Source organism: Rhodoferax sp. (genome assembly GCF_030646845.1).
Classification (GTDB): Bacteria; Pseudomonadota; Gammaproteobacteria; order Burkholderiales; family Burkholderiaceae_C; genus Rhodoferax.
Genome location: NZ_JAUSLE010000010.1, coordinates 1 through 55,166, shown reverse-complemented (window position 1 = coordinate 55,166; position 55,166 = coordinate 1). Strand labels below are relative to the sequence as shown.

The window sequence follows — 55,166 nt, the reverse complement described above, 5'->3', positions numbered from 1 at the left end:
TGCCCTGCGGGTCGAGGTCAATCATCAGCACCCGCTGGCCGATTTTGGCCAAGCCCGCCGCCAGATTGACCGTGGTGGTGGTTTTGCCGACGCCACCTTTTTGATTGGCGACACAGAAGATTTTGGCCATTAGAAATGTACCCCCACGCTTGTCGCTTCGCGTACTGCGCTGCCCCCCAAGGGGACTAATTTCCCTAGGGGCGGCCCGTCGGAAAATTGTATTTCGTGCGTATATTTATGTTTTATATTCATTTAGAGAGGGCCAATTTAACGCCAAAGCCGATGAGAAAGATACCCGCCAACTTGTGCAGCACGCTGGTAGCTCGCGGGTTGGCGCGAATGCGCTCGGCCATGAAGTGTGAAATCAAGGTCGCCGTCAGACCATAGGCAAAGGTCAGTGCGGCAATCGTCGCCGCCATGACCGCATATGTCAGCAAGCCTTGTTGCTTGACCGGATCGACAAACAGCGGGAAGAAAGCCATGTAAAACACAATCGCCTTGGGGTTGAGCAAGGTGATCATCATGGCTTGCTTGAAATAGTGACGCGGCTGGATGTTGAGCACCGGCTTGTCACCGGGTTTGACGGTCAGCAGCTTGAAGCCCAGCCAGGCCAGATAGGCCGCGCCCAACCACTGCACCGCATTGAAAGCCGTCGGATAGGCGCTGAGCAAGGCCGCCACACCAGCAACCGCCAGCCACATCAGCACCTGGTCACCGGCGATGACACCCAGTGTGGCAGCCAAACCACCGAGGATCCCGCCCTTGCTGGTCGAGGTGATCAGGGCCAGATTGCCCGGGCCGGGAATGGCCAAAAAAATGATGATGGCGATGATGAAGGCGCTGTAATCTGCGATACCGAACACATTTCCAAACATTTTTGCGTAACTCCCGCACGTAAATCGTAAGGGTTGAGTTTACGCGACATTCGGCAGGCAGAAAGTAGCTTTATTGCGCCAGGTTCTGATTTATCCGGCAGATATAGCCATCTTCATCCAAACGATGCGCCGCTCCGCATCCAAGCCTGGAACCGTCAATTGTTCCACGTGAAACACGGTCACATCAGCCGGCAAAGCAGCCACTTCAGCCGACGTATCCCTGCCCTTCATCGCCAGCCACACGCCCGTACCAGGCTTCAACGCCGCCCGCGATCCGGTCACAAAATCCGCCAGCGTCGCAAAGGCCCGTGACGTGATCAGATCAAACTTCTGCGTCAATACCTCGACGCGGGAATGCAGTGCCTTGAGATTCGGCAATTTCAACTCGGTCGCCACCTGCTGCACAAACGCCATCTTCTTGGCCACGGCATCGACACAGGTGACCGACACCTGTGGGCAGCAGATCGCCACCACCACGCCGGGCAGGCCGGCCCCTGCCCCCACATCAAGCATATTGATGGACGCACCAGCCGTTTGACGAATGAGCGGAGTAACAATCGCCAAGCTGTCCAGCAAATGATGCGTCAACATCTCCGCCGGGTCGCGTACCGCCGTCAGGTTGTAGACCTTGTTCCACTTTTGAATCAGGGCATGGTAGCCCAAGAGCTGGGCGATTTGGCGGTCGTTGAGACTCAAACCCAGCGCGTTGGCGCCCTGCCTTAACGTTGACTCATACGGATTGGATGAGATCACTCCTGTCACTGATTGCGTCATTCTGCCGCCACCTCTATAGCGACAGCCACCAAAGCTTCGACCTCTACTCCCTTGCCAGAAAACCCTTTATAGCCATTCTTTTTCAGGTAGACCAAGAGCAAAGACACCGTCGCAGGCGTGACGCCCGAGATGCGCGACGCCAAACCCAGCGTCTGCGGCTTGTGTTTGGCGAGGGTCTGGCGCGCCTCGATGCTGAGTGCGGTCACCTGGGCGTAGTCCATATCCGGCGGCAATTTGAAGCTTTCAAAGTGCAGCGCCCGCTCCACTTCCGCGTGTTGACGGTCAATGTAGCCGGAGTATTTAGCGACGATTTCGATCTGCTCAATCACCGCTCTGGCTTGTTCGGTTTGAAACAAAGCGCTCGAATCAACTGATGTTTCACGTGAAACATCCATCGGGACAAGGGCAATAACAACAGGGTTCGCAAACTTGGCCGACTCCAGACTCATCAGCGCCGCGTAGTCCACATCGGGGCGGCGCAACAATTCGAGCAGGTTGTACTCATGCTCCAAGGCCTTGCCAAAAACACGCTCAGCTTCTGGTGCAGACACATTTTTAGGGCTGATCCAGATTGATTTAAGCCGCTCTGTTTCACGTGAAACAGCATCGCGTTTGCGGCTGAAAGCATCCCAACGGGCATCATCCACCAAACCCAGCTGCCGCCCTACTTCGGTCAAACGCACGTCGGCGTTGTCTTCGCGCAGTTGCAGGCGGTACTCGGCGCGGCTGGTGAACATGCGGTAGGGCTCGGTCACGCCCTTGGTAATAAGGTCATCCACCAGCACACCCAGGTAGGCCTCGTCCCGACCCGGCACCCAGGTGTCCTGCTGCCACGCGGTTTTGGCACCGGCCTGCAACGCGGCATTGATACCGGCGAACATGCCCTGGGCAGCGGCCTCTTCGTAGCCGGTCGTGCCATTGATCTGGCCAGCAAAGAACAGGCCGCCAATGGCCCGCGTCTCGAAACTGCTTTTGAGCTGCTGCGGATCGAAGTAGTCGTACTCAATGGCGTAGCCCGGGCGCAGGATGTGGGCGTTCTCCAGGCCGGCCATCGAGCGCACGAGTTCGTACTGAATGTCAAAGGGCAGACTGGTGCTGATGCCGTTCGGGTAATACTCGTTCGTCGTCAGGCCTTCGGGTTCCAGAAAAATCTGGTGGCTGTCCTTGTCGGCAAAGCGGTTGATCTTGTCTTCGACACTCGGGCAATAGCGCGGGCCGACGCCCTCGATCTTGCCGGTGAACATGGGGCTGCGGTCAAAGCCGCTGCGGATGATGTCGTGGGTGCGCTCATTGGTATGGGTCATCCAGCATGACATTTGCGCCGGGTGCTGCTCGGCGCGGCCCATGAAGCTGAACACCGGCATGGCCGCGCTCATGCCGCCGGGCATGCCGTCACCGGGCTGCTCAATGCACTTGCTGAAGTCAATCGAGCGGCCATCGAGCCGCGGCGGTGTGCCGGTTTTCAGCCGGCCCTGCGGCAGCTTCAGCTCTTTCAAGCGCGCACTCAGGGAAACCGCTGGCGGGTCCCCGGCCCGGCCGGCCGCATAATTGTTCAGGCCCACATGGATCTTGCCATCCAGAAAAGTCCCGGCCGTCAGCACCACGGTCTTGGCGCGAAACTTGATGCCCACTTGGGTTACCGCCCCCACCACCCGGTCGCCCTCCACCATCAGGTCGTCCACCGCCTGCTGGAACAGCCAGAGGTTGGGCTGGTTTTCCAGCCGGTGGCGAATGGCCGCCTTGTACAGCACGCGATCTGCCTGGGCGCGGGTGGCGCGCACGGCCGGCCCCTTGCTGGAATTGAGAATGCGAAACTGGATGCCACTTTCATCGGTCGCCGCCGCCATGGCGCCACCCATGGCGTCCACTTCCTTGACCAGATGGCCCTTGCCGATGCCGCCAATCGACGGGTTGCAGCTCATCTGGCCCAGGGTTTCGATGTTGTGGCTGAGCAGCAGGGTCTTGCAGCCCATGCGGGCGGCGGCCAGGGCCGCCTCGGTACCGGCGTGACCGCCGCCAACAACGATGACGTCGAAATTCTGTGGATAAAGCATGGCTATGGGTCTGAGTGTGGGCGGGGAAGAAAGAGGCGCGCCCTGCGCCCGGTGGGCAACACGCGATTTTACCGGCTGCTCCCAAATATGGGGACAATCAGGGGCATGAAGCTTCTGGCCTTTGCAGGCATTCGACGCCGACGGCGTGTGGCAGCGCAAAGCTCACCGCCCGTGCGTGCCAGATGCTGTCAATCCGGTGCTGCGGGCGAACCAATGGTTTCATACCAAAAAAAGCACTCTAGCCCACGTCCCCATTGCGTCTTTAGCTACGATTTATATAGCAAATGAAACTTGACATGAAGTGCCGGCTTGGCTGTGGTGCCTGCTGCATCGCCCCCTCCATCAGCTCCGCGATTCCCGGCATGCCGCACGGCAAGCCCGCGGGAGTGCGCTGCGTGCAACTCGACGACGCCAATGGCTGCCGCATCTTCGGTCAGCCGGAACGCCCCGCCGTCTGCAGCCAACTGATGCCGTCGGCCGAGATGTGCGGTGCCAGCGCCGTCGGGGCGCTGGCCTGGCTGACCCAGCTGGAGCTGGCAACGCAACCCGGCTGAGGCAGCGGTCCGGCAACAACGGCGCGGTCATCTGCCCCCGCCAGCTATCAGAACGGGTAATGCCGGGGCGTCGTCTGGATCGTGATCCAGCGCAGCTCGGTGAACTCGGCCACGCCGGCCTTGCCGCCAAAGCGGCCGATGCCGCTGCCCTTGACACCGCCAAACGGCATCTGCGCTTCGTCGTGCACGGTGGGACCGTTGACGTGGCAGATGCCGGAGTCAATGCGGCGCGCCACGTTGAAAGCCCGGGCGATGTCACCGCCAAACACGGCCGCTGACAGACCGTACTCGTTGTCGTTGGCGCAGGCCACGGCTTCTTCCACCCCGTTGACGCGCACGACGCACTTGACCGGACCGAAGGTTTCCTCATGGTAGATCTTCATCGCCGGCGTCACATGGTCCAGCACCGTGGCGGGCATCAGCGTGTTGGTGGCTTTGCCGCCGCACAGCAGCTTGGCGCCCTTCGCCAGCGCGTCATCAATCAGCGCGTTGCAGTGCTCCACCGTGCTCATGCCGATGACCGAGCCCAGCACCACCGGCTCGGGCTTGCGCGGGTCGCCCAGCGGCAAGGCACTGGCCTTGGCGGCGAATTTCTTGACGAACTCGTTGGCAATTTTCTGGTCCACGATGATGCGCTCGGTCGACATGCAGATCTGGCCGCTGTTGGCAAAGCAGCCGAACGCGGCGCCATTGACGGCGTCCTCGATGTTGGCGTCGTCCAGGATCACCAGCGGCGCCTTGCCGCCAAGCTCCAGCACCACCGGCTTGAGGTATTTGGCGCAGGTCATGGCGATGATCTTGCCCACTTTGGTAGAGCCCGTGAAGTTGATGCGGCGCACCGCCGGATGCGCCACGATCGCCTCGACCACAGCACCGGCGTCGGCCGGGGCGTTGGTGATGTAGTTCAGCACGCCGGGTGGAAAACCGGCGTCCGAGAAGGCTTCCACAATCAGCTGGTGGGTGTGCGGGCAGTTTTCCGAGCCCTTGAAAATCACCGTGTTGCCACAGGCCAGCGGTGTGGCGATGGCGCGCACGCCGAGAATGATGGGCGCGTTCCAGGGCGCAATGCCCAGCACCACACCGGCGGGCTGGCGCACCCCCATCGCCAGTGAACCCGGCACATCGGACGGGATTACCTCGCCGCTGATCTGCGTGGTCAGAGAGGCCGCCTCGCGGATCATGCCGGCGGCTAGGTGCACGTTGAATCCGGCCCACATGCCCGAAGCGCCAGTCTCGGCCGCTACGGCCTCGATGAACTGCGGCGTCTTGGCTTCCAGCGCGTCAGCGGCCTTGAGCAGCAGCATGCGGCGCTCGCTGGGCCCCGTCTGGCTCCAGGTCTTGAAGGCTTCGGCAGCAGCTTCGACGGCCATCACGGCATCCGCCGGGGACGCGGCGGGGGCACGGGTGGCCACGCTGCCGTCCAGCGGATTGCGGCGCTCGAATGTGGCGCCTTTTTCGGCCGTGACCTTCAGGCCATTGATGAGCATGGACATGTCAGACATGATGGATCTCCTTGGGTAAAAATTGATAAATTGTTCAAGCCGTGGCGGAAACCGCCCGGCGGCTGGCGGCGTCACCCGCCCCTGATGCAGCCGTCTTGCCTGCCGTATCCACACCCAGGTAGGCCTCCCGGATCACGCTGGAGCGCGCCAGCAACGCGGCCGGCCCACTGGCCAGCAGCATGCCGCGCTCCATCACATAGCCGCGGTCGGCCACCGCCAGTGCCTTCTTGACGTTCTGCTCCACCATCAGCACGGTGGTGCCGGCATCGGCAATGCGCCGAACGATCGCCAGCAATTCGTCCACCATCTTCGGCGCCAGGCCGAGTGATGGCTCGTCCAGCATCAACAAGCGCGGCGCGCTCATCATGGCGCGCGCCACGGCCACCATCTGCTGCTCGCCGCCACTCATGGTGCCGGCCAGTTGCTGGGCGCGTTCGCGCAATTTTGGAAAGTCAGTGAGCGCCTGCTCCAGCCGGCTGGCACGTTCTGCTTTGTTCACCAGCCAGCCACCAAGTTCCAGGTTCTCGGTGACCGTCATTTGCGGGAACAGCTGGCGGCCCTCGGCGACCAGCGCCATGCCGGATTTCACAATCTCGTTGGTCTTTTCCGGCAGCTTTTTCTCGTCCAGCAGCACCTCGCCGCCGCGCCCAATCAGGCCGGCCAGCGCCTTGAGCAAGGTGGTCTTGCCGGCGCCATTGGGGCCCAGGATGACCGTCAGGCCGGGCTTGACTTCAAGCTTGAGGTCGCGCAGCACCAGAAAGGGGCCATAGCCGGCACTCAAGCCATTGACCTTGAGATGCGCGCGCTTTGATCCGCCCAGCACGAAGGGGGTGGGTTCGAACCACATCATGCTGCGGCCTCCACCATCTCGTCGCCCAGATAGGCTTCGATGACCTCGGCATTGCGCACCACTTCCGCGGGCGTGCCGTCAGCTATTCTGCGGCCCTGGTGCAGCACGATCACGCGCTCCACGTGGCGCAACAGCGTCGTCACCGCGTGCTCGATCCACACCACCGTCAGGTCCAGCTCATCGCGCATGCGGCGGATCAGCTGCGCCATGGCCTCCACCTCGGCCTCGGTCAGACCGGCCGCCACCTCATCGAGCAGCAGCAGGCGCGGCCGCGTCGCCAGCGCCATGCCAATCTCCAGCAGGCGCTGTTGCGATGGGGTGATGGCGCCCGCCGGCAGGTCGGCCAGATGGCTCAGGCCGATCAGTTCCACAATGCTCAACGCATCGCGCAAATGCCAGGAACCCTTGCGATGGCGCCCGGCAAACTTCAGGCCGAAGTCGATGTTGGCCACCACCGGCATGTCAGGAAACACGCGCGGCGTCTGGAAGGTGCGTGCAATGCCGGCCGACGCATAGCGGTGCGGGCCCTTGCCACTCAGATTGCGCCCGCCCGTGATCAGCTGGCCCGAGGTCGGCGCGATCACGCCCGAGATCGCGTTGAAGAACGTGGTCTTGCCGGCGCCGTTCGGCCCGATGATGCCCACCAGCTCGCCCGTGCGAAAGGTGGCACTGACCGCATCCACCGCCGTCAGGCCGTCAAAGCGCACCGTGATGTCACGGGCGTCGAGTAATACTTCAGACATTCTTGCGCTCCCGCGCGCTTGCCTCACGCACCCACTGACGGCTGCCACGCCACCAGCCGCCAAAGGTGCTCCAGCGCAGCGAGGCCAGGCCGCCCGGCAGGTACAGCACGCTCAGAATCAGCAACAGGCCCAGCGACATCATGTAGATCTGCGGTGCCTGCAGGCGCAGCGTCTCGGCCAGCACGCTGAACACGATCGCGGCAATCAGCGGCCCCCACAGCGTCATCGCGCCCCCAATCAGGGCAATCAGCACGGTTTGAAAACCGATGAACGGGTTGAACACCGTGTGCGGATCGATGTAGGTCCAGCGCACCGCCATGGCGGCGCCGACGGCACCGGCAAAGGCCGCCGTGATGGCAAAACCCATGATCTTGATCAGGCGGGTGTTCACGCCCAGCGTCTGGGCGCGCTGCTCATCGGCCCCAATGCCCATGAGCGCCAGACCGAAGCGGCTGCGGCGCACGATGATGGACACCAGCACCGCCAGCACCGCCAGTGCCAGCACCGTGAGGTAGATCGTGTCGCGGTCCGGGATCACGGTCAGCACCCGACCCACGGTGCCCGTGACCTTCTTCTCGAAATAAGTCACGGCGTGGCGGATCAACTCGGTCATGCCGAAAGTCAGCACCGCGAAGTAGGTGCCGCGCAAATGCAGCACCGCCGCCCCCATGACCACAGCCACCGCGGTGGCCAGCCCAGCGCCCAGCGCAATGGATTCAAGCCACGACAGGCTTTCCAGCGCCAGGGCGCTGGTGTAGGCGCCAATGCCGAAGAAGGCCGAGGTGGCCAGCGACAGGTAGCGCGTGCTGCCACAGAACAGTCCCCAACTCGACGACAGCGCCACGTACATCAGACAGGTGAGCGCCATCGACACCACGAACTCGCTGCCGTAATGCGGCAGCGCCATGGCCCAGCCGGCAAAGGCCAGCAGGACCAGCAGGTCGCGCACAAGAATCTGGCGATTGGTCATCTTCTTTTTCTTCTTCTTATTTTGCAAACAAGCCACGCGGCCGCAACAACAGCACGGCAATGAACACGCTGTAGGACAGCAAAGCCTTGAGCGACGGGTTGCTGAAATGCATGCCCAGCGCTTCAATCACACCCAGCAGCAGGCCGCCCGCGAGCGCGCCGCTCATGCTGCCAAAGCCGCCCAGCGTGATGACGATCAGCGCGGTGACGGTGTAAGGCTCACCCATGGATGGGGTGATGGTGTAGGCCATGGACAGCAGGCAACCGGCCACGCCGGACAGGCCCAGACCGATGCCGAACATCAGCGGGTGCAGGCGTTTGGTGTCGATGCCGACCAGTTGCGCGCCCACCGGCGACTGCATCAGCGCCCGCACGCCCTTGCCCAGCAGCGTGTAGCGCAACAGCACAATCAGGGCGCCGCTGAACAGCAGGGCCAGACCAAACACCAGCAGCTTGTTGCCGGCAAACTGGGCATCGCCCAGCTTCACCGGGTCGGTCAGGTAGTCGTAGCCGCGCAGGTCGCCACCCCACATGTAGGAGGCGAAGTTCTGCACCAGGAACATCAGGCCGAACGCCACCATCAGGCCGCGCGCCTCAAAAATGTCGAGGTTCGGCGAGGTGGCGGTAAGGCGGCGAAAGGTGAGCCAGTGAATCACCACGCCCAGCGCCATCATCACCCCAAAAGACACCGGCACCATCAACAGCGGCGAAAGTCCCAGCGTGCTCTGCGCCATCCAAGTCAGGTAAGCGCCCACCATCAGGAATTCACCATGGGCAATGTTCAGGATGCGCATCAGCCCGTACTGCAAATTGAGTCCGAGCGCGACGAGCGCGTAGATGCCACCGGTGATGAGACCGGAGGCAATCAGTTCAAGCCAGGCAGTAACCGACAACTTATTTCCAGGCCGGCTTGTTCGGGTTGAGCTTGGCCGTGGCGATTTTTGCCGGCCAGACCACCTCAAACTCGCCGTTCTGCCACTGGCCCACGGTGCCCGGCGTGGCGGTGTTTTCGCTGCCGGTGAACTTGACATCGCCAATGATGGTCTTGTGCGTCGTTGCGGCCACGTAGTCGCGGATCGCCTTGCGGTCCAGACCCACCTTGGCGACGGCCGCCTGCATGATCTCAAGGCCCGCCCAGCAGTGGCCGCTGGCCCAGCGATCCGGCTCCTTGCCGCCGAATTTCTTGGTATGGGCATCGAAATAGGCCTTGGCAGCCGGGCTGGTCTTGCTGTTCCAGGAACCCATGCCGAGCACGCCTTCGGCCCCGGCGGGCGTCATCACGTTGCGATACAGCTGGAATGCCGTGCCCACCGAAGCGTAGTAAAACTTCTGATTGAAGCCGCTCTCCTTGGACTGCTTGCTGGCCAGAATGGTGTCGGGCGGGTAGCTCAGACCGACGAACGCATCGGGGTTCTTGTCCTTGATGGAGCGCAGCACGGGCGACAGGTCCTTGATGTCGCCGGGGTAACTTTTCTCTTCCACGATCTGGATGCCGGTGCCCCTGAGCGCAATCTTCAGCGCCGCATAATTCTCAAGGCCGAACAGGTCATCGACGTAGATCACCGCCAGCGTCTTGACGCCATTGGCCACCAGCATGTCCACCAGGGCACCGACCATGCGGTCCGGCTGCTGCAGCAGCAAAAAGAAATTGGGCAACTTCATCTCGACCAGCTTGCGCGACAGCGCGGTGGGCGCCAGCACGGGGTAGCCCATGCGATTGGCGAGAGGCGCCACGGCGAAATTGGCGTTCGAGCCCCAGGGCGGCAGGATCAGGTCGACCTTGTCGCTGCCCATCAGTTTCTCGTAAGAGCGAACACAGGTTTCGATGTCACTGCGGTCGTCGGAACTGATCAGCTCGATCGGGCGTTTGACGCCCTTGACATTCAGGCCACCCGCCGCGTTCTGCTGCTCGGCCCACAACAGGTAATTGGGCTCCTGGCTGATCTGGGCACCGCCCGTCCACGGGCCGGTGCGCGCGATGGCGTAGCCGATTCGCACGGGCTTTTCCTGGGCAAATAGCTGGGGGGCAAAAGTAGCCGCCCCGACTGCGGCAGCCGCGCCCTTGAGCAAGGTGCGTTTGGATTGTTGAACCATGATGTCTCCTTTGTAGGCCCACCCCGGGGCTTGGAGCACAGATAGTAGGAGACCCGATCCACAGGCGCTTTGCTCAGCGCGCAATATCCACTTGATCAATCGCGCACAGCGCCACGGGTTAACCCTGAATTCCGCTCCGGGACAAAACGGGGCACACAGCCCATAATTCGGAAGCACCGCAACCCCCCACTCACGCAGAACCACATGCCCGCTTCGCTTGTCGTCACGACCGACCATATCGCCCCACGCGAGCGGGCGCCGGTGTGGCGTGAATGGATCTGGAAGCACTTCGGTGGCCTGGAATCCGACCTCTATGGCGACACCGAATTCGATGGCCACATGGCGTCCGTGAATGCCGGGGATGTCATCCTGACCAAACTGGAGGCCAATCGCCACCGCGTGGTCCGCACGCAGGACATGGTGCGCGCCAGCGATGCCGGCTATCTGAAAATCGTGGCCCCGCTGCATGGACGTGCCGGCGTTGAGCAACTCGGACGCCAGGCCTGGGTCAGCCCCGGTGCCTGGACCATTTACGACACCACGGGCTCTTATGAGGTGCACAACCCCGAACGGGTGGAGCACCTGATCGTGATGTTGCCCAAGGCCCAGATCATGGAGCGCGGCCTGCGTCTGGACAATCTGATGGCGCGTTACGTGGGTGGCGCCAGCGGCATCTCCCGGGTGGCACTGGCGACCATGCGCAGCACCTACCAGGAATTGCCCCACATGAGCGCCGACGCGGCGCGGGGTGCCGGTGAACTGATCGCCCAGCTGGTGCGGCTCTCGCTGATCGAACTGTCGGGCCAGCAAACCGCGCTGACGCAACGTGAGGTGTTGAAAGACCGCATTCGGGGTTACATCGCCCTGAACCTGCGCGACCCGGCCCTGTCGGTGGAGCACATCGCCCACGCCCTCAATTGCAGCAAGCGCCACCTGCACAATGCCTTTGCGGGGGACGACGACACGCTGGCCAGCCACATCCTGCGCCTGCGGCTCGAGGCCTGCATTCGCGAGCTGCAGCAAACCGGGCCGCAGGCACGGCCCATTACCGACATTGCGCTGTCCTGGGGCTTCAACAACCTGTCCCACTTCAGCCGGGTCTTTCGCGAGCACACCGGCTGCAGTCCCAGCGAATTCAGGTTGGCAGCGGGCGCCCACAACGCGGACCGCCAACTCACCCACTGAGCAGGACGGCAGGCTGGCAAGCCGCAGGGTCGGGCCCCGGCACGCCACTGATCCAGGGCCTGGCCGACATGGCGCAAGGGGCGTCGATTTTGGAATGCCCTCCCCATTTCCTGCTAGTGATTACCCTTGATTGTCAAATTCTGGACAGTTGAACCTCCAGACCGCGCATACCCTTCGTCCCCTGACCATTCAACAGGGTGCAAAACACCCCTATCGGAGCCCCCATGCACATCCCCTCACTCAAAGAAGTTGTCAGCGCCGAAGAATGGCAGCTGCGTTGCGACCTCGCCGCCTGTTACCGGCTGGTGGCCGCCTATGGCTGGAGCGACCTGGTGTTCACCCACGTATCGGCCCGCATTCCCGGCCCGGAACACCACTTCCTGATCAATCCCTACGGCATGATGTTTGACGAAATCACGGCCTCGAGCCTGGTCAAGATCGACCAGCACTGCAACAAACTCAGCGACTCGCCCTATCCGGTGAACCCGGCCGGCTTCACCATCCACAGCTGCATCCACCAGGTGCGTGAAGACGCCGGCTGCGTGCTGCACACCCACACCCGCGCCGGTGTGGCCGTGAGCGCGCAGAAATGCGGCGTGCTGCCGATCAGCCAGCAATCCACCTTTGTTCTGGGCTCACTGGCCTACCATGCCTACGAAGGCGTGGCGCTGCGCGACGAGGAAAAACCACGCCTGCAGGCCGACCTGGGCAATGCCAACTACTTGATGTTGCGCAACCACGGCCTGCTCACCGTCGGCAAGACTATTCCCGACGCGTTCCTGGCCATGTACACGTTCGAGAATACCTGCCGCATCCAGATCGACGCCCAGGCCGGTGGGGAACTGACCCTGGTGAACCCGCAGATCGTGGCCGGCATCGCCAGCGTCATGAAGGTGGCCACGGCTGGCATGGGCGCCGCGCTGGCCTGGCCGGCCCTGTTGCGCAAGCTCGACCGCATGGACCCCGGCTACCGGACCTGAGACCAGCCCGGTCAGCCACGGTTTTGCGACCCCGCGAACAATTCAGCCATATTCAAAAAGAGGTACCCCATGTCCGCCACTCCCCTGCATTCCGTCACCCCGGTCGATGTCATCCGCAACACGCTCGAAGATACCCTCAAGCTCCAGCGTGCGGCCTACTTTGCCCACCCCTACCCCAGCTTTGACGAGCGCCGCACCGACCTGCTCAAGCTGAAGGCCTTCATCCGCGACAACCGCGATGCCATCGTGGACGCCATCAGCGCCGACTACGGCAACCGCTCGCGCCACGAAACCCTGTTTGCCGAGATTTTCAGTGTCGTAGACGGCGTGGACCACACCCTCAAGCACCTGAAGAAATGGATGAAGCCGCAGCGCCGCGGCGTCGACCTGAAGAACTTCCTGGGCGCCAGCAACCGCATCATCCCGCAGCCCCTGGGCATCGTCGGGGCCATCGTGCCCTGGAATTTTCCGATCAACCTCGCCTTCAGCGGCCTGATCGCCACCTTTGCTGCCGGCAACCGCTCGATGGTGAAGATGTCGGAAAACTCCCGCCGCCTGGCTCAACTCCTGATTGAAAAATGCCCCAGCTATTTTCCCCGGGACAAGCTGGCCTTCTTCGATGAAACCGGCGGCGTCGGCATCGAGTTCTCCAAGCTGAAGTTTGACCACCTGCTGTTCACCGGCTCCGGGGTCACCGGGCGCGCCGTCATGGCCGCCGCGGCCCCCAACCTGTGCCCGGTCACGTTGGAACTGGGGGGCAAGTCGCCCGCCATCATTTGCGAGGACTATCCCCTGCGCAAGGCGGCCGAGCGCCTGCTGTTCGTCAAGTACTTCAACGCCGGGCAGATTTGCACCACGGTGGACCACGTCTACATCCCCGCGGGCAAGGTCAGCGAATTCACCGCCATGGCAAAGGGCATCGTGGCCGAGCGCTACCCGCGCCTGGACACGCCCGACTACACCTCCATGATTGACGAGCGCTCCTTCAACCGCGTGGTCGCCGCGCTGGAAGAAGCACAGGCGCGCGGCGCCACCCTGGTGCAACTCGTGCCCGGCGCTGCCTGGGACGCCATCACCCGCAAGATTGCGCCGCACATCGTGCTCAATGCACCCGCCGACTGCGCCTTGCGCACCCGGGAAATCTTTGGCCCGGTGCTGCCGGTCATTGCCTACAACGCCATTGAAGAACCCATCCAGGCCATCAATGACGGGCCCCGTCCGCTGGCGCTCTACCCCTTCAGCAATGACAAGGCGCTGGTGCACCGCCTGCTGCACCACGTCATGTCAGGTGGCGTCAGCGTCAACGACGGCTTGTTTCATGTCGGCCAGCATGACCTGCCTTTTGGCGGCGTGGGCGACAGCGGCATGGGGCACTACCACGGTCACGAAGGTTTCGTCACCTTTTCCAAGATGCGCCCGGTGTTCTATCAGGCGCCGTTCAGCGCGATCAAATTCATGTGGCCGCCGTACGGGAAATTTGCGACCAAGTACCTGGATTTCCTCACCAAGTAGCCCATTTTCAATTCATTCAATGAGGTAGCCCCAAGTGCAAATTCAGGAATTTGATTACGTCGTGATCGGCGGCGGCGCAGGCGGTTGTGTGGTGGCCAGCCGCTTGTCCGAAGACCCGGCGGTTTCCGTCTGCCTGCTCGAAGCCGGTGGACCCGACACCTCTGTTTTCATCCACGCGCCATTGGGTTTTGCCGCCACCGCCGCACTCGGCATTCACAACTGGAACTACCAGACCGTGCCGCAGCCGGGCCTGAACGGTCGGCGCGGTTTCCAGCCGCGCGGCAAGGTGCTCGGTGGCAGCAGTTCCATCAACGCCATGGTCTACACCCGGGGCAACCGGCTGGACTACGACCACTGGGCGGCGCAGGGCAACCCCGGCTGGTCCTATGCCGACGTGCTGCCGCTCTTCAAGCGATCAGAGAACAACGAATGCTTTGGCGCCGACGATTACCGTGGCACCGGTGGCCCGCTCAATGTCAGCTACCTGCGCAGCCCCAGCGTCATCAACCAGGCGTTTCTGGACGCGTGCACCGAACAGGGCGTGCCCGTCACGAAGGACTACAACGGCGCCTCCCAGTTCGGCTGCGCCCCGGCCCAGGTCACGCAGAAAAATGGCGAACGCTGGAGCGCCGCCAAGGGCTACCTCACGCCGCATCGGGCGCGGCCCAACCTCACCGTCATCACGCAGGCGCACACCCAGCGCATCGTCCTGGAAGGCCAACGCGCGGTGGGGGCCGAGTTCCAGCAGGCGGGGCAAACCCGCCAGGTGCGGGCCCGGCGCGAGGTGATTCTGTCGGGCGGAGCGTTTGGCTCGCCCCAGTTGCTGATGCTCTCCGGCATCGGCCCGGCGGCGCATCTGCAGCAGCACGGCATTGCCGTGGTGCACGACCTGCCCGGTGTCGGCCAGAACCTGCATGACCACATCACGACGGTGCTGATCTACCGCACCCAGCGCAAGGACGCCACCTTCGGGCTGTCGCTGTCCGGGCTGGCGGCCATCGTGCGCGGCATCTTCCAGTGGCGCAACCAGCGCACCGGCATGATCACCAGCAACGTCGCCGAATCGCAGGCTTTCCTGTTTGCAGACAAGAGCGAGCCCTCGCCCGACATCCAGCTGGCGCTGTGCACCGGCATCGTGGACGACCACACCCGCAAGAACCACCGGGGCCATGGCTACACGCTGCACGTCACGCTGGTGCGGCCCAAAAGCCGGGGCACCGTCACGCTGCAAAGTGCCAATGCCAAAAACGCCCCGCTGATCGACCCCGCGTTCTTGTCCGACCCGCGCGACATGGCCACCCTGATCAAGGGCACGCAAATTGGCCATGACATCATGCAGAGCAAGGCGTTTGCCCCCTACCGCGGCGCGATGCTGTACCCGCTGGAGCGCGACAATCCGGCGCAGATCGAACAGTTCCTGCGCGACCATTCCGACACCGAGTACCACCCCTGCGGCACCTGCAAAATGGGCCCGGCCAGCGACCCCATGGCGGTGGTGGACGCGGAATTGCGCGTGCACGGTATTCAGAACCTGCGCGTGGTCGATGCGTCCATCATGCCGCAGCTGGTGTCGGGCAACACCAACGCGCCGACCATCATGATCGCGGAAAAAGCCGCCGACCTGATTCGGGCCACGGCCGTCTGACAAAGACATTTTGCTATCGTATTGATAGCTATCAAGGCATAGGGGACGGGGGCTAGTTGCCAAAAAGCTTCTTGAGACCGCTGCCCACCTTGTCGCCGAGCGAGGCACCCGCCCCGGTGCCGACGCCGGGCATCACGACCGTGCCAAGGGCGGCACCAATCAGGGCGCCGCGTGTCAGGGTCACCTCGGGCGCATCCAGCGTGCCGCCCACGGCCAGGGGCACCGCCACCGCACTGCCCAGGGCGGCTGCTGCCAGATCCACGCTGACGCGCCCATTCAGGGCACGGCTGGGTGCTACCGTCACGTTGCCACTGGCACTCAATACCCCGGAGCTGGCGACCAGATTGGTGAGATGCACCGTGCGGCCCTGGGTGTTGACCTGCCCGGCCAGCGTGTCCAGCGGCGTCTGACCGCCCCGGCTCAGGCCCACTGTCTTGACCGCCTTCTCCAGATCAATGCCATGCACAACGGCATTGCGCACCGTGAATTTGCTCTGCGTCTGCAAGACGTCCGCCAAAGCGCCCAGGCTGGCGGTGCGCGCTGACAGCGAGGTGGTGGCATCCAGGCGCCCGCTCAATACCGGCGGGGCGGTGCTGGCCACTGCCGCCACTTCCACGGCCCGGGTTTCCAGTTGGCCCTTGAGCGAGAACGCCGCACCCGCTTTGGGCGCGGGCTGCAGCTGAACCGTGCCCTTCACGGTGCCGCCGCCCACCGCCATGGCGACCGTCCAGTCGTTGCCCTGGCGCAGCAGCCGGGCGGTTCCGCCCTTCAACTGCCCCTGCAACATCTTGATTGACACGTCATCCGGCAAGCCCTGCGCGTCCAGCAAGGCATCTGCGTCCAGCGTCATGCTGGCGCCCCTGGCACTGACCCAGGTCACGTGATCCAGCACGGTACGCCGCGGGATGTATTGAGGATTTGTGGTGTTTTCCAGCTCTGGCCCCCGTGAAACGGGCGTGGTGTGCTTCTTTTTTTGTAGCGCCTGCAACAGGGCATCCACGCCCGCCTGCGGCAGCGACGCACGACGCACCAGCACGGTGGCCAGCTCCAGACGGCCCTGCAGCAGACCGCGCCAGGCTGGCCGCACCTCAATGCGTTCCAGCGTCAACGCCGGACGCGTTTGAATCTGGACGCCGGCCAAGGCCACCGCCGGCAGCGGCCAGACGTCGACCTCTATGCGGCTGAGCGTCACGCCCACCCCCAACGTTGTACTGGCCTCGCGCTCGGCCCGCGCCTTGAAATCGTCCGTGCCGATCCAGCGCTGCACGGCCCACACGCCTGCCACCAACAGCAGCAGCAGCGCCAGCCCTGTCAGCAAGGCCCATTTGAAAATTCGTTTCATCCCGCCATTTTGCATGGCCCGGCCCGGCAGGAATTCGCCGCAGCCGCTAGCATCGGCGCTCCAACAGTTTTTCAAACCGGTTCATCTGAACCACGCCCAAGGACGATCCATGAAGCTCTATTACTCCCCCGGTGCCTGCTCACTGTCGCCCCACATCGCGCTGAAGGAGTCCGGTCTGGCTTTTGAAGCCATTGCCGCGCCCACCAAAACCCACAAACTGCCCGATGGCACTGACTACTACACCATCAACCCGCTCGGCTACGTGCCCCTGCTGGTGCTGGACAACGGCGCCCAGTTGCGTGAAGGCCCGGCCATCCTGCAATACATCGCCGACCAGGTGCCCGCCAGACAACTGGCACCGGCCAATGGCACATTCGAGCGCTACAAGCTGCAGGAATGGCTCAACTTCATCGCCACCGAGCTGCACAGAGGCTTTACGCCGCTGTTCACCCCCGGCATGCCCGACGAAGCCAAAACCATCGCCAAAACCCGCCTGACCTCACGCCTGCAATGGGTCGATGGTGAACTGGCCAAGACGCCCTATGTGATGGGTGACGCCTTCACGGTGGCCGATGGCTATCTGTTCACGGTGGCTGGCTGGAGCAAGCATGTCGGCATCGACATCTCCGGCCTGGCCAACCTGGGTGCCTTCATGGCCCGTGTTGGCGCCCGCCCGGCGGTGCAGGACACCTTGCGCGCCGAAGGCCTGCTCAAGTAACTGGCCGCTACAGGGCCCGCTGGCGCCAGGCCAGCGCGGCCCCGGTCCACAGTGCAAAGGCCGAAAACACCAGCCCGCGGGCCAGCCCGCCCGGGCCATCGGCGATCCAGCCCACGATGGTGGGACCCACAATCTGCCCGACCGCAAACACGATGGTGAAGGCGCTGATGCCGCCCGCCCAGGCGGCTTGCGGCAGGTTGTGCCGCACCAGCGCCGTGGTCGATGCCACCAGCGAAAGAAACACCGCGCCAAACAGGAAGCCGGAGGCCAGAATCACCGGCCACGCCGAGGTCAGCGCCGGCAGCAACGTCGCCAGCCCCAGCAAGGCGCTCAACAGCGCCAGCACCTGCCCGCCCTTGTAGCGGTCCAGCAGACCAGCCCAGATGCGCGATGACGCCAGCACCGCGACGCCCAGCAGGGCATAGAAGGCCGTCACCGCCGGGCCACTGGCGCCCTGCTCGCGCAACAGGGCAATGACAAAGGTCATGTAGCCGATGTAGCCGACGCCAAACATGGCATAGCCCGCCAGTGCAAAGGCAAACGGCCGCCACTTGAATCCGACCGGACGTACAGCACCCGCAGGCGCCATTGGTGCCAGATGCAGCAATACCCTGGCGGGCCACAGCAGAACAGCGGTGACGGCGAAACAGGCCAGCGCCAGCGCCCACCAGGCCCAGGCCCAGCCGTGAGGCACCTGCTCTGCCGCAACCAGCACGGCCGGCACCAGCAACGCCGACAGCACGATGCCAAAACCGGTGCCGCCGTAATACAGTCCGATCAAAAAACCACCCCGCGCCGGCTGCAAAGCGCCGAGCCGCGCCGCCAGCAGACCCCCGGCAATGAACACCCAGGCACTGGCCACGCCCGCCAGCAGGCGCTGCGCCAGCAAGGGCGCCGTGGCCGTGAAGAAACCACTCAAGCCCATGAACACACTGGCCAGCACGGCGCCCACCAACAGCACCGGGACCGCACCAAAGCGCTGCAACAGGCGCGGCGTCATCAACGCGCCCAGCAGGTAACCCAGCGCGTTCACCGTGTTCATGGCACCCGCCAGCGTGTAGGACCAGGCCAGGTCCGCCCGCATGGTGGGCAACAACAGGCCATAGGCAAAACGCGTGATGCCCAAAGACAGTGCCGCGCCCATCGACAGGGCCAGCGCCAGCCAGAGAACGTGTCGCATGGGTGTCAGAGAAAGGGGGGTAGTCGTCGTCATGAAGACTTGCATTGTGCGGGAAAGCCTACAGTCGGATGTGTCACCCCGGCTGGGGTGGTCCCATCCCTCTTTGACAACCAGGTAATCCATGACTTCTCTGTTCGATCCCCTTCAAGTCGGCCGTCTGCATCTTGCCAACCGCATGGTGATGGCCCCGCTCACGCGCAACCGCGCGCCCGGCGCCACGCCCACCGCGCTGATGGCCACCTATTACACCCAGCGCGCCGATCCCAGGAATGGCGCCGGCCTGATCGTGACCGAGGCCACCGCCATCAGCCACCAGGCACAGGGCTACTCGGACGTCCCCGGCATCTGGAGCGACGACCAGGTGGCGGCATGGAAACCTGTCACAGACGGCGTTCACGCGGCGGGTGGAAAAATCGTGATGCAGCTGTGGCATGTCGGACGGGTCTCGCACGTCGACCTGCAGCCCGGTGGCCAGGCACCAGTGGCACCTTCGGCCATCACGGCCAAAACCAAGACGGTGCTGATCAAGGACGGAGTCGCCAAATTTGTCGACACCTCGGCCCCGCGCGCCCTGGCCCTGGAAGAGTTGCCCGGCATCGTCGACGATTATTGTCGCGCGGCACGCAATGCCATCGCAGCCGGTTTTGACGGCGTCGAAGTCCATGGTGCCAACGGCTATTTGCTGGACCAGTTCCTGCGCTCAGGCTCCAACACCCGCACTGACGCTTATGGTGGCAGCATTGAAAACCGGGCCCGTTTGCTGCTGCAAGTCATGACCGCCGTCACCCAGGAAATCGGTGGTGACCGCGTCGGCCTGCGCCTGTCGCCGGTGACACCGGCCAACGATGCGCAGGACGCGCACCCCCAGCCGCTGTTTGAATACGTCCTGGCCCAGCTTACCCCGCTGAACCTGGCTTTCGTGCACATCATCGAAGGTTCGACCGGTGGTCCCCGCGACCATGTCCAGGGCGACAAGCCATTCGACTATGCCGCATTGCGCGCCGCCTACCGCCATGCCGGCGGCAAGGGTGCCTGGATGGTGAACAACGGCTATGACACGCCACTGGCCAATCAGGCGCTGGCAGAGGGTGCTGATCTGGTGGCGTTCGGCCGCCCTTTCATCGCCAACCCCGACCTCACGCGCCGCCTGCGCGAAAATGCCGCCCTCAATGTCCCGGACCGCAGCACGTTTTACGGCGGTGGCGCCAAAGGCTACACCGACTATCCCGCGCTGGCCTGAACCCTGAACCTGGATGAACTGGCGCGGGCCTTAACCCTCGCCCAAGCCAATCGGCGCGGGCGCCCGCATCACGATGCGGGTGAACAGCCGGTCATAGGCCGGGTCCCGCGGGTATTTGCCGGTCAGGGGATCGCAGTTGGTGGCAAAGGCAGCGTCGAGTTCTTTCCAGTCCGCCTCATTCAGCACCTTTTGTGCTGCGGGCAAAATCACGGTTTCTTCGAGGCGCATGTGCTCCAGATAGAAATCAAGATACTTCTTCGCGGCCTGGTCAAACGCCTCACGCCTGGCATCGCCAACCAGTTCCCAGGCCAGCAACAGGTGTTGTAACTCCCGCACCGCCGACTCGCCTTTCGCGTGGTCATGGTCCAGCCGGGCAATGACTTCCACGGTCTCAGGCGCCAGACGCGCCACCCGGGGGAAGAGCAACTCCGACTCTTTTGGGTGATGCAGGCGTTCCGGAAACTCGTCGATGTAGAACAGCATCGCCCGCAACACATCAAAAAAACCCTCAGGCTCATTGACCGGGCCACGTTCGACCATCATGCCGAGCGAACGCAACATCGCCGCCAGCGCAGCATGCTCATCGCGAATAATCCGAATGCTTTCATGGGCCATGGCATATCTCCTTCTTTGCTGCAAGCATGGCATGCGACGGGTCAACTCGCCTTGATGCAGATCAACTGCCCTTCAGCCCCGTTCAGGACGCACTGACTCCCCTGTTTCTGGCGCAACGCCGGTTTTACTCGCCACCAGCCCATGTCTGGCATTGCCCCCACGCACTAAAATCTGTCAAGGAACAACCCTGTGAATAGTTCCGGCACAAGATCATAGTTATCCACAGGAAAATCAAGTCGGGTGAAGTTATCCAGATTCGGGGTACAGTACAAAAGCATGGTCGCGCACATTGATTGACCATAGCTAAGTTATTGATTGGTATGAATAAAATCTTCTTGTCCACAAAGATCGCAACACTCTATCTACTACTACTATCTTTTAAATAGATAAATAAGAAGATAAGTGCAAACAAACCCGCATCAAAAAAATATGCTCACGCCGGCCAGACGTTTGCTTACGAAAACCTGTGAAAGAAGCTGGCAGAGTTCTGGTTTGGCTTGACGCAATCAAGTAAAATCGGTCCTCTGCTGAGTCCCGGCGTCTGGTGTTTCTTTCCAGTCGTTTGTCCTTTTTTTGTCCGCAGCTCAACCGTCCTCTACTGCTTCTTCATTCCCCAATGTCCGTTTCTTCCGCAGGCAATTCGCCTGGCCACACGTCTGCCTCTTTTGAAATAAAAAGTGCCCAATTGCCATTGGTCGCGTTGATGCTCAAGACCAATGACTGGAACTTGCTGGCAGCTGATCTGGAAAAGCAATACGGTGTTGCCGGCGAGAACCCGGATTTTTTTGACCATGACGCCCTGGTGATCGATTTTTCGCAGCTGGCGCCAGACACGCCGCTGCAAGATCTGAAGCCCTTGTTGAGGGTATTGCGGTCCTGTCGGCTGGTGCCTTTGGCGGTGCGTGGTGCCAGTACGGCCTGGATGCAATCGGCCCTCGCGCTGGGTCTGGTTGAAGCGCCGGTCGATGCGCCGCGGGTTCGACCGGCGGCTGCGGCCACGGCGCCGACCGAATACGTGGTCCAAGAGGTGGTCAGGGAGATCGTGCGTGAAATCCCGGGCCAGCTCACCATGGTGGTGGACAAACCCCTGCGATCCGGGCAAAAAATCTACGCCCGCGGCGCTGATCTGGTCGTTCTGGCCATGGTCAACCAGGGCGCCGAAGTGGTGGCAGACGGCAACATCCATGTGTATGCGCCCCTGCGCGGCAAGGCCATGGCCGGCGCCAGTGGCAACACCAACGCGCGCATTTTCTCGCTGTGCCTGGAGCCCGAGCTGATTTCCATTGCGGGCGTGTACCGCACCAGCGAGAACCCGCTGGAGCCTGACGTGCGTGGCAAGCCGGCGCAGGTGCGTTTGAGCAACGATGGGCAGGACAAGCTGCTGATCGAAGCCCTGAAAACCTAATTTTTAATCTGAAAGACGTTTCACCCATGGCAAAAATCATTGTGGTTACCTCCGGCAAAGGTGGTGTGGGTAAAACAACCACCAGCGCCAGCTTTGCGACCGGTCTGGCCCTGCGCGGGCACAAGACCGCCGTGATCGACTTCGACGTCGGTTTGCGCAACCTGGACCTGATCATGGGTTGTGAACGCCGCGTGGTGTATGACCTGATCAATGTCATCCATGGTGAAGCCAACCTTAACCAGGCTCTGATCAAGGACAAGCAGTGCGACAACCTGTACGTGTTGGCCGCGTCGCAAACGCGTGACAAGGACGCCCTGTCGCAGGACGGCGTCGAGAAAGTGTTGACCGACCTGGCCGCCATGGATTTTGAGTACATCGTGTGCGACTCGCCAGCGGGCATCGAGACTGGCGCCCTGATGGCCATGCACTTTGCCGACGAAGCGCTGGTGGTGACCAACCCCGAGGTGTCCTCGGTGCGCGATTCGGACCGTATTCTGGGCATGCTCTCCAGCAAGACCAAACGCGCCATTGAAGGGCTGGACCCGATCAAGGAGCATTTGCTCATTACCCGCTACAACCCGGCGCGGGTGAACCAGGGCCAGATGCTGTCGCTGGAAGATATTCAGGACATCCTGCGCATCAAGCTCATCGGTGTCATTCCCGAGAGTGAATCGGTGCTGCAGGCCTCCAATCAGGGCGTGCCGGCGGTGCACATGCAGGGCAGCGACGTGTCAGAGGCCTACAAGGACGTGATTGACCGCTTTTTGGGTGAGGACAAGCCCATGCGCTTTACCGATGCACCCAAACAGGGGCTTCTGAAACGACTCTTCGGTGGGAAATAAGGCCATGTCATTTCTCTCTTTTTTTGTTGGTGAAAAAAAGAAAACTGCCAACGTCGCCAAAGAGCGGCTGCAAATCATCCTGGCGCACGAGCGTAGTGGCCGCAATGCGGCCGAGCCCGATTACCTGCCGGCCCTGCAGCGTGAACTGGTGGCCGTGATCAGCAAGTACATCAAGATCAACCCGGCAGATATCAAGGTGAACCTGGAGCGCCAGGACAATCTCGAAGTGCTGGAGGTCAAGATCGAATTGCCGGATTCCCGCTAAATAGCAGGCCCCGGGCGGGTCACGCTACGACAGCAGCTTGAGCGTGCTCTCGTCCGGCTTGCCACCGAAGAAGCGTTCCAGCGCCTGTTTGAACACCGGTTCCTGCGGGGCGACCTGCGCGAACAGCGTCATGCACGACTTGAATTTCAGGTCATCGGGCGAGCCAAAAATATCATGCGCGGTCGTGTTGGGCTGGGCCAGCACGAGCTGGGTGCACTCTTTCAGACGCTTGCCCAGGATGGGATGCTGCCAGAAGGCGAGCGCCTCGGCGCCCGACTCGATCGCATAGTGCTTGGCGATCGGGCTGCGGCCCAGTCCCTTGAGCTGGGGAAAGATGAACCACATCCAATGGCTGGTTTTTTCTCCCAGCGCTAGTTCGTTGCAGACAGACTCATAAACCCGGTCCTGCGCCTCGACAAATCGCTCGAGACCTTGTGTTGTCAAATTCATTTACTGCGTCCATCAATAAGTACGTGATTGAAGTGTATGTTGAGGCCGTTAGCGGCCCTCGCCGGCTACTTGGCTCTGCGAACAGGAAATAAAACATGCAGCGGCGCGATTTCCGGTACTTTTCGTCGCTCGAGCAAGAAACGGGCAGCTAAACGCTGCCAGACGCTGGTTGCGGCTTCGGCGATTCGCTGTCCGGTGCCTTCGGACTGTGCTCATAGCCAATTCGGTCCAGGTCCTCGAGGCCCATGATTGGCGCGTACATGAGGTCGCGTGAATCACCGGATCTGGTCCACCCGAGTTTCACCTCGCCAATGGCACGCTTTGCCATCTTGACGAGTCGGGAAGCCGAGAGTTCTGTAAAGACCGGTTTGTCGTTGGCGTACTCCAGAAAACGGGCCATTGACAGCACCGAACTGTTCAATTGCCGGTTGTGAGTGGAGAATTGAAACCGGAAGTTCGCCGAGCGTGTATTGATGTCTTTGGTGGTCAGGAACAGGCGATAGGTCGTGGCTGCCGCCTCGGGCAGGCGTCGGGATGCCGTGACCGCTTGCGCCAGGATATCTTCCGACGCGTACTGATTGGTTCCTGGCATGGGACCAAGGCCGAGGGGCGCCAGCCGGAGTGATGCCTTGATCCGAATTCCGAGTTGCTGCTGCAGAAGCCGGGCCAGGGAAGCGCCGAGATCTTCAGGAAAATCATCTAGCGGCACCACGTAGACCGCAACAGCGTCAAGCGGACTGGTCTGGGCCATGGCCAGCAATCCGTGACCAGCCAGATAGGTGGCGGATAGCAGGAAGTGGCGACGAAGCATTGAACTCTCAAAAAGTGAAATCCAATCAAGCGTGCTGGGTGCGACGGCGAACACCCAATGCTGCTGCACCCAATGCAGTAAGGGTCAATGCGATGCCCGAGGGCTCCGGCACACTTGTTGTCGTTGTCCCACCGAAGGTGAGGGCGATATTGAGAGAGGCATCGCGGATACCCGTTCCAGTGGCCCTGATCTTGTAGGTGCCGGGACCCAGTGCAGCCCCGATCGTGGAGTGAGCAAAGTCATCTACTAAACCACTGAAGCTATCAGACGCAATCAGTGTATTGCCTGCATCAAGCAGGTCGATATTCACCCCAACCAGTCGGGCCCCGATGCCGCCAGCGGGTGAGACATCCCACTGCGCGAACCCGGTCAGGCTGTCCACCCCGGATTCAAGAGCGAAAGTCACCAGTTGTTCCAACGCCCCTGTGTCCGAAGTGACCAAAGAATCGACGATGAGAGACTCTCCTGCTTTGAATGCGACGCCCATCGTTCGGGCATCGTTCAGTTTGGAAAAGAAGGCGGTTGGCTCGTTGGTAATCAGTCCTTGCGTCGGTATTGCACCGGTCGCGGTCGACACGGAAACCGGGGGCGTTCCGGTAAAGCTCAACGCCAAATCAAAGAACGATTCGCGCACCCCCGTTCCCGTTGCCACCAACCGGTAATCTCCGGGGCTAATGCCAGCGACAAAGGTGGAATGCGCATATCCAGCCAGGACGCCGCCGAACACATCGCTTGTGACGAGGGCGTTGGTGTTAGCGTCGACTAGGTCGACATTGAAACCCACGAGACGAGGTCCTGGATCCGCGGCAGCGCCAATCATCCATGCGGCATGGCCGGTCAGACCCGTGACCCCGGCGCCAAGCGTGAAGGACGCCGACTGAGCCAATGCTCCGGATCCGGAACGGACAAGCGTATCGACGTACAGGGTGTCACCAGCATTGACTGCTTGTCCGACGGTTACGGATCCATTGAGAGTGTCGAAGAAGACCGTCTGAGGTGTCGCGTTCGCCAATTGCGACAAACTGCCCGAGAGCAGAATCGCAGCGACTCCAAAGCGCAGAAGAACAGCTCGTTGCATGCGGACCTCCGACTTCAATGAAAGGTGGATCGGCGGTGAAGAATTCACCGGCGGTCAGTTTTGCATGAGCAAGCAATTTTCTTACCCGCGTTGGGACGGGCGACCAATCTTCATATTAATCAACAACTTGGCCGCCGGTGGGGACAACGCGGGAAATTCGACTGTAAAAATACTCGACGCGGTGGAGGAGACGGGATTCCCGACCTCACAGAGAGGTGCTCAGAAGTGGTGTCCTGACCGCCGCCGCTTTCAGGGCGATGCGCCAACGGCTTGGGCGCGGCAACTAAATCACTCGAAGCGCTACAAATATAATAGCTAAATGCGCATATTCCACGTGGGCTAGAGCCCTATTTCTTCAATCCTTCCCAGGCTTCCAGCGCTTGAGCAGCAGCGCGTTGCTCATCACGCTGACCGAGCTCATCGCCATGGCGGCACCAGCGACCACCGGGTTCAAAAAGCCCAGCGCCGCCAGCGGAATACCGGCCACGTTGTAGGCAAAGGCCCAGAACAGGTTCTGCCGGATTTTGGCCACGGTGCGGTCGGAAATCTCCAGCGCCGCTGCCACCAGCCGCGGGTCGCCGCGCATCAGCGTGATGCCAGCCGCATGCATGGCGACATCGGTGCCGTTGCCCATCGCCATGCCGACGTCGGCGGCCGCCAGTGCCGGTGCGTCGTTGACGCCATCACCGACCATCGCCACCGTGTGTCCGCCCTCCTTCAGCGCCATCACTTTGGCCGCCTTGTCGCCGGGCAGCACCTCGGCCATCACTTCGCCCTCTTCCGGGCGCAGGCCCAGGCGGTGCGCCATCGCTTCGGCAGCGCCCTGGTTATCACCTGAAATCATCACGGTCTTGATGCCGCGCACGCGCAGAGCCGCCAACGCCTCTTTGGCGCCCGGTTTGGGCTCGTCGCCGAAGGCCAGCAGGGCGCGCAGGGTCAGGCCCTGCGTGGTGCGCTCGGCCATGGCCGAGACGGTGGCGCCCTGCGCCTGCAGTGCTGCGGCCTCCACGGCCATGGGGCGGGTGTCGACCTTGAGTTCGTCCATCCAGCGCAGGCTGCCGATCAGAAAACTGCGCACACCCACCTCCCCTTCGCTGCCACGTCCGGGTACGGCACGCACGTTGTCGGGCGCCTCAAAACTCAAACCCTGTTCCTGCGCGCGGCTGACAACGGCGCGCGCCAGCGGGTGTTCGCTGCCGCTTTGCAGGCTGGCCGCTGTCTTCAGTACCTCGTCTTCAGTGATGCCGGGTGCCACCCGCAAGGCGGTCAATTTGGGGCGGCCTACCGTCAGGGTGCCGGTCTTGTCGAACGCCACCACATCCACCTTGTGCGCCAGTTCCAGCGCCTGCGCGTCCTTGATCAAAATGCCGTGTTGCGCGGCGACGCCGGTGCCCGCCATGATGGCCACCGGCGTGGCCAGCCCCAAGGCGCAGGGGCAGGCGATCACCAGCACCGCCACCGCGTAGATCAGTGCCTGCTCGAACGGGTGGCCTGTAAGCCACCAGCTCAGCAGGGTGACCAGCGCGATCACCAGCACCACCGGCACAAACACCGCGCTCACCTGGTCCACCATGCGCTGGATCGGCGCCTTGGCGGCCTGGGCGTCTTCCACCAGACGGATGATGCGCGACAGCACGGTCTCGCTGCCCACGGCGCGCACCTGCATCACGATGCGGCCCTCGCCGTTGATGGACCCTCCGGTGAGCGCCGCTGCCGGGTCGATGGCCGCGCCCTGATCCGGGTGTTCGGACGCGCGTTTTTCCACCGGCAGCGGCTCGCCGGTGAGCATGGATTCATCCACCTGGGTCTGGCCCTCCAGCAGCACGCCGTCCACCGGAAAGCGCTCACCGGGCTTGACCACCAGCCGGTCGCCCACCAGCACCTCGGCCACCGGCACATCCACTTCCCCATCCAGCCCGATCAGGTGCGCCACGTCCGGGCGCAGGGCGTGTAGGGCGCGGATGGCCGAGGTGGTCTGCCGCTTGGCGCGCACCTCCAGCCATTTGCCCAGCATCACCAGTGTGATCACCAGCGCCGAGCCTTCAAAGTAAAGGTGCACCATGGCACCCGGCTCGGCGGTGAGCCACAGCCACATCGACAGGGCCCAGCCGGCCGTGGTGCCAATCGACACCAACAGGTCCATATTGCCGGTGAACGCCTTGAGGGCGTGCCAGCCTGCTTTGTAAAAATGTGCCCCCAGAATGAATTGCACCGGTGTGGCCAGTGCGAACTGCATCCAGGGCGGCAGCATCCAGTGCATGCCGAACAGGTCGCCAATCATGGGCAGCACCAGCGGCGCTGATAGCGCAAGTCCAAACGCGACGGGCGCGAAGCCCGCCCAGGGCGAGGCATCTTCGGCCAGCACCGCGGCATCGGCGGCGCGCGGCTCGTAGCCCGCATCGCGCACGGCGCGGCGCAGCCGGGCCTCCATCTGCTCGCCCGGCGCGACCACGATGCGCGCCGATTCGGTCGCCAGATTGACCGTCGCATCCTGCACGCCGGGCACTTTCTTCAGGGCTTTTTCGACCCGCGCCACACAGGAGGCGCAGGTCATGCCGCCAATGCCGATGTCCAGTGGCAGGGGGGCGGGCGAGGAGGCGGCAACAGTATTCATGAACAGCATCCTAATCCTTCCCATGATGGCAAGGTCAACACGGGCTGCATTTAAACCCTTCAGCGAACCGTGGTGTTGCCGGCTCGCTTGACCTTGCCATGGTGGCAAGGTTCACGCTATGCTGCGTCTCAAGCCATTCTTACCGTTTTACACACAGGAGTTTTCCATGAACCAGACCTTCACCGTCACCGGCATGACCTGCGGCCACTGCGAAAAGGCGGTGACGCGCGCCGTGAAGCAGGTGGACCCGCAGGCCGAAGTCACCATCGACCGCGCTGTCAACCTGGTGGAAGTGCAATCCGATCAACCCCGCGAACTGCTGGCCAAGGCCATTGCCGAAGAAGGTTACGCAGTCGCAGCATGAAAGGCAACGATCGGGTGCCCGACGAGGCCGCTGCGCTGGACAACACATTCTGGCCGGTTGCCATTGGCACGGCGGCGCGGCTTTCCAATGTGTCGGCCAAGATGGTGCGGCACTATGAGTCGCTCGGACTGCTCGCACCGGTGGCGCGCACCGACAGTGGCTACCGCCAGTACAACGAGGCCGATGTGCGCACCCTGCAGTTCATCAGGCGCGGGCGCGACCTGGGCTTCTCCATGGCCGAGATCGCGGAACTGGTGGACCTGTGGCACAACCGCAAGCGCGCCAGTGCCAGCGTCAAGCGCATCGCCCAGAGACACGTCAATGACCTGGCGCAACGCATCGAAGCCATGCAAGCCATGCAGCGAAGCCTGACCTCCCTGCTGCACTACTGCCATGGGGACGAGCGGCCCGATTGCCCCATCCTGGATGATCTGGCGGGCACAAACCACGGCAACACACCGCGTCTTTGAGTTTTCTCAATGGCGGGTCTCCGTTCTCTGCATTTAATTCGCAGTCAGGGAGGACGTTTTTCGGGGGCAAGGTCAAAAAGCCGCATGTCGCTTCGCCCGCCGCAACAAGGTCGCCTACGTGAGATGTCGTCACTACCCCCACCGCTCCAGTGCCTCTTCTGCAACCACCTCAATCCGGCGGGTGCAAGCTTTTGCAACGACTGTGGTTCGCAGATGCACCTGCAACCCTGCGACCGGTGTGGCGCGATCAACAAGCGAACGGCGCGAAACTGCTACAAATGCGATGCGGGATTCACGCTCCCTGCGGCACCCGAACCCGACTCGGCGCCACAGGATGCCGGCATCGAAAAGCTGCGCACGTCTGCACCAGTTGATTCCGCTCTCCCTCCCCCTGAATCAGCGCCGGCGTATGAAATAGTCTCGTCGGCCAGTGCGGCGACGGCGAACCGATCGCGGCGCACCGTGCACTTTGCCGTGCCAGCGATGGTGCTCGTGGCAATGGCCGCCGGCGTTTATTACTTTCTCGTCCCGTCGGCGCCCAGCGCCAAGAGGCCGGGCGCCGCGCCACTGGCCAGCGGCGCTTCCGGTACCTTGAATTCCGTCAGCGCTGGGCCCGCGACCGCTGACGCGCCCATTGAGCCGGCATCGGCAGCGACCGGCGTCACGCCAAAGCCTGCAGCGGCGATATCAGGCCCTGGCGAGGCGCCAGCGCCGTCACCGCCCAAGGCGGTCGCTGCAATGACCGCGCGGCGATCACCGCCGCCTGACGCGGAACCAATCACCCCGCCGCCGCCGATATTGGCGCAATGCCCGGACGCCGTCGCAGCGCTCGGGCTCTGCAGTTCCGCTACCAAAGAGGAGACGAAATAGCATGAAAAAGATAGTCTTGTCCGCCCTGCTGCTGGCCGGGCTGCTCGGGCACGGTACGGCGGCGGTCGCCGCGGTGGAATACAAGATAGTGACCGCGTCGGAACGCGGGACCTACATCAAGATCGGGCGCGATCTTGCCCAGTTCGTGGCGCCCGCGGCGAACATCAAGCTCGACGCGGTACCTTCGGCCGGCTCGGCCGAGAACGTCCGGCGGCTGCGTTACGAGCCGGGCGTGAAACTGGCCCTGGTGCAGTCGGACGTCTACCAGTCCTTCCTCGACATGGCTGCTGCTGGAAACGCAGCGGCCGGCACCATGATCCGGCCGCTGCGCGTCATCCTGCCGCTGTACAACGAGGAGATCTACTTCATCGTTCGGGCGGACTCGGACCGGAACTACGTCCATGAGATCAGGAACGCGAAGCTCAATGCCGGCGAGCTGGGAAGCGGCACGGCGCTGACCTCGGCCACGCTCTACCGCCTGATGTTTGGCGAACCCATGCCGGACGCAGGCGTGAGCTACCTCTCCAACGAGGAGGCGCTGGCCAAACTGGTCACCGACAAGACGATTGATGTGGTTGCCGTGGTCGCGGGCCAGCCCGCCAAGCTGCTTGTCGACATGAAGCCCGAGTCGCGCCAGCTCATCAAACTGCTCAAGTTTGATCCCGGGCATCCTTCCAGCGAAGCGGTTCTCAAGACTTATTTCCCCGCGAATGTGCGCGCCAGCAGCTACCCCAACCTGCTCACGACCGACCTGCCCAGCCTGGCGGTCAAGGCGTTCCTCGTCACCTACGATTTCGAGCTGAAGGACACGGAAAGCAATCTGCGGCATATGGCGCGTTCGCTGTGCCAGAACCTCCCGCTCCTGCAGGACAAGGGTCACCCGAAGTGGCGCGAGGTGGAGCTTGCGTTGCCGGATCTCGGACGCGGATGGTTCTACTATGCGCCGACGGCGCGCGAGATCCGCACCTGTCTCGCCGGGGAAACCAGGGCGGGCAGACCGCTGAAATCACGGGCGGTGAAGGTGTGCTCGCAGCAGGAACGCATTCTTGGTCTGTGCCAATAGGGGGGCATGGCGAGTCGGCCGGCCCGCTGCAGCATTGAGATTTCGCAACAGGGCGCCTTTCGTTTTGCGTACGCTTGAATACGGGATGCAAAGACTGAGCGGGGGCAGGCAAGGAGCGGCTCCCTTCGCGTTTTGCGCAGTTGTGGTCCCGCAACAGGAGAATGCACATGGCTGGCTGGTATGAACTGAGCAAGAGCAGCGACGGACAATTCCGTTTCGTCCTGAAGACAGGCACGGGCGACACCCTGCTCACGAGCGAGCTGTACAAGGCCAAGAGCTCGGCAGAGGGCGGGATTGCATCGGTACAGGCAAACAGTCTTCTGGATGAACGCTATGAGCGCAAGACGTCGTCCAATGGCAAGGCTTATTTCAACCTGAAGGCGGCCAACCAGCAGGTCATCGGTACCAGCCAGATGTATGCGACCGAGGCCGCCCGTGAATCCGACATCGCCCGCGTGAAGGCCGAAGGCCCGTCCACGACGGTCAAAGACAACGCCTGACTTTCGGCGACCGCCTGACGGACGCGTCGCTCTGCGGACCGTCCCTTTTCAACAGCAAGGAACAACCATGTCAAAAGGAGACGAGTACATCGCAAAAGTGAAGCTCCAGCTCGACGAGCTCGATGCCAAGATGGACAAACTGGAGGCCAAGGCGACGGAAGCCAAGGAAGACGCCCGCGCCAAGTACAAGGAAGAAATGGCCAAGCTGCGTCAGCAATCCAGAGCTGCCAAAGGCAAACTCGAGGAGATCAAGGCGGCCGGGGAAGACAAATGGGAGGCCCTGGTGACTGAAACGGAGAAGATCCGCGACGCAATTGCCCACTCCTTCAACTACTTCAAATCCCAGTTCTGAGCCCGGCGCACAACGCTGCGCCGGACACGGCCATGCAGGATGCCGCGGTGGCCTTGCGCAAGAACATCGGCCAGGCTGCCCTGCCCGCTAACGCATGGCCCAGTGATAGCAGCGAAGGGCAAACGACGACAAGCGCAGAGGGGCGTTGCGAACCATCAAGGGAAGCCACGGCGGCGAGTTCAGGGCAAAGCGGGCTGACCAACGGATATAGGGCCGAAGCCAACGGGTTGATTCAACAAAGCGGCGCTTGTCCAGCATGGTCATCAAGCAGCTTGCTTGCCTCAAATATTTCGATTCTCCCCGCCAGCCGATAACCTTGTCCGCGAGGTGCCAAATCCTGGCCGGTCACGGCCATCCGCTATTTCAGCGGTATGGGCTGAGTGGCTGGCACCGGCACTGCCGTCACGCTGTTCTTCGGGCTGCCATCGATCAGCTTGTCGGAATACACCAGGTAGACCAGCGTATTGCGTTTGCTGTCGACCATCCGGACCACGCGCACATGCTTGAACAGGAATGACGAACGGGCATTGAATACTTCCTCTTGCGCGGCGATCTTGCCCTTGAAGGAGATCGGTCCGACTTGGCGGCAGGCCACAGCGGCGTCAGACGTGTCTTCCGCCAGGCCCATCGCACCCTTGTAGCCGCCGGTTTTGGCATGCGACAAATAACAGGCGACGCCCTCGACGGCAGGATCATCGAACACGTCGACCACGACCTTGTCATTTGGACTCAGCAATTTGAAGGTGGTGCTGACCTCACCTACGGTTTCAGCAACGGCACCCAGTGTTGCAGACAGCAAAACAGCGAGGGCAAACATTTTGTTCATCGAAACACTTTCAAGTTTGGCAACGCTGGCAAATGGCCGGGGTGAGTGCACTCCGTGCGCGCCAGCGCGGCGCTTCGTGAATCATAATGGCGTCGGGCCACGCAGGTCAAAATTGCTATCAATATAATAGCTATGTATGCATATTCCATGAGGGCTAACGGCACTTTTGATATGAACTCACACCCCGATCCGCAATTTGCCCCGCCGACGCCGGACGTGGCTGCGCTACCCCTGTCACTGTACCCCGCGCTGGCGCAGGTGCGGCCTTCCCTGGCTGAGTTGAGTCCGGCGGTCGCACCCCTGCAGGTACCCAGCGGCACGGCTTTATTCAGTGAAAATGCGCCTTGCCAAGGCTTTCCGCTGGTGCTCGACGGAGAGGTCAAGGTGTCGCGCAGCTCGGAGGACGGCCGCTCGCTGGAGCTGTACCGTGTGGTGCCCGGTGAGCTGTGCCTGGTGTCATCCGCCAGCCTGTTTCGCACCCAGCCGCTGTCAGCCCATGGCATCACCACCAAACCCAGCAGCCTGATACTGATTCCGGCCGACATCTTCAGGCGCTGGCTGGAGACCCCGGCATTTCGCAACGAGGTGCTGGGCCTGTTCGCCGAACGCATGGCCGATCTCACCAGCCTGATTGATGCCGTGGCCTTTCACAAACTCGACCGCCGGCTCGCCGCTGCGCTGTTGGGACATGGCCCGCAGCTGGCCATTACCCACCAGACCCTGGCCGATGAGCTGGGCACCGTGCGCGAAATCGTCACCCGGCTGCTGCGCCGCTTTGAGCGCGAAGGCTGGGTGACGCTGGGGCGTGAGCAGATACAAATCACCAATGGCCCGGCCCTGCGTGACTTCAGTCACATACGCTGAAGAAGACAAGGCGTCTAATCGCCTTATCTACAACCCTTCAGGAGAGTCCCCTATGAAAACCAACGAAGGCGGTATTGACCGCGTGGTGCGCATCGTCGCAGGTGTCGTGCTGCTTGGCCTCATGGCCATGGGAACCATCGGCTGGTGGGGCTGGCTGGGGATCGTGCCGCTGGCCACCGGCCTGATCGGCTGGTGCCCTGCCTACACCCTGCTGGGCATGAACACCTGCCCGATGAAAAGCAAAACCTGAGGGACGGCGCCCTTAGAGCGCCGCCTCCAGCACGCGGCGGCTGACTGCCGGTGTCACGTCACCGCGTTCACTGAGCTTGGTCATGCCGTGCGCCTCCAGCTGGCGGATCACCACGTCAATGGCATCGGCCGCCAGGCCATAGGCACTGAGACGGGTTGGAATGCCCATGCGCTCGAAGAAGTCGCGGGTGTGATCAATGGCGGCGGTAATGCGTTCGTCGTCGCTGCCACTGCGAATGCCCCAGACGCGCTCGCCGTACTGCAGCAGCTTGTCGCGCTTTTGAACACGGCGCTCGTCCAGCATGGCCGGCAGCACGATGGCCAGCGTGCGCGCGTGGTCGATGTTGTGCAGGGCCGTCAGTTCGTGGCCAATCATGTGGGTCGCCCAGTCTTGTGGCACACCCGACCCGATCAAGCCGTTCAGCGCGAGAGTGGCCGCCCACATCAGGCTGGCGCGGTCGTCATAATCCGGCTCGGTTGCGGCCAGCAGACGCGGCCCGATGTCAACCAGCGTTTGCAGCAGGCTTTCGGCAAAACGATCCTGCACCGGCGCGTTCACCGGGTAGGTCAGGTACTGCTCGACGGTGTGCACGAAGGCATCCACGACGCCGTTCGCCAGTTGCTGCGGTGGCAGGGTGTAGGTCTTGGTCGGGTCCAGCACCGAAAACTGGGGGAACAGATGGCGGCTGCGAAACGGCAGTTTGGCGCCGATGTCGCGCCGGGTGATGACCGAGCCATTGTTCATCTCGGAGCCGGTGGCGGGCAAGGTCAGCACCGTGCCAAAGGGCAAGGCCGTCTTGATGTTGCGCCCGCCCTTGAGCAGGATGTCCCACGCATCGCCTTCAAAGGGTACTGCCGCGGCGATGAATTTGGCGGCATCGATCACCGAGCCGCCACCGACGGCCAGCAGAAAGTCAAAGCCCTCGTCACGAACCTGTTGCACGGCTTTCATCGCGGTATCAAAGCCCGGGTTGGGCTCGATGCCGCCGAATGTGCTGTGTGCGCGCGTGCCCAGGGCCAGGCGCACCTCGGCCAGGGTGCCGGTTTTTTCAGCGCTGGCGCCGCCGACCAGAATCAGCACCTTCGCCCCGGCGGGGACGAGCTTGGCGATATCGGCGATGCGGTCCTTGCCGAAAACAATCTGGGTCGGGTTGTAAAAATCAAAATTGAGCATGGTTGTTCTTTCGTTTTGTCAGGAGGATTCGTCAGGGTTTCACCATCTCGCCACCCAGCGCTTCCAGCAGGTCCGGCAACAGTTTGCGCAGCTCGCCGGTGGCAATGGCGGTGTCGGCGTCAAAGCCATCGTCCTTGCCCGTGGACGCGCCTTCGAACACCACATCCAGAAACGCCAGTTTCTTGAGCTGTAGACCCTCTGTCAGCACAAACGAGACGCGGCTGTCCCAGGTGAGCGCCAGGCGGGTGGGCAGCTTGCCGCTTTCCACGTATTGCTTGACCTCTTCGGTGTCCAGCGGGTGACGGGTGTAACGCACGACCGCCTTGGATTCATCGGCAGCTTTCAACTCGCACTCACGGTCCACCGTGAAGCCGGCAGGCGGCTCCTGCGTGATCAGCCACTCGGACATCGCTGCCGTCGGCGACACCTTGGTGTCAATGAGCGCCACCGCCAGCCCGGGGAGTGACTTCACCAGCATCGTCACCACTTCATCGGCGCGGGCCTGGCTGCCCGCATCAATGACCAGCAGGCGCGCCTGCGGATCAAGCCACACGGAAACGGACGATTCCTTGGAAAACGCCATCGGCAGCAACTCCAGCTTGATGTCGTCCTTGATCTCGCGGGTCTCCTTTTTGCCGGGTTTGCGCCCGGTGGTGGCCTCAATATGGGCCACCCGCTCCTCGGCCTTGCGGTTCACCACCGAACTGGGCAGCGCCCGGGTCTCGATCATCAGTTTGAGGATCAGCTGCCCACCCACGGCCTCTACCAGCGGGCCGTGGGCCTCGCCGCGGGGCTCAACCCAGCCGATGGATTTTTCCTGGCTGGCGCCACACGGGACAAAGCGGGCCGCGTCGAGGCCCTCCTCCATCTGCGCCACGGATGCAGACCACCCGGGCCCGACTCGATACATGATCACGTTCTTGAACACTGGCACCCTTCTTCGATTGAATTAACTGCGACAGGGTCAATCATCCCATCAAATTTCCGCGCAAATCTTCAACGCAACTTTACAAACTCTTATCTGGGCGTCACGCGTCAGATACAGAGCGGGCGCAAACTGACTCCCAACCTGATGCCAAGTCCTGAGCGTCAGACCTACCACGAAGGAAGCTCACATGAAATCAGTATTCAAACCCATTCTCCTTGCCGGCTTGCTGGCCACCGCAGGTTTTGCAGCATTTTCGCAAGCCCCGGCTGGCGGCGAGCGTGGCGGCATGATGGGGGCCGGCAGCTCCATGCATGAGGGCATGCGCCATCATGACCGCATGGGCAAAATGGACCCTGCAAAGATGCAGGTCCGGATGGACAAACGCAACTCCGAACTCAAGGCCCAACTCAAGCTGACCCCGGCCCAGGAAGGCGCCTGGACCACTTACACGGCGGCCATGAAACCACCGGCCGACCTGTTGGCGAAACGCCCGGATCGCGCCGAGCTGGACAAGCTGTCCACGCCCGAGCGCATCGACAAGATGAAGGCCCTGCGCACCCAGCACATGGCTGACATGACGACAGCCATGGACAAACGTGGCGACGCCACCAAAGCCTTCTACGCCACGCTGACAGCGGACCAGCAAAAGGTGTTTGACACCAGCGCTTCGCGCCACCATGGCCGGGACGGCCGCAAGGGCGGTCCCCGCGACATCAAGGCCCCGGCCCAAGTCAAGCCATAAGCCAGACGGCTGGCCAGGCAACTGACGGCCGGAATTCAGGGCCGCTATTCAGGGGCGGGGTTCGCATGCAGCGGGCCCCGCCCTTATTCATTCAGGCCAGCATCTTCTTCAGCTCACCACTCTCGATCAGCTTGACCAGGTCATTGGCACCGCCCACCAGCACGCCCTTGACAAAGACCATGGGCATGGTTGGCCAACCGGTCCACAGCTTGAGGGCGTTGCGCTGCCGCCAGGTGTTGAAATAATTGCCGTATTCCAGGTACTGGTAGACCACACCGGCATCGTCCAGCAGCTTGCGTGCCTTTTTCGGGAACGGGTTCATGCCCATGCCGACGACCACGACGGGATGCTTCGCCACCGCCGCCTGTACCTCTCTGACAATCGCCTGTTCGTGCGTGGCCACCTTTTCCCGGATGGCGGCGTGAATATGGGATTCATCAAGTATCGGACGGGGCATGGCAGTCTCCTGGGCGCGGCAAAGCAGCATTATGCGTTGCCCTATCACGCCTCCCGAGTCTTGCGCCTGCGTTGACCCATGCCACGAAGCGAGCACGGCCCCCCGTTCCAGAATTACACTGGCAGCACTCATGCACACACCATCGCCCCCACTTCCGGCCACGTCCCCCTCTCGCGCCACGCCTGGCGTGCGCACCATTGCGTTGACGCAGCCCATGCACTGGGTGATTCTGGCGTGGCGTGACATGGCCCGGTGCGGCTGGATCAGTTTTGCCCACGGCCTGGTGCTGGCCCTGGTGGGCGCTGTCATTCTGGCCGTCGCGCACGACCGCTTCTGGCTGTTGGCCGGGGCGCTGTCCGGCTTCCTCGTGGTGGCGCCGGCGCTGGCCACCAGCCTGTACGCCTTGAGCCGCGCACTGGAACGCGGTGAAAAAGCAGATATCGGTGTGGTGCTGAAAACCTGGCTGAACTGGCAAAACAACCACATCAACAAGTGGGGCAATGATTACTGGTGCCTGGTGCAGTTCGGCGCCCTGCTGGCCCTGGCGGGTACGGGTTGGGTGCTCACCTCGGCGGCTCTCATCACCCTGCTGGCGCCCGTGCCCATCACCACCCCGCTTGCCTTCATCCAGCACGTGGTGCTGGCCAGAGACGGCTTCCTGTTTGAGCTCTGGCTGGCCCTGGGCGGTGTGCTGGCAGCGCCCATTTTTGCGTCGACGGCCGTTGCCATGCCTTTGCTGCTGGACCGCCGGGTTACGTTGATGCAGGCGGTTCTCACCAGCTGGCGTGCCGTGCTGGCCAACCCCATGCCGATGGCCTTCTGGGCGGCCCTCATCATGGGCTTTACCCTGCTGGGGCTGGGCTCGGCCCTGCTCGGGCTGATTGCCGTGATGCCGATGCTGGGCCATGCCAGCTGGCATGCCTATCGCGATCTGGTGGATGTCTCGGCCCTGCCGGAACGGGACGCACTGGCAAAGGATGCCCGCTGATGTTCGGTTATTCGGAAGAGCAGATTGCCGCCTTCGGTCTGACCTTCGGCGTGGGCGGCTTCATGCTCTACATGCTGTTCATCATTGGCCATCTGGCCTGGGAGTCCAAAGCCGGAAGATTTGGCACATTCATCATCTTCCTGGGCCTGGCCTTCGGCATGGTCGGCTTCGTGGCGAAGTACCTGATTCAATGGACCATGAACATCAAGTGAGCGACAGGAAGATTCCTTTGGTGCCCTCGCCATCTTCGTTGCCCGGGTCTTCCTCGAAGCCCAGTTCCCTGGCCAGTCTGAGCATGCGATCGTTGTAGTCCAGCACGGTGGCCACCAGCCGCTGCGTCCCCTGACTGCGCAGATAGGCGATCAGCTTCTGCATCAACAAATGCCCCAGGCCGCTGCCCTTGAGTTCAGAGCGCACGATCACGCCAAACTCTGCCGCAAAGTTGTCGGGGTCGGTCATGGCGCGTGCCACGCCCAGGGTCTGTGGCTGGCCATCCGGCCCGGTGCCCATGGCCACAAAAGCCATCTCGCGCGCGTAGTCAATCTGCACCAGCCGTGCCAGCTCGCTACGCTCCATGGTGCGCTTGCTGTAGAACACCCGCATGCGCACGTCCTCCGGGTCCAGATCCTGCAGGAACGCCATGTGCAGGGCCTCGTCCTCCGGTCGAATCGGCCGCAGACACAAGTCCCGGCCCCGCCACTGCACGGTTTCCTCCAGATGCGCCGGATAGGGCCGGATGGCGAAATGGGCTGCCCCGGCCGGACCCGCCGCGCTCAGTCGAATGCGGGCGTCGAGGGCGATGGCACCTTCGAAGTTCACGATCAGGGGATTGATATCGAGCTCGGCGATCTCGGGGATCTCGGCCAGCAACTGCGACACCGCCACCAGCACCCCGTGCACCGCCGCCTCGTCCACCGCAGGGGTGTCGCGCCACCCGGCCAATAACCGCGCCACCCGGGTGCGCGACACCAGTGCCTTGGCCAGCGGCACGTTCAGGGGCGGCAAGGCCACCGCCCGGTCCGCCATGACCTCCACCGCGGTGCCGCCTTGCCCGAACAAAATGACCGGTCCAAACACGCTGTCGACCGTGCTGCCCACGATCAGCTCCTGTGCATGCTGGCGTCGCACCATGGCCTGTACCGTGAAGCCCTGAATGCGCGCCTTGGGGTGCTGACGCAGCACGCGCGCCAGCATGGTCTGCGCCGCATCGCGCACATCCCCCTCGTCCTGCAAATTGAGGGCGACACCCCCGACGTCCGATTTATGCGAAATATCGTCAGACAGAATTTTCAGGACCACAGGAAAGCCCATGGCCAGTGCGGCTTCGGCCGCCGCGTCCGGCGTGCCGGCCACGCGTTGCGTGGCCACCACCGGAATGCGACAGGCATCCAGCACCGCCTTCGCTTCAGGTTCCGTCAGCATTTCACGACCACTGGCCAGCGCCTCTCGCACCAGAGCCTTGATGGCCGCCGTGTCGGGGCGTAAATCCGGCTGCAGGGCCGGAGGTGCCTCGGTCAGTTCAGCCTGGTTGCGCCGATAGCGGACCAGCATGGAAAAGGCGCGCACCGCCTGCTCAGGGGTATCGAAGGTGGCAATGCCGGCGTCCTGAAATAGCTGGCGTGCCTCGGCCACCGCCCGGTCACCCAGCCAGCAACTCATCAGGCGCGCAGGTGCATGAGCGTCATGCTGTGCCAGCGGCACCAGGGCCCGCGCGATGTCGGCGCTGGGCACAATAGCCGTGGGCGCATGAATGAACAGAATGGCGCCCGTGGCGGAATCCTCATTGAGGACTTTCAGCGCCTGCTCATAGCGCGCTACCGGCGCGTCACCAATGATGTCTACGGGATTGGCGCGCGACCAGTTGGGTGGCAGCACCGCATCAAGCCGCTGCAGGGTCGCGTCACCAAGCTCCGACAGCTTGACGCCGGCATCGGCGGCCGCGTCGGCCGCCATGACACCGGCTCCGCCCCCGTTGGTCAGAATCATGATGGACTCGCTGGCATTGGTCCGAAAGCGCGACAGGGTCTCGGCGGCCAGGAACAGTTCCTGCAAGGTGTCGACCCGCAGCATGCCGGCCCGGGCAATGGCGGCATCAAACACCATGTCCGAGCCCGCCAGGGCCCCGGTGTGCGACGCAGCCGCCAGTTGCCCCTGTGGCGAGCGGCCGGCTTTCACCACGATCACGGGCTTGTTGCGCGCCGCCGCGCGTGCTGCGGACATGAATTTGCGGGGTGATTCGATCGATTCGGCATAGAGCAGAATGGCGCGCGTCTTCGGATCGCTGGCCAGGTAATCCAGCATGTCGCCAAAGTCCACGTCCGCGTGTTCACCCAGGGACACGAAATGTGAGAACCCGATGCCGCGCCCGCGTGCCCAGTCCAGCATGGCGGTCACCAGGGCACCGGACTGTGAGACAAAGGCCAGTTCGCCCGGCAGCGCATCAATGTGGGAAAAACTGGCATTCAGGCCCTTGTGCGGCGCCAGCAGCCCGATGCAGTTGGGCCCCAGGATGCGCAACAGGTGCGGCCGCGCGGCGTCCAGCATGGACTGCTTCTGCGCGGCAGTCATACCGGCGCTCAGCACGACGGCGGCGCGCGTTCCCAACTTGGCCAATTCCTTGATCAAGCCGGGCACAGTGGCCGCTGGCGTGCAGATCACGGCCAGCGCCGGAACGGCTGGCAAATCAGCCGCATGGGCAACCACGGGATGGCCAGCGAGTTCACGGTATTTCGGGTTGACGGCGAACAGGCGCCCCTGGTAGGTGCCGCTGGTCAGGTTGTGCCATACGGTGGCGCCGACGCTGCCCGGACGCAGCGAAGCACCAAAAACAGCGATGGACTCCGGGTCAAACAGCGAGTCGAGATTGCGGATACTCATGGATTGGTCCGGCGCGTGGCATCAGCCCAGCGGGCGCACACCCATCAGCAGGCCGTGCAGCAATAGCGCAAAAACAACCCAGGCACCCACCCCCACCGCGACCGCGATGGCCGTGGCTCCGGCCGAGCCACGAGGATAGGATGTGCCGGCCACTCGGTCGCGCTGGCGCGCGGCCCTGAAGTCGAAAATGGCCCACACCAGAAACGAGCCGAACAGCACCATATGTGCGATGTTGCCGTTGGCCAGCAGATGAGCCAGGGCCCAGACTTTCACGCCCAGTACCATGGGATGGTGAAGCCGCGCCTTGATGCTGTTGCCCGGCACATAGGCCGCCGCCAGCAACACGAAGGAAACCAGGGTGAGGAGCGAGGCCAGGTGACGCATGGCCACCGGCGGGCTCCACAACTGCACCGGCTGCTGCCGCGCCAAACTGAAGCCCCACACGATCAGGCCCAAACCAACCAGGGAAGCCGCCGAATAAAGGCCTTTCCATGGCAGTGCGCCTATCTGCGCCCGGGTCTTGGTGCGCCAGTCGTCGGCCACGATGCGCACTGAATGCACGCCCAGAAAAACAATCAAACCCAGAATCAGAAATGTCATATGCGCTTTCTTGTGATCAAGCACCCAGCACGCGGTTCTTGCCCGCGCGCTTGGCCAGATACATGGCCTGGTCGGCGCGGCGGATGGCGTCCGGTCCGGATTCGTTGGCTGCCAGTTGTGCAACCCCGGCACTGAAGGTTATCAAAATCTTTTCTGTGCCCGTCAGAAAGAAGCGTTTGGTCAGCTCGCGCTGCAAACGCGTCATGGCTTCAATGCCATTCTCCAGCGATGTGTCGGGCAGCAGAATCACAAACTCTTCACCACCATAGCGCGCCAGTGTGTCCTGCGGACGCATGACTTCACGCGCCACGGTCGCCAGGTGCGTCAGCGCCGCGTCCCCGGCGGCGTGGCCCGATTTGTCGTTAATTTTCTTGAAGTTGTCAATGTCCAGCAAGGCCATGCACAGGGGCGTGTCCTTGCGTCGCACGTTGGACACTTCACGTTGCAGCGCCTCGTCCAGGCCTTTGCGGTTCAGTGCGCCCGTGAGCGGATCGTGACGCGCCTGCGCGCTCACGCGGTCCAGCTCCCTATGCAGCTTGACCAATTCTGCTTCGGTGGTCTGCACCTTTTCGCGCATGCCGCGCAGTTCATCGCGGGCGGTCAGGCTGTCGTGTGCCATGGTGCGGGTCGCGCCCACCACGTCTTTCAATACGGGCGCAATGTCCGCCATGGTCCTGGCCTGCTCAATCAGGCGCGCGTTCTCTTCCATCTGGCCGTGGTACGTGCTGGTCGACTCGGTCATTTGCGACAGCCGCTCAATGAAAGTGGCCAGCATCTGGCGCAGATCTTCCTGCGCTTCCAGGGCGCGGCCCTTGGCCTCGGTCTGCTTGAAGATGACGTCTTTCAGACGGCGCTCCACATCATCGAGCCGGCGCAAGGTGAGCGGCGGTGTTGATGCCGTCAGCAGCGCCTCTATCTGGCCCTGGAGCCAGCGATCATCCAGACTCAGCTCGCCAATGTTTTCGATGATCAGGTGCAGCAGCTTGAGCAGTGTGCCCTTGATCTCCGCCTGATCCTCCGCGGCAAATGACAAGCGGTGACTGAAGTTGCCCAGCATCAGCTTCACTGCCAGTACGTCGGCCCCGGGCTGTCGCATGGCCGCGAGCAAGGTCTCGGTCTGCTCGGTAAAGCGGGCGTCGTCCGTGCCCAGCGCCGGCAATGCAAATTCAATCATCCGTGCGATTTGTTCGAAAAAATCCGCCGTCAACGCTGGCGCGGAGACGGCCGGCGACGGGCTTTCCTCCAGGGGCGCCGGGGCCGATGCCGCGAATCTGGGAAGGGCGGGCGCCTCTGGCGGGGGGCTGAAGCCACCGTAAGCCATCAGGGCATTCTTCACGCCGTCCCAGTTCAACTGGCCGATGGCGGAATCGAGCAAACCGCGCTGCCTCTGCTGGCCTGGTGTTTTGGTGGGCAGGGCCTGCGCAATGTCCCGCAGCCGCTCTGCCGGAAAAGGCGGGTCAACGGGCACACCCGCGACTTCACTGTAGATTGCCTGGTAATTGGCCGGCGTTGGCGCCATTTTGCGGGCGGTCAGCTGCTTGAGCGTTTCGCGTGCTATTTCAAAAGGCTTTTTGTGAGTCATGGGTATTTTGCCGCTATAAATTCAATAGCTATATAGGCAAGTTTAACGGGGGCTGAAGCCAAATGTAACCATCAAGCCATGAAGCCATCTGCGGCAGGCCAAAAAAGGACCTGAACCCGGTCATCCGGCGTTGCGTGTGCTCGCTTGGCCAGTTGATTTTTTGCGCGAAGCGGCCTTTGGCAGTACCGCACGGATCAGCTCTTCACATGTTTCAACCGACATGTAGCGCGGCACCGGGTAGTTGGTATCCGCTTCCCAACAGGCCGCTTTGGCCAGGGCAGGGATATCCGCCTTGCGCAGCGCATCAAGCTGGCGCGGAATGCCGAGGTCGCGGCTCAGCGCGTCGATGGACTCCAGGAATTTTTGGGCCAAAACGTCGACAGGCTCCCCCGCTGCCCCGACCTTGGCACGCACGGCCAGCACGGCCAGTTTGTCATGAATGCAGGGGCCGTAGAACCTCAGAACATGCGGCAGCATGATGGCATTGGCCAGTCCATGCGGCGTGTGGTATTTGCCACCGAGCTGATGGGCGATCGCGTGGACATTGCCGACGTTGGCCCGGGTAAAGGCCAGTCCGGCATAGTTCGACGCCAGCGCCATGTTCTCGCGCGCCGTGAGGTCTTTTCCGTTTTTGTAGACGACTCGCAGGTTGTCATAAATCATGCCCACGGCCGCCAGCGCCATGCGATCGGTGAAGCTGGTCGACCAGTGGCCAATGAACGCCTCAATCGCATGGGTCAGCGCATCCATGCCGGTAGCCGCCGTGATGTCAGGCGGCAGACCCGTCATCAGCTCAGGGTCCAGGGCTGCCATCTTCGGTACGAGGCGCGAGTCGGCAATCACCAGCTTCTTGTTGTTTTCGGGGTCCGAGATCACGGCGGCTACGGTCACTTCGGACCCGGTGCCGGCGGTGGTCGGTACGGCGTAAATGGGCACCGGCGCGTGAAATCCCCTGAAGTAGCCGACCAAGCGGCGCGGATGCTTGTGGTTGGTCACCGAGAGCCCAATGGCCTTGGCGGCATCCATGGCGGAGCCGCCGCCAAAAGCCACGATGGCGTCACAACCCTCGGTCTTGAAGATCTCGATGCCTTTTTCGATCTGCGGGATCGGCGCATCCGGGGTGATTTCGTCAAAGACACAAAAGGCCGTGCCGCCTTCCGTCAGGGCCCGGGTCAAGCCATCCAGCAGGCCGAGTCCCGAAATGACGCGGTCTGTGACGATCAGGATTTTCTGATGGCCAAAGCCGGCAACAGCGTGCCCTAGCCGGGCGCTCGAGCCCGGTCCCACCAGCATGGTGGGTTGCGGAATCGGCAGCAGGCGTGTGACGAGCCCGGCGACGCGCATCACCGTCGACAACCCTACCGAGCGCCCGACATCACTTAGTAAATTCGGTATCAAGACCATTCCCCTTGTAGCGCTTGTCTGCCCCGGTATTTTGACCGCGAAAGCAGTCCGATTAGGTGGCGGGAAAGAACGTTGTGGGTTGACAGGGATCAATCTGTCGTGCGGTGTCTTGCCTCAAAGTTGCCACAGTTCCACGGTGTGAATGTATGAAAAAAGTGGTCAGTATCAGCCTGGGCGCGCGGGATCAGGATTTTGAGTTTGTGGCGCCGTTCATGGGGCAGCGCATCAGTGTGCAGCGTCTGGGCACGGACGGCAGCACGACCAGGGCCGTGAAGCTGTTGAAACACTGGGAAAAACAGGCCAGTGTGATTGGGCTGGGGGTGGCAAAAGACAGCTACAACGTGGGCTCCCGTCGCTACGTTGAAAAAGACAGCGCCCGCATGACGGGCGTCGTCAAACGCATTCCGGTGACCACGGGTGGGCGTCTCAATGACATTCTGCAGGAGTGGGCTCTGCGCCACGTGCAGATCAAGCTGGGCAACTATTTCAACAACGCCAGAGTCCTGTTTTTCTCGGGCCTGACCAATTACAAGCTGGCCATGTGCATGGCTGAGTACAGCCAGAACCTGCAGTTTGCCGACCCTCTGCTGCAGCTCGGGGTGCCCAAGCTGTTGACTTCCTTGAGCGCGCTGGAGCTCTATGCCGGTGGCGCGCACTATGTTTCGGACTGGGTGCTCCCGGCTGTGATGTCATCCGCCCCGGTGAAGGAGTGGACCCATTTCGTGCTGCGCAAGGCGATGCAGAAGGCGACCGTGATTGTGGCGCCAGTGCATGAACTGGACGATTTCAGCGCGGAAGAATTGGCCGGCAAGACCATCATCACGTCCTCGGTCAATGAGGAGCGGGTGGCCCAGTTCAAGGCCAAAGGCGTCTACATGGTGATTGACGGTTCACCGACGATGTTCAACCACGTGCTGGGCCCCAATATCCTGGATGCCATGATCATCGCCGCCACCGGCAAGGATCCGCAGGACTTGCTGGAAGACGATTACCTGGAAATCATCACCGACTTGCAGGTGGAGCCGCGCATTATTTACCCTGACGGATTCAGGCGCGTCAACCGTTTTGCGTTCGTCATCCATCCCCTGTCGCAGGAATATTTCAAGGTCGTCAAGCCCATCGAGTTGCTGTCGCAGGTCTCGCCGCCGCTGTTCATGAACTCGCTCGAGAAGGTGATGGCCTATGCCCCGCCCTTTGTTTACTCAAGGGTGACGGGCATCAAATCGCCCACCGGCGTGGAAGCCGAAGGGTGGTTGATCTCCGTGGGGGGAACACCGAAAGAAATCATGGCCCATAGCCCCGAGTTCACCTACCGCCGTTTGCTGGCTGCGGCCGACGTGGCCAAGCGACTGGGCGCACAGATCATGGGCCTGGGCGCCTTCACCAAAGTGGTGGGCGATGCGGGGCTGACGGTGGCCAAGCGCGCGCCCCTGCCCATCACCACCGGCAACAGCTACAGCGCCTCTGGCGCGCTGTGGGCCGCGCATGACGCCCTGCTGCGCCTGCGGTTGCTGTCCGCCCCGAAGAAAGGCGAGAAGGTGCAATTCAAGGCCATGGTGGTCGGCGCCACGGGGGCCATCGGCTCCGTCTGCGCCCGCCTGCTGGCTACCTTCGCCGAGGAGCTTTACCTTGTCTCCCCCGAGACCGCGAAATTGCTCTCGCTCAAGGAATCCATCCTGAAAGAGACGCCAGACGCCAGCTTGTTCCTGGCGGCCCGGGCCGACAAGGACATCGCCGGCATGGACATGATCGTGACCGCCACCTCCGGCGCTGGCAAGAAGGTGCTCGACATCATGAAAGTCAAGCCCGGCTGCGTCATCACCGATGTGGCACGCCCGCTGGACCTGCCGCCCGAAGAGGTGGCCAAGCGCCCGGATGTGCTGGTGGTCGAGTCCGGCGAAATCCTGCTCCCCGGAGATGTGGAGATGAAGAACATCGGCCTGCCCAAAAACGTGGCCTATGCCTGTCTGGCCGAAACCATCGTGCTGGCGCTGGAAGGCCGGTTCGAGAACTACACCGTGGGCCGCGCCATCGAATGGGAGAAGGTGCGCGAAATCTACCGCCTCGGCTTGAAGCATGGCATGAAGCTGGCGGCCATCTCCGGGGTCAACGGCGTGTTTTCCGATGCCGACATCGAGCGGGTGCGCGAACTGGCACTGGCGGCGCGCGCCAGGAGCGAGCGGCCAGCCAGGAAGGTGGGGCCCGCCAAACGGGTGGTCACGCCACGCAAGAGGGCCGCAGCGGCTTTGAAGAAAACCTGAGGCCGCCACTCAGGCAGGCGCGGCGCCTATTGCATTGCAGAACAGTTTGTTTACACTGCAGATTCAGTGTCCATCCATCGAAGGGAGTGTTCATGAAACCCGTTCAGGAATTGTTGAAACGCCGCAAGCCGACGGTCTTTCAGGTCAGCCCTTCGGTCACCGTCTTTGAGGCACTGCGGCTGTTGGCCGACTACGAGGTGGGTGCCATGGTCGTGATGGACAAGGGCAAGCTGGTGGGCGTGGTGTCCGAGCGCGACTACACCCGCAAGGTCGCGCTGCAGGGCAAAAACTCCAAAGAAACCACCGTGGCCGAGATCATGACCCGCGACGTCATCACCGTCACACCCCGAACCGGCACCCGTGCCTGCATGGCCTTGATGAGCCAGAAGAAGATCCGCCACCTGCCCGTGATGGACGGCGGGCAGGTGCTGGGCATGATCTCGATACGCGACATCATGGACGACATCATTGCCGACCATGAGCAGACCATTTCGCAGTTGACGAGCTACATCAGCAGTTAGTTCGGCAGGGTCCGGGAATGTTTGCGACAAGGGCCGGTCAGACGCCCTGCACTGCGGCAAACACGCGCAGAAAATTGCCGCCAATCAGCTTCGCCACCTCGGGCTCCTGCAGGCCTCGCTTCAATAGCCCCGCAACATAAAGAGGCAGATTGGCATAAGTATCAAATACCGGCTTGTAGTTGGCATCCATGTCGGTTCCCAGACAGACGTGCTCAATGCCGACATGATCGATCAGCTCAAAGGTGCGGTCGACAAAGCCATTGAGATCGACAATGCCAACCCCGGCAGGCCACGCACCGAGCACGCCACCGCCCGTCTGTGCAACGGCCTTGGCCAGATCGAGTGAAATGAAGCGCGGGTGATGAAGTTTTTCGCTGTGCACATGAACGTGCGATGCCATCACGGGTTTCGACGACGCGCGAATGGCGCCCATGGCGGTCGCTTCCGAGGCGTGGGCAAGGTCGATCACCATGCCGACGGCGTTCATGGCCTTGACCACCGCCACGCCTGCGTCGCTCAGTTTTCCATGAACGGGGGCGCCGGTGATGATGTCGCCCAGCTCATTGTTGCGGTAGTGCATGAGGGTGATGGACCGCACGCCATCGGCATGGGCTTCGGCCACACGCTCCGGTTTGCCTTCCAGGAAATCGCCACCTTCCACGGTCAAGAGCGCGCCGGGCTTGCCCGCCGCCCTGGCTGACTGAAAATCTGCCAGGGCCTTGACGGGATAAACCAGCCCACTGGCGGCCAGCGCCTGGATATTGCCGATTTGCCGTTTGTAGCTTGCCCAGGCTTCACCGGGTTCGAAGTTCCGTACCGTCGTCAAGCCTTCACCGGCGGTGCCGAGCGTCTGAAAATCTGATACGGCGGCAAAGGCTGCGGCGGTCAACCCGCCCGATTGCATATCGGCAATGGTCCTTTTCTCAAACGTTCCCAGCTTTGCGTAGAGCCAGACCAGCCCGGACAGATTTTCCGCCCCGTCCACAAAGGTCCGGCCCGGATGGGCATGGGCATCAATAGAAGGATGACGCGAGAGCAACGCCCGCGCCCGTGCCAACTCCTCCGGAGTGAAGTCAAAGCCAATGGGTGCAGGCCTGGGATGCTTGATGAGATAGCCGCTGATGCCGGTCGCAGCCAATGCCATACCGCCTCCAGCCAGCAACAGACGTCGGGTCAATTTGGTCATGGCAGGCAATTCTACGGCGGCCTTCTGGCCGTGGACATAAGCTTTTCCTGCTTGCAGTGCGTGGTCGGCGTGGCGGGCGGGTGTAGATCCGGCCGAGCCAAATTTGGGACTGACACCTGTTTGTCATATTGCGCCGATATGGTCTGCGCATTGACACGGAGGAATCATGACCATCGCCATCAGCATCAAGGCACTGAACAAAACGTTTCCCGGCGGACGCAAGGCGTTGCATGACGTTGATCTGGATATCCAAGCCGGCGAGATGGTGGCGCTGATTGGCGCCTCCGGTTCCGGCAAGTCAACCCTGTTGCGCCACATGGCCGGCCTCATGGTCGGGGACGGTTCCGGCCAGGGTCTGATCCAGATCCACGGCAAGACGGTCCAGCAAAGCGGCAAGATCGCGTCCGACATCCGGCAGACCCGGGCTGACGTTGGCTTTGTGTTCCAGCAGTTCAACCTGGTGGACCGCCTTCCTGTGATCGTCAACGTACTGGCCGGCACGCTGCACCGGGTTCCCCTGTGGCGCAGCCTGCTGCGCTGGTTCACGCCCTCCGAAGTGGCCGGCGGCGTTGATGCCCTGAGACGCGTGGGCATCGCCGAATGCTGCGCCCAGCGCGCCTCAACCCTGTCGGGCGGCCAGCAGCAGCGTGCCGCCATTGCACGCGCCCTGGTGCAGGGCGCCAAGGTGATCCTGGCCGATGAGCCCATTGCCTCGCTCGACCCCGAGTCGTCGCGCAAGGTGATGGACATCCTTGCGCGTGTCAATCGGGAAGACAAATGCACCGTGGTGGTGTCCCTGCACCAGGTCAACGTCGCCATGAAGTACTGCGCCCGCACTGTCGCCCTGCACCGGGGCCGCGTCGTGTACGACGGCCCGTCGGTGGCCCTCACACCGACCTTGCTGCGCGAACTCTACGGCGCCGAGGCCGACGACATCCTGGCGCTCGGCGACCACATCTCCAGCCTGCAGGACAGCAAGCCCGCCGTGCCGCATCTGGCCTGGCCAGCGCCGCTGGCACCCCTCGCGCGTGCCGCCTGAACTCAATTTGCCATCTGTCCGATCAATCTCTACAAAGGAAACTCCCATGATCAAGAAACTGCTCGCCACCCTGGCTGGCGCCACCCTCATTGCCATCAACCCGGTGGCAGCCCAGGAACTGAAGGAACTCAACTTCGGCATCATCTCGACTGAATCGTCACAAAACCTGAAGTCGGACTGGCAACCGATCCTGGACGGCATGGCCAAAAAGACCGGTATGAAGGTCAACGCCTTCTTCGCCCCGGATTACGCCGGCATCATTGAAGGCATGCGCTTCAACAAGGTGCACGTGGCCTGGTTTGGCAACAAGTCGGCGATGGAAGCGGTCGATCGCGCCAGCGGTGAAGTGTTTGCCCAGATGGTCAACGCCGACGGCACACAGGGCTACTACTCGCACCTGATCGTGCACAAGGACAGCCCGCTCAAGTCGCTGGACGACATGCTGAAACAGGGCAAGAACCTGTCCTTCGGCAACGGCGACCCCAACTCCACCTCGGGCTTCCTGGTGCCCAGCTATTACGTATTTGCCCAGAACAAGATTGACCCGAAGACCTTCTTCAAGCTCACGCGCAGCGCCAACCATGAAACCAATTCGCTGGCAGTCGCGAACAAGCAGGTTGACGTGGCCACCAACAACAGCGAGAACCTGGACAAGCTGAAAGACAAGCTGCCTGCCAAGTTCAATGACTTGCGCATCATCTGGACCTCGCCACTCATCCCGCTGGACCCGCTGGTTATTCGCAAAGACCTGCCCGAAGCTACCAAGGCCAAAGTGCGCGATTTCTTCTACACCTATGGCCAGGGCGGCCAGCAGGAAAAAGATGCCTTGTTCAAGCTCTCCAAGCTGTCCGGCTTCAAGGCATCCACCAACAGCCAGCTCATTCCGATTCGTCAGCTTGAATTGTTCAAGGCCCGCAACAAGTTCGAAGCCGATGCCAATCTTGCTGCCGCCGACAAGCAGGCCAAACTGGCTGACATCGACAAACAGCTGGCCGCGCTGGGCCAGGCCAAGTAATGCGTCGGGCACCTCAACCCCTGTTCTGTTTGCTTGAGGTGCAGGCGTGAGCGCGCCTGTCAGCACGCCGGTGTTGTCCGCAGCACCGGCGATGCAGATACCTCGGGCCAGCCTGCTGGGCTTGCTGGCGTGGGGCATCTTGCTGGCCTTGCTGGCGGGCTCCTGGCAGGGCGCCGATATGCGGCCATTTGACCTGGTGCGCGATGCCGGCAACATGGCCACTTATGTCGCCGATTTCTTCCCGCCGAAATTTGGCGATTGGCGCATGTACCTGCGGGAAATGGTCATCACCGTGCAAATTGCGCTGTGGGGCACTGCCCTGGCCGTTGTGTTTGCGGTACCGCTGGGTTTGCTGTCGTCGGCCAATATCACGCCCTGGTGGATTCACCAGCCAGTGCGGCGCCTGATGGACGCGGCCCGCGCCATCAACGAGATGGTGTTTGCCATGCTGTTCATCGTGGCCGTGGGGCTGGGGCCTTTCGCCGGTGTGCTGGCCCTGTTTGTGCATACCACCGGCATTCTGGCCAAACTGTTTTCGGAAGCGGTCGAATCCATTGATTCCCAACCGGTTGAAGGCATCCGCGCCACCGGTGCCAATGCACTGGAAGAAATCGTCTACGGCATCATCCCGCAGGTGCTGCCCCTGTGGATTTCCTATTCGCTGTACCGGTTTGAGTCCAACGTGCGCTCTGCCTCGGTGGTGGGCATGGTCGGCGCCGGCGGCATCGGTGTCATCCTGTGGGAAATCATCCGCGGCTTCCAATACGCCGAAACTTGCGCCGTGATGATCATCATCATCGTGACGGTGACGGTGATTGACGTGATCTCTGCGCGGATTCGCAAGTCGCTGATTTAGGGAACCACCGTGTCACTGCGCAGGCAGGCAGTGCGGTTCAACCGCAACGCAATGGGGCCTGAATGGATGGCACTCACCGCGACATATGTTTCGCCTTGAACGCTTGCCCAACTGCGACTGCTGTCCGTGGCGTTTAACGACTGGCTGACTGTTCGCGGCCAAGACCTGCCCTTGAAACCAATCCTTGATTGCTGGTGGGGGTACCTTGCACATCCTGAATGTGCGCAAGAAACTGGTCACAAGCCTACCAGGGAAGCATCCGGATCGAGTCGCTTCACCATCTCAAGTATCTGACTGGATTGAAGCGCGTCTGGGTTGTACTGAACGATCAGCAAATGTGGGCGTTCGTGTTTGTCGAAGTTCGCGGAAATTACACCGACAGACGCGGCCACCTCCTGTTCTACCTTGGCCCGGTCTATCGGGGACAGTTCTGGGTGCACGTGAATCAGTACATCGACGGCTTTCATAATGGACGCTCCCAATAGTTGTTAATGAATCAACGACTAATAGTTACAGCAACCAAGAGTCAATCGATTGACGATTCTCAACAACTTCAGTGCGGCGCACGAAGGCAGCATCGCTCATTTGTAAGCTAGCCAAGAATCTGGGTTCGGTAGAACTATTGCTATGCCACACCAAGTTGGAAAGCACCGTCCAAGAAAAGTGGTGCGGCGCAACGTCTAACTGTGGCGCCTGCCGACCAAGAGCCGACGTTCGAGCATCTCCCCTAACAACATGCCATCGGAGTTTCAGAGATGAATCTCCGCCTCTTAACTCAAGGCGAAGCATCATCCGGTGAAGCTATGAGCACCTCGACATCCAACTTTTCAAGCGCCTCACGAATGCCCTGGTCGATGCCTGCATCCGTGATGATGCGCGTCACTTTGTCCAGATGTGCAATCCGGAAAATGGCCTGAGAGTGGAACTTCGATGAGTCCACCAGGACAGTGACTGTCTGGGCTGCTTCCATGAAGGCCCGGTTCATCGCGGCCTCCTCCGGGGACAGCATGGAGATACCAGCGGAAGGCGAAATGCCGTTGACGCCGAGAAACGCCGCACGTACTGTGATGTCGTCAAACGTGCCGGGAGCCGGACGACAAACCGATGCCATTTTCTTGAAGTCAACAGTGCCCGGTAAAAGATAAACGGATGCGTTCTGGCTTCTGGCGAACTCCATCGCAACCGTCAAGCCGTTGGTCACGACATGCAGATTGTGATGACCGCGCAAGGCCTCCGCAAAATGACGTGAGGTCGTGCCGGCATTGACCAAAATGCAGTCGCCATCGGAAACATGCTGCGCAGCCAACTCAGCAATCGCCCGCTTTTCCCGGACATTCTCGCGCTCACGTTCCGCGTAGCTGATGCTTTCGTAGCGGGCCCAACCCTCGGCAATGACCTCCCCCGAGACGGCGCCGCCACGGGTGCGTTCGACCAACCCTCGTTCATGAAGTTCGATTAAGTCTCGCCGAATCGTGATGGGTGAGGTCTGAAATCTGTCGGCCAAAGTATTGACCTCCACGACCCCGCCGTTGTGAAGCAGGGTAACGATTTCTTTGTGGCGAGCGGCTTTGAGCATGTGAAACCTGAGGTGATGACTGGACCTGGAAACGAACAGACTGGGACAGATATTGCCACTGTATGAGCAGATTAAGTCATGAAAGTGACATTTATTGTTCGTAACATTCAACGCATGAACACAAACGGACATTTTCGAGCGGTCATTTTTGATGTCGATGGCACCCTGTTTGACACATTGCCATCGCTCGCGGCTGCTGCCAATAGCGTGCTGGTCCAGGCCGGTCTGCGGGAAGTTTCAACATCGCTCTTGCGCACGGCGCTCAACGAAGGTTTACGGGCGATGTTTCGCAAGTCGATTGCCCTGCAAACAGTTCCCGTGGAGCCAGGGTTGGCAACCCAACTGGAAATTGAGTATCTGGAGCAGTACATGCAGCGATGGTTGCCAGCGGCGCCTTTGTATGCCCATTTGCACGATGCATTGTCGGCGCTCAAAACGCCGGATTTGAAGCTTGGCATCTGCACCAACCGCGACCGCGCCTCAACCGAGGTCTTGCTGGCCCAAGCTCGCATCGAAGGCGTTTTCGACGTCATCGTTGGAATGGGTGATGCACCTCATCCCAAGCCAGCGGCAGACCCACTGCTCCTGGTGCTGGAGCATATGGGGATATCGGCGTCCGAAGCCTTGTTTGTGGGCGACTCCTACATGGATGCCACTTGTGCCCAACAGTCGCAGGTTCGCTTCGCCGCTCACCTCGGTGGATATGCAGGGCAACCCGGTGACCTGCTTCCCAACGTGTTTAGTTTCAGCGATTACGACCAGTTGACGAACTGGGTTCTCGGCCATCAATCTGCCACCAGGGACGCTTGCCATGCCTGACATTCATATTTCCGGACTCACCAAGCAATTCGGCGACACCAAGGTCCTCAAGGGACTGGACCTGACTGTCAAGGAGGGTGAGTTCCTGACGCTGTTGGGCTCCTCGGGCTGCGGCAAATCCACCTTGCTCAAATTGATTGCAGGGCTGGACCAGCCTGATGCGGGCTCGATTCGGCTGGGCCAGCGCGACCTGCTGGCCTTGTCACCCAGTCAGCGCGACTGCGCCATGGTCTTCCAGTCGTACGCCCTGTACCCGCACATGACGGTAGGCGGCAACATCTGCACGCCTCTGCTGATGCGAGGCCTCAATTTCTGGGGTAGGCTGCCCGGCGCGAAATTCTTTTCGGCCAACACACGTCGCGTCAAGGCGGAGGCGCAAGCCAATGCCCGAAAGGTGGCGCAGAGTCTTGGCATTGATGGACTTTGGGAGCGCAAGCCCGCACAGCTGTCTGGCGGACAACGTCAGCGAGTGGCCCTTGCCCGTGCCATGGTGCGTCACCCTGCGGTCTTTCTTTTCGACGAACCCCTCTCCAACCTCGACGCCAACCTGCGCCAGGCGCTACGTACGGAAATCCGTCAGCTCCATGACCAGTTGGGCGTGACTTTCATCTACGTCACGCATGACCAGCATGAAGCCATGTCCATGTCGGACCGTGTGGCCGTGATGCGTGAGGGACTCATCCTGCAAATCGGAACACCCGAAGAAATTTACACCCAGCCAGCCAACCTCGATGTCGCTCGCTTTGTGGGTGCACCACGCATCAACTTGCTCGATGCTGAAGTCAGAGCCCATGGCGCGGTGTGGGCACAAGGGCGTCAAGTCGGCCATTCCCATGGCAGGTCTGGCACATGTCATGTTGCGTTCAGACCGCAGGCCGGGTGTCTCGAGTCCAGGGATGGCATGCAGGTTCAAGGCGTCGTTGTCAGCGTGGAGTACACCGGTGCCGAACAGATTGCATCACTCCAGGTTGACGGCACCGAAGAAACGTCTGTTTTCTGCCTGCCCGCCAACAGCCACGGAATTCGGGTCGGCCAGACCCTGCGGGTTTCAGTTCCTCTTGGTGAGATTCATCTGTTCGATGCCGATGGTCAGCGCCGGGCGTTTGAACCCTTTTCGGTTTTGATGGGCGAAGCCGCCTGAGGCTGGAACATGCGAGTCAATCCGCTTCACACGGCCCTCCTGCTGACACCCGCTACGGTGCTCATCATTGCCTTGCTGGTGATACCCGTGGCCATCGTGGCTGTCATGTCCTTTACCGACTGGCAATTTGGTGCGGCCACGCTGG

56 protein-coding genes and 2 pseudogenes (1 of these 58 running past the window's edge) are annotated in these 55,166 nt (G+C 61.9%); 29 read left to right on the top strand and 29 right to left on the bottom strand.

The window, feature by feature from the left end:
- From Q7T10_RS03670 to mnmG, 4 genes are all read right to left on the bottom strand, one after another.
- On the bottom strand, positions 1-130 hold the 5' end (the start) of the coding sequence (locus Q7T10_RS03670; RefSeq protein ID WP_304746043.1) for a ParA family protein. 656 nt of this gene lie to the left of the window's left edge; the window shows 130 of its 786 coding nt (coding positions 1-130); its start codon is at positions 128-130; the stop codon falls past the left edge of the window.
- A gap of 118 nt (positions 131-248) precedes the next feature.
- Positions 249-863 (bottom strand): LysE family transporter, encoded by a 615-nt coding sequence (locus Q7T10_RS03665; protein ID WP_304746041.1) that lies wholly within the window; start codon positions 861-863, stop codon positions 249-251.
- 102 nt (positions 864-965) lie between these two features.
- The gene (gene rsmG / locus Q7T10_RS03660; RefSeq protein WP_304746039.1) at positions 966-1,649 is read right to left on the bottom strand and encodes a 16S rRNA (guanine(527)-N(7))-methyltransferase RsmG; all 684 of its coding nucleotides are present in this window, start codon (positions 1,647-1,649) and stop codon (positions 966-968) included.
- On the bottom strand, positions 1,646-3,703 hold the full coding sequence (gene mnmG, locus Q7T10_RS03655; protein WP_304746037.1) for a tRNA uridine-5-carboxymethylaminomethyl(34) synthesis enzyme MnmG: 2,058 nt from the start codon (positions 3,701-3,703) through the stop codon (positions 1,646-1,648). The genes rsmG and mnmG overlap by 4 nt, the downstream gene beginning before the upstream one ends.
- A 296-nt stretch (positions 3,704-3,999) precedes the next feature.
- Between mnmG and Q7T10_RS03650 the strand changes: the two genes are divergently transcribed.
- Positions 4,000-4,257, top strand: coding sequence for a YkgJ family cysteine cluster protein (locus tag Q7T10_RS03650; protein WP_304746035.1), 258 nt, complete (start codon positions 4,000-4,002; stop codon positions 4,255-4,257).
- A gap of 47 nt (positions 4,258-4,304) precedes the next feature.
- On the opposite strand, the gene Q7T10_RS03645 is transcribed toward Q7T10_RS03650, so the two are convergent.
- The 6 genes from Q7T10_RS03645 to Q7T10_RS03620 are packed head-to-tail and all read right to left on the bottom strand — an operon-like array spanning position 4,305 to position 10,415.
- On the bottom strand, positions 4,305-5,759 hold the full coding sequence (locus Q7T10_RS03645) for an aldehyde dehydrogenase (protein ID WP_304746033.1): 1,455 nt from the start codon (positions 5,757-5,759) through the stop codon (positions 4,305-4,307).
- 34 nt (positions 5,760-5,793) lie between these two features.
- Entirely contained in the window at positions 5,794-6,609 is an 816-nt protein-coding gene (locus Q7T10_RS03640) for an ABC transporter ATP-binding protein (RefSeq protein WP_304746031.1), read from the bottom strand.
- Positions 6,606-7,352: an ABC transporter ATP-binding protein gene (locus Q7T10_RS03635; RefSeq protein WP_304746029.1), complete on the bottom strand. Its 747-nt coding sequence runs from the start codon at positions 7,350-7,352 to the stop codon at positions 6,606-6,608. Before Q7T10_RS03635 ends, Q7T10_RS03640 begins: the two co-directional genes overlap by 4 nt.
- Positions 7,345-8,322, bottom strand: a complete 978-nt coding sequence (locus Q7T10_RS03630; protein WP_304746027.1) for a branched-chain amino acid ABC transporter permease — start codon at positions 8,320-8,322, stop codon at positions 7,345-7,347. Before Q7T10_RS03630 ends, Q7T10_RS03635 begins: the two co-directional genes overlap by 8 nt.
- 16 nt (positions 8,323-8,338) lie before the next feature.
- Positions 8,339-9,214 (bottom strand): branched-chain amino acid ABC transporter permease, encoded by an 876-nt coding sequence (locus tag Q7T10_RS03625; RefSeq protein WP_304746025.1) that lies wholly within the window; start codon positions 9,212-9,214, stop codon positions 8,339-8,341.
- 1 nt (position 9,215) lies between these two features.
- A complete protein-coding gene (locus Q7T10_RS03620; protein WP_304746023.1) occupies positions 9,216-10,415 on the bottom strand; it encodes an amino acid ABC transporter substrate-binding protein in 1,200 nt (399 codons plus the stop codon).
- A 204-nt stretch (positions 10,416-10,619) separates the two neighbouring features.
- Between Q7T10_RS03620 and Q7T10_RS03615 the strand changes: the two genes are divergently transcribed.
- The 4 genes from Q7T10_RS03615 to Q7T10_RS03600 all read left to right on the top strand — a co-directional run bounded on the left by Q7T10_RS03615 (position 10,620) and on the right by Q7T10_RS03600 (position 15,737).
- The gene (locus Q7T10_RS03615) at positions 10,620-11,600 is read left to right on the top strand and encodes a helix-turn-helix domain-containing protein (RefSeq protein WP_304746020.1); all 981 of its coding nucleotides are present in this window, start codon (positions 10,620-10,622) and stop codon (positions 11,598-11,600) included.
- Positions 11,601-11,824: 224 nt separating this feature from the next.
- Positions 11,825-12,580, top strand: a complete 756-nt coding sequence (locus tag Q7T10_RS03610; protein ID WP_304746017.1) for a class II aldolase/adducin family protein — start codon at positions 11,825-11,827, stop codon at positions 12,578-12,580.
- 69 nt (positions 12,581-12,649) lie between these two features.
- A complete protein-coding gene (locus Q7T10_RS03605) occupies positions 12,650-14,092 on the top strand; it encodes a coniferyl aldehyde dehydrogenase (protein ID WP_304746015.1) in 1,443 nt (480 codons plus the stop codon).
- Between the two features lie 40 nt (positions 14,093-14,132).
- Positions 14,133-15,737, top strand: a complete 1,605-nt coding sequence (locus Q7T10_RS03600) for a GMC family oxidoreductase (RefSeq protein ID WP_304746108.1) — start codon at positions 14,133-14,135, stop codon at positions 15,735-15,737.
- Positions 15,738-15,789: 52 nt separating this feature from the next.
- On the opposite strand, the gene Q7T10_RS03595 is transcribed toward Q7T10_RS03600, so the two are convergent.
- Complete coding sequence (locus Q7T10_RS03595) at positions 15,790-17,079, bottom strand: AsmA family protein (protein WP_304746012.1); 1,290 nt, start codon at positions 17,077-17,079, stop codon at positions 15,790-15,792.
- Positions 17,080-17,188: 109 nt separating this feature from the next.
- Here Q7T10_RS03595 and gstA point away from each other — a divergent pair, with 109 nt between their 5' ends.
- Entirely contained in the window at positions 17,189-17,797 is a 609-nt protein-coding gene (gene gstA / locus Q7T10_RS03590) for a glutathione transferase GstA (protein ID WP_304746009.1), read from the top strand.
- Between the two features lie 7 nt (positions 17,798-17,804).
- On the opposite strand, the gene Q7T10_RS03585 is transcribed toward gstA, so the two are convergent.
- A complete protein-coding gene (locus tag Q7T10_RS03585; RefSeq protein WP_304746006.1) occupies positions 17,805-18,977 on the bottom strand; it encodes a YbfB/YjiJ family MFS transporter in 1,173 nt (390 codons plus the stop codon).
- 121 nt (positions 18,978-19,098) lie between these two features.
- On the opposite strand from Q7T10_RS03585, the gene Q7T10_RS03580 reads away from it, so the two are divergent.
- The gene (locus tag Q7T10_RS03580) at positions 19,099-20,217 is read left to right on the top strand and encodes an alkene reductase (protein WP_304746004.1); all 1,119 of its coding nucleotides are present in this window, start codon (positions 19,099-19,101) and stop codon (positions 20,215-20,217) included.
- A gap of 30 nt (positions 20,218-20,247) precedes the next feature.
- Here Q7T10_RS03580 and Q7T10_RS03575 read toward each other — a convergent pair whose 3' ends face one another.
- On the bottom strand, positions 20,248-20,832 hold the full coding sequence (locus Q7T10_RS03575) for a hemerythrin domain-containing protein (RefSeq protein ID WP_304746002.1): 585 nt from the start codon (positions 20,830-20,832) through the stop codon (positions 20,248-20,250).
- Between the two features lie 616 nt (positions 20,833-21,448).
- On the opposite strand from Q7T10_RS03575, the gene minC reads away from it, so the two are divergent.
- Genes minC through minE form a run of 3 tightly spaced genes read left to right on the top strand, consistent with a single transcriptional unit; the run spans position 21,449 to position 23,344 of the window.
- Positions 21,449-22,237 (top strand): septum site-determining protein MinC, encoded by a 789-nt coding sequence (minC, locus tag Q7T10_RS03570; protein WP_304745999.1) that lies wholly within the window; start codon positions 21,449-21,451, stop codon positions 22,235-22,237.
- A gap of 26 nt (positions 22,238-22,263) precedes the next feature.
- The gene (minD, locus tag Q7T10_RS03565) at positions 22,264-23,079 is read left to right on the top strand and encodes a septum site-determining protein MinD (RefSeq protein ID WP_304745996.1); all 816 of its coding nucleotides are present in this window, start codon (positions 22,264-22,266) and stop codon (positions 23,077-23,079) included.
- 4 nt (positions 23,080-23,083) lie between these two features.
- Complete coding sequence (gene minE / locus Q7T10_RS03560) at positions 23,084-23,344, top strand: cell division topological specificity factor MinE (RefSeq protein WP_304745993.1); 261 nt, start codon at positions 23,084-23,086, stop codon at positions 23,342-23,344.
- A 24-nt stretch (positions 23,345-23,368) separates the two neighbouring features.
- Here minE and Q7T10_RS03555 read toward each other — a convergent pair whose 3' ends face one another.
- The 4 genes from Q7T10_RS03555 to Q7T10_RS03540 form a co-directional block, all read right to left on the bottom strand.
- On the bottom strand, positions 23,369-23,794 hold the full coding sequence (locus tag Q7T10_RS03555; RefSeq protein ID WP_304745991.1) for a DUF1810 domain-containing protein: 426 nt from the start codon (positions 23,792-23,794) through the stop codon (positions 23,369-23,371).
- Positions 23,795-23,942: 148 nt separating this feature from the next.
- The gene (locus Q7T10_RS03550) at positions 23,943-24,605 is read right to left on the bottom strand and encodes a hypothetical protein (protein WP_304745988.1); all 663 of its coding nucleotides are present in this window, start codon (positions 24,603-24,605) and stop codon (positions 23,943-23,945) included.
- Between the two features lie 25 nt (positions 24,606-24,630).
- Positions 24,631-25,683, bottom strand: coding sequence for a PEP-CTERM sorting domain-containing protein (locus Q7T10_RS03545; RefSeq protein ID WP_304745986.1), 1,053 nt, complete (start codon positions 25,681-25,683; stop codon positions 24,631-24,633).
- Between the two features lie 355 nt (positions 25,684-26,038).
- Positions 26,039-28,297, bottom strand: a complete 2,259-nt coding sequence (locus Q7T10_RS03540) for a cation-translocating P-type ATPase (protein WP_304745984.1) — start codon at positions 28,295-28,297, stop codon at positions 26,039-26,041.
- 166 nt (positions 28,298-28,463) lie between these two features.
- On the opposite strand from Q7T10_RS03540, the gene Q7T10_RS03535 reads away from it, so the two are divergent.
- The 3 genes and pseudogenes from Q7T10_RS03535 to Q7T10_RS20775 form a co-directional block, all read left to right on the top strand.
- Entirely contained in the window at positions 28,464-28,661 is a 198-nt protein-coding gene (locus tag Q7T10_RS03535; protein WP_304745982.1) for a heavy-metal-associated domain-containing protein, read from the top strand.
- Positions 28,658-29,131 (top strand): Cu(I)-responsive transcriptional regulator, encoded by a 474-nt coding sequence (gene cueR / locus Q7T10_RS03530; RefSeq protein ID WP_304745980.1) that lies wholly within the window; start codon positions 28,658-28,660, stop codon positions 29,129-29,131. The genes Q7T10_RS03535 and cueR overlap by 4 nt, the downstream gene beginning before the upstream one ends.
- A 9-nt stretch (positions 29,132-29,140) precedes the next feature.
- Positions 29,141-29,401, top strand: a pseudogene (locus tag Q7T10_RS20775) (zinc ribbon domain-containing protein); the annotation flags it as partial.
- Between the two features lie 245 nt (positions 29,402-29,646).
- On the opposite strand, the gene Q7T10_RS03525 reads toward Q7T10_RS20775, so the two are convergent.
- On the bottom strand, positions 29,647-29,985 hold the full coding sequence (locus tag Q7T10_RS03525) for a hypothetical protein (RefSeq protein ID WP_304745978.1): 339 nt from the start codon (positions 29,983-29,985) through the stop codon (positions 29,647-29,649).
- Between the two features lie 17 nt (positions 29,986-30,002).
- On the opposite strand from Q7T10_RS03525, the gene Q7T10_RS03520 reads away from it, so the two are divergent.
- From Q7T10_RS03520 to Q7T10_RS03510, 3 genes are all read left to right on the top strand, one after another.
- Positions 30,003-31,064 (top strand): TAXI family TRAP transporter solute-binding subunit, encoded by a 1,062-nt coding sequence (locus Q7T10_RS03520; protein ID WP_304745975.1) that lies wholly within the window; start codon positions 30,003-30,005, stop codon positions 31,062-31,064.
- A 167-nt stretch (positions 31,065-31,231) separates the two neighbouring features.
- Positions 31,232-31,564 (top strand): YegP family protein, encoded by a 333-nt coding sequence (locus Q7T10_RS03515; protein ID WP_304745972.1) that lies wholly within the window; start codon positions 31,232-31,234, stop codon positions 31,562-31,564.
- 67 nt (positions 31,565-31,631) lie between these two features.
- Positions 31,632-31,916 (top strand): hypothetical protein, encoded by a 285-nt coding sequence (locus Q7T10_RS03510; RefSeq protein WP_304745969.1) that lies wholly within the window; start codon positions 31,632-31,634, stop codon positions 31,914-31,916.
- Between the two features lie 358 nt (positions 31,917-32,274).
- Here Q7T10_RS03510 and Q7T10_RS03505 read toward each other — a convergent pair whose 3' ends face one another.
- Positions 32,275-32,742, bottom strand: coding sequence for a CreA family protein (locus Q7T10_RS03505; protein ID WP_304745966.1), 468 nt, complete (start codon positions 32,740-32,742; stop codon positions 32,275-32,277).
- Between the two features lie 171 nt (positions 32,743-32,913).
- Here Q7T10_RS03505 and Q7T10_RS03500 point away from each other — a divergent pair, with 171 nt between their 5' ends.
- Positions 32,914-33,606 carry a Crp/Fnr family transcriptional regulator gene (locus Q7T10_RS03500; RefSeq protein WP_304745963.1) on the top strand — a complete coding sequence of 231 codons (693 nt, stop codon included), beginning with the start codon at positions 32,914-32,916 and terminating at the stop codon, positions 33,604-33,606.
- Positions 33,607-33,658: 52 nt separating this feature from the next.
- Positions 33,659-33,856, top strand: a complete 198-nt coding sequence (locus Q7T10_RS03495) for a DUF2892 domain-containing protein (RefSeq protein ID WP_304745960.1) — start codon at positions 33,659-33,661, stop codon at positions 33,854-33,856.
- A 12-nt stretch (positions 33,857-33,868) separates the two neighbouring features.
- Here Q7T10_RS03495 and Q7T10_RS03490 read toward each other — a convergent pair whose 3' ends face one another.
- Both Q7T10_RS03490 and Q7T10_RS03485 read right to left on the bottom strand, forming a co-directional pair.
- Positions 33,869-35,029, bottom strand: a complete 1,161-nt coding sequence (locus Q7T10_RS03490) for an iron-containing alcohol dehydrogenase (protein ID WP_304745958.1) — start codon at positions 35,027-35,029, stop codon at positions 33,869-33,871.
- A gap of 31 nt (positions 35,030-35,060) precedes the next feature.
- Positions 35,061-35,957 carry a recombination-associated protein RdgC gene (locus tag Q7T10_RS03485; RefSeq protein ID WP_304745956.1) on the bottom strand — a complete coding sequence of 299 codons (897 nt, stop codon included), beginning with the start codon at positions 35,955-35,957 and terminating at the stop codon, positions 35,061-35,063.
- A gap of 187 nt (positions 35,958-36,144) precedes the next feature.
- Here Q7T10_RS03485 and Q7T10_RS03480 point away from each other — a divergent pair, with 187 nt between their 5' ends.
- Complete coding sequence (locus Q7T10_RS03480) at positions 36,145-36,699, top strand: Spy/CpxP family protein refolding chaperone (protein ID WP_304745954.1); 555 nt, start codon at positions 36,145-36,147, stop codon at positions 36,697-36,699.
- Between the two features lie 91 nt (positions 36,700-36,790).
- Here the strand turns inward: Q7T10_RS03480 and Q7T10_RS03475 are convergent, their stop codons facing one another.
- Positions 36,791-37,156, bottom strand: a complete 366-nt coding sequence (locus tag Q7T10_RS03475; protein WP_304745951.1) for a glutaredoxin domain-containing protein — start codon at positions 37,154-37,156, stop codon at positions 36,791-36,793.
- A gap of 130 nt (positions 37,157-37,286) precedes the next feature.
- Between Q7T10_RS03475 and Q7T10_RS03470 the strand changes: the two genes are divergently transcribed.
- A complete protein-coding gene (locus Q7T10_RS03470) occupies positions 37,287-38,144 on the top strand; it encodes a DUF2189 domain-containing protein (RefSeq protein ID WP_304745949.1) in 858 nt (285 codons plus the stop codon).
- A complete protein-coding gene (locus Q7T10_RS03465) occupies positions 38,144-38,356 on the top strand; it encodes a DUF2788 domain-containing protein (RefSeq protein ID WP_304745947.1) in 213 nt (70 codons plus the stop codon). The genes Q7T10_RS03470 and Q7T10_RS03465 overlap by 1 nt, the downstream gene beginning before the upstream one ends.
- Here the strand turns inward: Q7T10_RS03465 and Q7T10_RS03460 are convergent.
- From Q7T10_RS03460 to Q7T10_RS03445, 4 genes are all read right to left on the bottom strand, one after another.
- On the bottom strand, positions 38,349-41,021 hold the full coding sequence (locus Q7T10_RS03460) for a bifunctional acetate--CoA ligase family protein/GNAT family N-acetyltransferase (protein WP_304745945.1): 2,673 nt from the start codon (positions 41,019-41,021) through the stop codon (positions 38,349-38,351). The genes Q7T10_RS03465 and Q7T10_RS03460 overlap by 8 nt on opposite strands.
- A 21-nt stretch (positions 41,022-41,042) precedes the next feature.
- Positions 41,043-41,621 (bottom strand): NnrU family protein, encoded by a 579-nt coding sequence (locus Q7T10_RS03455; protein WP_304745943.1) that lies wholly within the window; start codon positions 41,619-41,621, stop codon positions 41,043-41,045.
- Positions 41,622-41,637: 16 nt separating this feature from the next.
- A complete protein-coding gene (locus tag Q7T10_RS03450; protein WP_304745940.1) occupies positions 41,638-43,203 on the bottom strand; it encodes a GGDEF domain-containing protein in 1,566 nt (521 codons plus the stop codon).
- Positions 43,204-43,323: 120 nt separating this feature from the next.
- Positions 43,324-44,607: an iron-containing alcohol dehydrogenase gene (locus Q7T10_RS03445; RefSeq protein ID WP_304745938.1), complete on the bottom strand. Its 1,284-nt coding sequence runs from the start codon at positions 44,605-44,607 to the stop codon at positions 43,324-43,326.
- A 146-nt stretch (positions 44,608-44,753) separates the two neighbouring features.
- Here Q7T10_RS03445 and Q7T10_RS03440 point away from each other — a divergent pair, with 146 nt between their 5' ends.
- Both Q7T10_RS03440 and Q7T10_RS03435 read left to right on the top strand, forming a co-directional pair.
- On the top strand, positions 44,754-46,868 hold the full coding sequence (locus tag Q7T10_RS03440) for a dehydrogenase (RefSeq protein WP_304745936.1): 2,115 nt from the start codon (positions 44,754-44,756) through the stop codon (positions 46,866-46,868).
- A 92-nt stretch (positions 46,869-46,960) separates the two neighbouring features.
- The gene (locus Q7T10_RS03435; RefSeq protein WP_304745933.1) at positions 46,961-47,389 is read left to right on the top strand and encodes a CBS domain-containing protein; all 429 of its coding nucleotides are present in this window, start codon (positions 46,961-46,963) and stop codon (positions 47,387-47,389) included.
- 37 nt (positions 47,390-47,426) lie between these two features.
- On the opposite strand, the gene Q7T10_RS03430 is transcribed toward Q7T10_RS03435, so the two are convergent.
- Positions 47,427-48,575, bottom strand: a complete 1,149-nt coding sequence (locus tag Q7T10_RS03430; RefSeq protein ID WP_304745931.1) for a dipeptidase — start codon at positions 48,573-48,575, stop codon at positions 47,427-47,429.
- 166 nt (positions 48,576-48,741) lie between these two features.
- On the opposite strand from Q7T10_RS03430, the gene phnC reads away from it, so the two are divergent.
- The 3 genes from phnC (at position 48,742) to phnE (ending at position 51,485) form a co-directional block, all read left to right on the top strand.
- Positions 48,742-49,614, top strand: coding sequence for a phosphonate ABC transporter ATP-binding protein (gene phnC, locus Q7T10_RS03425; protein ID WP_304745929.1), 873 nt, complete (start codon positions 48,742-48,744; stop codon positions 49,612-49,614).
- A gap of 46 nt (positions 49,615-49,660) precedes the next feature.
- Positions 49,661-50,629, top strand: a complete 969-nt coding sequence (gene phnD / locus Q7T10_RS03420; RefSeq protein WP_304745927.1) for a phosphonate ABC transporter substrate-binding protein — start codon at positions 49,661-49,663, stop codon at positions 50,627-50,629.
- 91 nt (positions 50,630-50,720) lie between these two features.
- Positions 50,721-51,485, top strand: coding sequence for a phosphonate ABC transporter, permease protein PhnE (gene phnE, locus Q7T10_RS03415; RefSeq protein ID WP_304746106.1), 765 nt, complete (start codon positions 50,721-50,723; stop codon positions 51,483-51,485).
- Positions 51,486-51,721: 236 nt separating this feature from the next.
- Here the strand turns inward: phnE and Q7T10_RS03410 are convergent, their stop codons facing one another.
- Positions 51,722-51,952, bottom strand: a complete 231-nt coding sequence (locus tag Q7T10_RS03410) for a hypothetical protein (protein WP_304745925.1) — start codon at positions 51,950-51,952, stop codon at positions 51,722-51,724.
- Positions 51,953-52,038: 86 nt separating this feature from the next.
- Between Q7T10_RS03410 and Q7T10_RS03405 the strand changes: the two are divergent.
- Positions 52,039-52,143, top strand: a pseudogene (locus Q7T10_RS03405) (integrase); the annotation flags it as partial.
- Positions 52,144-52,260: 117 nt separating this feature from the next.
- Here the strand turns inward: Q7T10_RS03405 and Q7T10_RS03400 are convergent.
- A complete protein-coding gene (locus Q7T10_RS03400; RefSeq protein ID WP_304745923.1) occupies positions 52,261-53,061 on the bottom strand; it encodes a DeoR/GlpR family DNA-binding transcription regulator in 801 nt (266 codons plus the stop codon).
- Positions 53,062-53,175: 114 nt separating this feature from the next.
- Between Q7T10_RS03400 and Q7T10_RS03395 the strand changes: the two genes are divergently transcribed.
- Together Q7T10_RS03395 and Q7T10_RS03390 are read left to right on the top strand one after the other, a co-directional pair.
- Positions 53,176-53,880: an HAD family hydrolase gene (locus Q7T10_RS03395; RefSeq protein ID WP_304745921.1), complete on the top strand. Its 705-nt coding sequence runs from the start codon at positions 53,176-53,178 to the stop codon at positions 53,878-53,880.
- Complete coding sequence (locus tag Q7T10_RS03390) at positions 53,873-55,021, top strand: ABC transporter ATP-binding protein (RefSeq protein ID WP_304745919.1); 1,149 nt, start codon at positions 53,873-53,875, stop codon at positions 55,019-55,021. Before Q7T10_RS03395 ends, Q7T10_RS03390 begins: the two co-directional genes overlap by 8 nt.
- Positions 55,022-55,166: the final 145 nt, after the last annotated feature.

Bases quoted from the DNA above. Each gene is read 5' to 3' on its own strand.
- Q7T10_RS03635 (WP_304746029.1), bottom strand. From the start codon at position 7,352: ATGTCTGAAGTATTACTCGACGCCCGTGACATCACGGTGCGCTTTGAC.
- phnD (WP_304745927.1), top strand. From the start codon at position 49,661: ATGATCAAGAAACTGCTCGCCACCCTGGCTGGCGCCACCCTCATTGCC.
- Q7T10_RS03630 (WP_304746027.1), bottom strand. From the start codon at position 8,322: ATGACCAATCGCCAGATTCTTGTGCGCGACCTGCTGGTCCTGCTGGCC.
- Q7T10_RS03480 (WP_304745954.1), top strand. From the start codon at position 36,145: ATGAAATCAGTATTCAAACCCATTCTCCTTGCCGGCTTGCTGGCCACC.
- Q7T10_RS03585 (WP_304746006.1), bottom strand. From the start codon at position 18,977: ATGCGACACGTTCTCTGGCTGGCGCTGGCCCTGTCGATGGGCGCGGCA.
- Q7T10_RS03620 (WP_304746023.1), bottom strand. From the start codon at position 10,415: ATGGTTCAACAATCCAAACGCACCTTGCTCAAGGGCGCGGCTGCCGCA.
- Q7T10_RS03535 (WP_304745982.1), top strand. From the start codon at position 28,464: ATGAACCAGACCTTCACCGTCACCGGCATGACCTGCGGCCACTGCGAA.
- Q7T10_RS03510 (WP_304745969.1), top strand. From the start codon at position 31,632: ATGTCAAAAGGAGACGAGTACATCGCAAAAGTGAAGCTCCAGCTCGAC.
- Q7T10_RS03430 (WP_304745931.1), bottom strand. From the start codon at position 48,575: ATGACCAAATTGACCCGACGTCTGTTGCTGGCTGGAGGCGGTATGGCA.
- minC (WP_304745999.1), top strand. From the start codon at position 21,449: ATGTCCGTTTCTTCCGCAGGCAATTCGCCTGGCCACACGTCTGCCTCT.
- Q7T10_RS03500 (WP_304745963.1), top strand. From the start codon at position 32,914: ATGAACTCACACCCCGATCCGCAATTTGCCCCGCCGACGCCGGACGTG.
- Q7T10_RS03440 (WP_304745936.1), top strand. From the start codon at position 44,754: ATGAAAAAAGTGGTCAGTATCAGCCTGGGCGCGCGGGATCAGGATTTT.
- Q7T10_RS03550 (WP_304745988.1), bottom strand. From the start codon at position 24,605: ATGCTTCGTCGCCACTTCCTGCTATCCGCCACCTATCTGGCTGGTCAC.
- Q7T10_RS03410 (WP_304745925.1), bottom strand. From the start codon at position 51,952: ATGAAAGCCGTCGATGTACTGATTCACGTGCACCCAGAACTGTCCCCG.
- Q7T10_RS03580 (WP_304746004.1), top strand. From the start codon at position 19,099: ATGACTTCTCTGTTCGATCCCCTTCAAGTCGGCCGTCTGCATCTTGCC.
- Q7T10_RS03575 (WP_304746002.1), bottom strand. From the start codon at position 20,832: ATGGCCCATGAAAGCATTCGGATTATTCGCGATGAGCATGCTGCGCTG.
- Q7T10_RS03605 (WP_304746015.1), top strand. From the start codon at position 12,650: ATGTCCGCCACTCCCCTGCATTCCGTCACCCCGGTCGATGTCATCCGC.
- cueR (WP_304745980.1), top strand. From the start codon at position 28,658: ATGAAAGGCAACGATCGGGTGCCCGACGAGGCCGCTGCGCTGGACAAC.
- Q7T10_RS03400 (WP_304745923.1), bottom strand. From the start codon at position 53,061: ATGCTCAAAGCCGCTCGCCACAAAGAAATCGTTACCCTGCTTCACAAC.
- minE (WP_304745993.1), top strand. From the start codon at position 23,084: ATGTCATTTCTCTCTTTTTTTGTTGGTGAAAAAAAGAAAACTGCCAAC.
- Q7T10_RS03615 (WP_304746020.1), top strand. From the start codon at position 10,620: ATGCCCGCTTCGCTTGTCGTCACGACCGACCATATCGCCCCACGCGAG.
- Q7T10_RS03515 (WP_304745972.1), top strand. From the start codon at position 31,232: ATGGCTGGCTGGTATGAACTGAGCAAGAGCAGCGACGGACAATTCCGT.
- Q7T10_RS03445 (WP_304745938.1), bottom strand. From the start codon at position 44,607: ATGGTCTTGATACCGAATTTACTAAGTGATGTCGGGCGCTCGGTAGGG.
- Q7T10_RS03495 (WP_304745960.1), top strand. From the start codon at position 33,659: ATGAAAACCAACGAAGGCGGTATTGACCGCGTGGTGCGCATCGTCGCA.
- Q7T10_RS03610 (WP_304746017.1), top strand. From the start codon at position 11,825: ATGCACATCCCCTCACTCAAAGAAGTTGTCAGCGCCGAAGAATGGCAG.
- Q7T10_RS03555 (WP_304745991.1), bottom strand. From the start codon at position 23,794: ATGAATTTGACAACACAAGGTCTCGAGCGATTTGTCGAGGCGCAGGAC.
- rsmG (WP_304746039.1), bottom strand. From the start codon at position 1,649: ATGACGCAATCAGTGACAGGAGTGATCTCATCCAATCCGTATGAGTCA.
- Q7T10_RS03645 (WP_304746033.1), bottom strand. From the start codon at position 5,759: ATGTCTGACATGTCCATGCTCATCAATGGCCTGAAGGTCACGGCCGAA.
- Q7T10_RS03460 (WP_304745945.1), bottom strand. From the start codon at position 41,021: ATGAGTATCCGCAATCTCGACTCGCTGTTTGACCCGGAGTCCATCGCT.
- minD (WP_304745996.1), top strand. From the start codon at position 22,264: ATGGCAAAAATCATTGTGGTTACCTCCGGCAAAGGTGGTGTGGGTAAA.
- Q7T10_RS03465 (WP_304745947.1), top strand. From the start codon at position 38,144: ATGTTCGGTTATTCGGAAGAGCAGATTGCCGCCTTCGGTCTGACCTTC.
- mnmG (WP_304746037.1), bottom strand. From the start codon at position 3,703: ATGCTTTATCCACAGAATTTCGACGTCATCGTTGTTGGCGGCGGTCAC.
- Q7T10_RS03520 (WP_304745975.1), top strand. From the start codon at position 30,003: ATGAAAAAGATAGTCTTGTCCGCCCTGCTGCTGGCCGGGCTGCTCGGG.
- Q7T10_RS03540 (WP_304745984.1), bottom strand. From the start codon at position 28,297: ATGAATACTGTTGCCGCCTCCTCGCCCGCCCCCCTGCCACTGGACATC.
- phnC (WP_304745929.1), top strand. From the start codon at position 48,742: ATGACCATCGCCATCAGCATCAAGGCACTGAACAAAACGTTTCCCGGC.
- Q7T10_RS03505 (WP_304745966.1), bottom strand. From the start codon at position 32,742: ATGAACAAAATGTTTGCCCTCGCTGTTTTGCTGTCTGCAACACTGGGT.
- Q7T10_RS03545 (WP_304745986.1), bottom strand. From the start codon at position 25,683: ATGCAACGAGCTGTTCTTCTGCGCTTTGGAGTCGCTGCGATTCTGCTC.
- gstA (WP_304746009.1), top strand. From the start codon at position 17,189: ATGAAGCTCTATTACTCCCCCGGTGCCTGCTCACTGTCGCCCCACATC.
- Q7T10_RS03390 (WP_304745919.1), top strand. From the start codon at position 53,873: ATGCCTGACATTCATATTTCCGGACTCACCAAGCAATTCGGCGACACC.
- Q7T10_RS03395 (WP_304745921.1), top strand. From the start codon at position 53,176: ATGAACACAAACGGACATTTTCGAGCGGTCATTTTTGATGTCGATGGC.
- Q7T10_RS03470 (WP_304745949.1), top strand. From the start codon at position 37,287: ATGCACACACCATCGCCCCCACTTCCGGCCACGTCCCCCTCTCGCGCC.
- Q7T10_RS03490 (WP_304745958.1), bottom strand. From the start codon at position 35,029: ATGCTCAATTTTGATTTTTACAACCCGACCCAGATTGTTTTCGGCAAG.
- phnE (WP_304746106.1), top strand. From the start codon at position 50,721: ATGCAGATACCTCGGGCCAGCCTGCTGGGCTTGCTGGCGTGGGGCATC.
- Q7T10_RS03435 (WP_304745933.1), top strand. From the start codon at position 46,961: ATGAAACCCGTTCAGGAATTGTTGAAACGCCGCAAGCCGACGGTCTTT.
- Q7T10_RS03475 (WP_304745951.1), bottom strand. From the start codon at position 37,156: ATGCCCCGTCCGATACTTGATGAATCCCATATTCACGCCGCCATCCGG.
- Q7T10_RS03640 (WP_304746031.1), bottom strand. From the start codon at position 6,609: ATGATGTGGTTCGAACCCACCCCCTTCGTGCTGGGCGGATCAAAGCGC.
- Q7T10_RS03450 (WP_304745940.1), bottom strand. From the start codon at position 43,203: ATGACTCACAAAAAGCCTTTTGAAATAGCACGCGAAACGCTCAAGCAG.
- Q7T10_RS03650 (WP_304746035.1), top strand. From the start codon at position 4,000: ATGAAGTGCCGGCTTGGCTGTGGTGCCTGCTGCATCGCCCCCTCCATC.
- Q7T10_RS03595 (WP_304746012.1), bottom strand. From the start codon at position 17,079: ATGAAACGAATTTTCAAATGGGCCTTGCTGACAGGGCTGGCGCTGCTG.
- Q7T10_RS03455 (WP_304745943.1), bottom strand. From the start codon at position 41,621: ATGACATTTCTGATTCTGGGTTTGATTGTTTTTCTGGGCGTGCATTCA.